Source organism: Treponema sp. Marseille-Q4130 (assembly GCF_014334325.1).
In the GTDB taxonomy this organism is placed as follows: domain Bacteria; phylum Spirochaetota; class Spirochaetia; order Treponematales; family Treponemataceae; genus Treponema_D.
Genome location: NZ_JACSET010000005.1, coordinates 80,119 through 137,789, shown reverse-complemented (window position 1 = coordinate 137,789; position 57,671 = coordinate 80,119). Strand labels below are relative to the sequence as shown.

49 protein-coding genes and 1 tRNA gene (2 of these 50 only partly in view) are annotated in these 57,671 nt (G+C 50.9%); 41 read left to right on the top strand and 9 right to left on the bottom strand.

Annotated features, from left to right (window positions below):
* The 3 genes from H9I36_RS06915 to H9I36_RS06905 form a co-directional block, all read left to right on the top strand.
* Positions 1-1,579 carry the 3' portion of a heavy metal translocating P-type ATPase gene (locus H9I36_RS06915; RefSeq protein WP_187384639.1) on the top strand. 1,010 nt of this gene lie to the left of the window's left edge, so the window shows 1,579 of its 2,589 coding nt (coding positions 1,011-2,589); its start codon lies off the left edge, out of view; its stop codon occupies positions 1,577-1,579.
* A 219-nt stretch (positions 1,580-1,798) separates the two neighbouring features.
* Positions 1,799-2,545, top strand: coding sequence for a 2,3-diphosphoglycerate-dependent phosphoglycerate mutase (gpmA, locus tag H9I36_RS06910; RefSeq protein ID WP_187384638.1), 747 nt, complete (start codon positions 1,799-1,801; stop codon positions 2,543-2,545).
* 210 nt (positions 2,546-2,755) lie between these two features.
* Positions 2,756-4,138, top strand: coding sequence for a hypothetical protein (locus H9I36_RS06905; protein ID WP_187384637.1), 1,383 nt, complete (start codon positions 2,756-2,758; stop codon positions 4,136-4,138).
* 24 nt (positions 4,139-4,162) lie between these two features.
* Here the strand turns inward: H9I36_RS06905 and H9I36_RS06900 are convergent, their stop codons facing one another.
* Together H9I36_RS06900 and H9I36_RS06895 are read right to left on the bottom strand one after the other, a co-directional pair.
* A complete protein-coding gene (locus H9I36_RS06900; protein ID WP_187384636.1) occupies positions 4,163-4,567 on the bottom strand; it encodes a VOC family protein in 405 nt (134 codons plus the stop codon).
* Entirely contained in the window at positions 4,564-5,292 is a 729-nt protein-coding gene (locus H9I36_RS06895) for a FadR/GntR family transcriptional regulator (protein WP_239446918.1), read from the bottom strand. Before H9I36_RS06895 ends, H9I36_RS06900 begins: the two co-directional genes overlap by 4 nt.
* A 376-nt stretch (positions 5,293-5,668) precedes the next feature.
* Between H9I36_RS06895 and H9I36_RS06890 the strand changes: the two genes are divergently transcribed.
* From H9I36_RS06890 to vapC, 15 genes are all read left to right on the top strand, one after another.
* Positions 5,669-6,916: an ABC transporter substrate-binding protein gene (locus H9I36_RS06890; protein WP_187384635.1), complete on the top strand. Its 1,248-nt coding sequence runs from the start codon at positions 5,669-5,671 to the stop codon at positions 6,914-6,916.
* 70 nt (positions 6,917-6,986) lie between these two features.
* Entirely contained in the window at positions 6,987-7,868 is an 882-nt protein-coding gene (locus H9I36_RS06885) for a carbohydrate ABC transporter permease (RefSeq protein ID WP_187384634.1), read from the top strand.
* On the top strand, positions 7,868-8,707 hold the full coding sequence (locus H9I36_RS06880; protein ID WP_187384633.1) for a carbohydrate ABC transporter permease: 840 nt from the start codon (positions 7,868-7,870) through the stop codon (positions 8,705-8,707). Before H9I36_RS06885 ends, H9I36_RS06880 begins: the two co-directional genes overlap by 1 nt.
* A 27-nt stretch (positions 8,708-8,734) precedes the next feature.
* A complete protein-coding gene (locus tag H9I36_RS06875) occupies positions 8,735-9,844 on the top strand; it encodes a mandelate racemase/muconate lactonizing enzyme family protein (protein ID WP_187384632.1) in 1,110 nt (369 codons plus the stop codon).
* Between the two features lie 40 nt (positions 9,845-9,884).
* Positions 9,885-10,715, top strand: a complete 831-nt coding sequence (locus tag H9I36_RS06870; RefSeq protein WP_187384631.1) for an SDR family oxidoreductase — start codon at positions 9,885-9,887, stop codon at positions 10,713-10,715.
* Complete coding sequence (locus tag H9I36_RS06865) at positions 10,709-11,590, top strand: dihydrodipicolinate synthase family protein (RefSeq protein WP_187384630.1); 882 nt, start codon at positions 10,709-10,711, stop codon at positions 11,588-11,590. The genes H9I36_RS06870 and H9I36_RS06865 overlap by 7 nt, the downstream gene beginning before the upstream one ends.
* A gap of 113 nt (positions 11,591-11,703) precedes the next feature.
* Positions 11,704-12,702 carry a TRAP transporter substrate-binding protein gene (locus tag H9I36_RS06860; protein ID WP_187384629.1) on the top strand — a complete coding sequence of 333 codons (999 nt, stop codon included), beginning with the start codon at positions 11,704-11,706 and terminating at the stop codon, positions 12,700-12,702.
* Between the two features lie 113 nt (positions 12,703-12,815).
* The gene (locus H9I36_RS06855; protein ID WP_255422692.1) at positions 12,816-13,301 is read left to right on the top strand and encodes a TRAP transporter small permease; all 486 of its coding nucleotides are present in this window, start codon (positions 12,816-12,818) and stop codon (positions 13,299-13,301) included.
* Complete coding sequence (locus H9I36_RS06850) at positions 13,298-14,569, top strand: TRAP transporter large permease (RefSeq protein ID WP_187384627.1); 1,272 nt, start codon at positions 13,298-13,300, stop codon at positions 14,567-14,569. Before H9I36_RS06855 ends, H9I36_RS06850 begins: the two co-directional genes overlap by 4 nt.
* Before the next feature lie 141 nt (positions 14,570-14,710).
* Positions 14,711-16,609 carry a ribonuclease catalytic domain-containing protein gene (locus tag H9I36_RS06845; RefSeq protein WP_187384626.1) on the top strand — a complete coding sequence of 633 codons (1,899 nt, stop codon included), beginning with the start codon at positions 14,711-14,713 and terminating at the stop codon, positions 16,607-16,609.
* An 87-nt stretch (positions 16,610-16,696) separates the two neighbouring features.
* On the top strand, positions 16,697-17,056 hold the full coding sequence (locus tag H9I36_RS06840; RefSeq protein ID WP_187384625.1) for a hypothetical protein: 360 nt from the start codon (positions 16,697-16,699) through the stop codon (positions 17,054-17,056).
* A 1-nt stretch (position 17,057) separates the two neighbouring features.
* Positions 17,058-19,016 (top strand): tRNA uridine-5-carboxymethylaminomethyl modification enzyme MnmG/GidA, encoded by a 1,959-nt coding sequence (locus tag H9I36_RS06835; RefSeq protein WP_187384624.1) that lies wholly within the window; start codon positions 17,058-17,060, stop codon positions 19,014-19,016.
* 229 nt (positions 19,017-19,245) lie between these two features.
* Complete coding sequence (locus tag H9I36_RS06830) at positions 19,246-20,709, top strand: BspA family leucine-rich repeat surface protein (RefSeq protein WP_187384623.1); 1,464 nt, start codon at positions 19,246-19,248, stop codon at positions 20,707-20,709.
* Positions 20,710-21,080: 371 nt separating this feature from the next.
* Positions 21,081-21,308, top strand: coding sequence for a type II toxin-antitoxin system antitoxin VapB (gene vapB, locus H9I36_RS06825; protein WP_187384622.1), 228 nt, complete (start codon positions 21,081-21,083; stop codon positions 21,306-21,308).
* A 152-nt stretch (positions 21,309-21,460) separates the two neighbouring features.
* A complete protein-coding gene (vapC, locus tag H9I36_RS06820; protein WP_187384712.1) occupies positions 21,461-21,868 on the top strand; it encodes a type II toxin-antitoxin system tRNA(fMet)-specific endonuclease VapC in 408 nt (135 codons plus the stop codon).
* A 42-nt stretch (positions 21,869-21,910) separates the two neighbouring features.
* Here vapC and add read toward each other — a convergent pair whose 3' ends face one another.
* The gene (add, locus tag H9I36_RS06815; protein WP_187384621.1) at positions 21,911-22,942 is read right to left on the bottom strand and encodes an adenosine deaminase; all 1,032 of its coding nucleotides are present in this window, start codon (positions 22,940-22,942) and stop codon (positions 21,911-21,913) included.
* Between the two features lie 61 nt (positions 22,943-23,003).
* Positions 23,004-24,806, bottom strand: coding sequence for an oligoendopeptidase F (gene pepF, locus H9I36_RS06810; RefSeq protein ID WP_187384620.1), 1,803 nt, complete (start codon positions 24,804-24,806; stop codon positions 23,004-23,006).
* Between the two features lie 123 nt (positions 24,807-24,929).
* Between pepF and metG the strand changes: the two genes are divergently transcribed.
* The 10 genes from metG to truA all read left to right on the top strand — a co-directional run bounded on the left by metG (position 24,930) and on the right by truA (position 36,688).
* On the top strand, positions 24,930-27,248 hold the full coding sequence (gene metG, locus H9I36_RS06805) for a methionine--tRNA ligase (protein ID WP_187384619.1): 2,319 nt from the start codon (positions 24,930-24,932) through the stop codon (positions 27,246-27,248).
* A 3-nt stretch (positions 27,249-27,251) separates the two neighbouring features.
* The gene (locus H9I36_RS06800) at positions 27,252-28,469 is read left to right on the top strand and encodes a lipid II:glycine glycyltransferase FemX (protein WP_187384618.1); all 1,218 of its coding nucleotides are present in this window, start codon (positions 27,252-27,254) and stop codon (positions 28,467-28,469) included.
* Positions 28,466-29,392, top strand: a complete 927-nt coding sequence (locus H9I36_RS06795) for a ribonuclease Z (RefSeq protein WP_187384617.1) — start codon at positions 28,466-28,468, stop codon at positions 29,390-29,392. The genes H9I36_RS06800 and H9I36_RS06795 overlap by 4 nt, the downstream gene beginning before the upstream one ends.
* Positions 29,393-29,726: 334 nt before the next feature.
* Positions 29,727-31,646: a 1-deoxy-D-xylulose-5-phosphate synthase gene (dxs, locus tag H9I36_RS06790; RefSeq protein ID WP_187384711.1), complete on the top strand. Its 1,920-nt coding sequence runs from the start codon at positions 29,727-29,729 to the stop codon at positions 31,644-31,646.
* A gap of 94 nt (positions 31,647-31,740) precedes the next feature.
* Positions 31,741-32,559, top strand: a complete 819-nt coding sequence (gene folP, locus H9I36_RS06785) for a dihydropteroate synthase (protein ID WP_187384616.1) — start codon at positions 31,741-31,743, stop codon at positions 32,557-32,559.
* 276 nt (positions 32,560-32,835) lie between these two features.
* Positions 32,836-33,651: a diadenylate cyclase CdaA gene (gene cdaA, locus H9I36_RS06780; RefSeq protein WP_187384615.1), complete on the top strand. Its 816-nt coding sequence runs from the start codon at positions 32,836-32,838 to the stop codon at positions 33,649-33,651.
* On the top strand, positions 33,629-34,600 hold the full coding sequence (locus tag H9I36_RS06775; protein ID WP_187384614.1) for a CdaR family protein: 972 nt from the start codon (positions 33,629-33,631) through the stop codon (positions 34,598-34,600). The genes cdaA and H9I36_RS06775 overlap by 23 nt, the downstream gene beginning before the upstream one ends.
* Positions 34,597-34,971 carry a holo-ACP synthase gene (gene acpS, locus H9I36_RS06770; protein WP_187384613.1) on the top strand — a complete coding sequence of 125 codons (375 nt, stop codon included), beginning with the start codon at positions 34,597-34,599 and terminating at the stop codon, positions 34,969-34,971. The genes H9I36_RS06775 and acpS overlap by 4 nt, the downstream gene beginning before the upstream one ends.
* 32 nt (positions 34,972-35,003) lie before the next feature.
* Complete coding sequence (locus tag H9I36_RS06765; protein WP_187384612.1) at positions 35,004-35,888, top strand: DUF2225 domain-containing protein; 885 nt, start codon at positions 35,004-35,006, stop codon at positions 35,886-35,888.
* Between the two features lie 8 nt (positions 35,889-35,896).
* Positions 35,897-36,688, top strand: a complete 792-nt coding sequence (gene truA / locus H9I36_RS06760) for a tRNA pseudouridine(38-40) synthase TruA (protein WP_187384611.1) — start codon at positions 35,897-35,899, stop codon at positions 36,686-36,688.
* Positions 36,689-36,750: 62 nt separating this feature from the next.
* Here the strand turns inward: truA and H9I36_RS06755 are convergent, their stop codons facing one another.
* On the bottom strand, positions 36,751-37,767 hold the full coding sequence (locus tag H9I36_RS06755; RefSeq protein ID WP_187384610.1) for a hypothetical protein: 1,017 nt from the start codon (positions 37,765-37,767) through the stop codon (positions 36,751-36,753).
* Between the two features lie 116 nt (positions 37,768-37,883).
* On the opposite strand from H9I36_RS06755, the gene H9I36_RS06750 reads away from it, so the two are divergent.
* The 4 genes from H9I36_RS06750 to H9I36_RS06735 all read left to right on the top strand — a co-directional run bounded on the left by H9I36_RS06750 (position 37,884) and on the right by H9I36_RS06735 (position 41,778).
* Positions 37,884-37,955, top strand: a tRNA-Glu gene (locus tag H9I36_RS06750).
* Positions 37,956-37,959: 4 nt separating this feature from the next.
* Positions 37,960-38,544 carry an HAD family hydrolase gene (locus H9I36_RS06745; RefSeq protein ID WP_187384609.1) on the top strand — a complete coding sequence of 195 codons (585 nt, stop codon included), beginning with the start codon at positions 37,960-37,962 and terminating at the stop codon, positions 38,542-38,544.
* A gap of 6 nt (positions 38,545-38,550) precedes the next feature.
* Positions 38,551-41,007, top strand: a complete 2,457-nt coding sequence (locus H9I36_RS06740) for a helicase C-terminal domain-containing protein (RefSeq protein ID WP_187384608.1) — start codon at positions 38,551-38,553, stop codon at positions 41,005-41,007.
* A 60-nt stretch (positions 41,008-41,067) separates the two neighbouring features.
* Entirely contained in the window at positions 41,068-41,778 is a 711-nt protein-coding gene (locus tag H9I36_RS06735) for a lysophospholipid acyltransferase family protein (RefSeq protein WP_255422691.1), read from the top strand.
* Between the two features lie 48 nt (positions 41,779-41,826).
* On the opposite strand, the gene H9I36_RS06730 is transcribed toward H9I36_RS06735, so the two are convergent.
* A complete protein-coding gene (locus H9I36_RS06730; protein ID WP_187384606.1) occupies positions 41,827-42,000 on the bottom strand; it encodes a hypothetical protein in 174 nt (57 codons plus the stop codon).
* Between the two features lie 192 nt (positions 42,001-42,192).
* Between H9I36_RS06730 and H9I36_RS06725 the strand changes: the two genes are divergently transcribed.
* The 3 genes from H9I36_RS06725 (at position 42,193) to H9I36_RS06715 (ending at position 45,781) form a co-directional block, all read left to right on the top strand.
* Positions 42,193-43,620, top strand: coding sequence for a glycoside hydrolase family 3 N-terminal domain-containing protein (locus H9I36_RS06725; RefSeq protein ID WP_255422690.1), 1,428 nt, complete (start codon positions 42,193-42,195; stop codon positions 43,618-43,620).
* A gap of 40 nt (positions 43,621-43,660) precedes the next feature.
* A complete protein-coding gene (locus tag H9I36_RS06720; RefSeq protein WP_370586957.1) occupies positions 43,661-44,518 on the top strand; it encodes an RsmB/NOP family class I SAM-dependent RNA methyltransferase in 858 nt (285 codons plus the stop codon).
* A 231-nt stretch (positions 44,519-44,749) separates the two neighbouring features.
* Positions 44,750-45,781 (top strand): class II fructose-bisphosphate aldolase, encoded by a 1,032-nt coding sequence (locus H9I36_RS06715; protein ID WP_187384605.1) that lies wholly within the window; start codon positions 44,750-44,752, stop codon positions 45,779-45,781.
* Between the two features lie 510 nt (positions 45,782-46,291).
* Here the strand turns inward: H9I36_RS06715 and H9I36_RS06710 are convergent.
* Complete coding sequence (locus tag H9I36_RS06710; protein ID WP_187384604.1) at positions 46,292-46,993, bottom strand: hypothetical protein; 702 nt, start codon at positions 46,991-46,993, stop codon at positions 46,292-46,294.
* Between the two features lie 286 nt (positions 46,994-47,279).
* On the opposite strand from H9I36_RS06710, the gene rho reads away from it, so the two are divergent.
* Together rho and rpmE are read left to right on the top strand one after the other, a co-directional pair.
* The gene (gene rho, locus H9I36_RS06705; protein WP_187384603.1) at positions 47,280-49,034 is read left to right on the top strand and encodes a transcription termination factor Rho; all 1,755 of its coding nucleotides are present in this window, start codon (positions 47,280-47,282) and stop codon (positions 49,032-49,034) included.
* A gap of 116 nt (positions 49,035-49,150) precedes the next feature.
* Complete coding sequence (rpmE, locus tag H9I36_RS06700) at positions 49,151-49,369, top strand: 50S ribosomal protein L31 (RefSeq protein WP_016520528.1); 219 nt, start codon at positions 49,151-49,153, stop codon at positions 49,367-49,369.
* 46 nt (positions 49,370-49,415) lie between these two features.
* Here the strand turns inward: rpmE and H9I36_RS06695 are convergent, their stop codons facing one another.
* Positions 49,416-50,546: a class I SAM-dependent methyltransferase gene (locus H9I36_RS06695; protein WP_187384602.1), complete on the bottom strand. Its 1,131-nt coding sequence runs from the start codon at positions 50,544-50,546 to the stop codon at positions 49,416-49,418.
* A gap of 30 nt (positions 50,547-50,576) precedes the next feature.
* Between H9I36_RS06695 and H9I36_RS06690 the strand changes: the two genes are divergently transcribed.
* From H9I36_RS06690 to H9I36_RS06680, 3 genes are all read left to right on the top strand, one after another.
* Positions 50,577-52,274, top strand: a complete 1,698-nt coding sequence (locus H9I36_RS06690) for a DEAD/DEAH box helicase (RefSeq protein WP_187384601.1) — start codon at positions 50,577-50,579, stop codon at positions 52,272-52,274.
* A 61-nt stretch (positions 52,275-52,335) separates the two neighbouring features.
* Positions 52,336-53,979: an ABC-F family ATP-binding cassette domain-containing protein gene (locus H9I36_RS06685; RefSeq protein ID WP_187384600.1), complete on the top strand. Its 1,644-nt coding sequence runs from the start codon at positions 52,336-52,338 to the stop codon at positions 53,977-53,979.
* A 10-nt stretch (positions 53,980-53,989) separates the two neighbouring features.
* Positions 53,990-55,036, top strand: a complete 1,047-nt coding sequence (locus tag H9I36_RS06680) for a YncE family protein (RefSeq protein WP_187384599.1) — start codon at positions 53,990-53,992, stop codon at positions 55,034-55,036.
* Between the two features lie 212 nt (positions 55,037-55,248).
* On the opposite strand, the gene H9I36_RS06675 is transcribed toward H9I36_RS06680, so the two are convergent.
* Positions 55,249-57,264: an ATP-dependent helicase gene (locus H9I36_RS06675; protein ID WP_187384598.1), complete on the bottom strand. Its 2,016-nt coding sequence runs from the start codon at positions 57,262-57,264 to the stop codon at positions 55,249-55,251.
* A 143-nt stretch (positions 57,265-57,407) separates the two neighbouring features.
* On the opposite strand from H9I36_RS06675, the gene H9I36_RS06670 reads away from it, so the two are divergent.
* Positions 57,408-57,671: the beginning of a uroporphyrinogen decarboxylase family protein gene (locus H9I36_RS06670; RefSeq protein WP_187384597.1), read on the top strand. The gene runs 768 nt beyond the window's last position; only the first 264 of its 1,032 coding nucleotides appear in the window; it begins with the start codon at positions 57,408-57,410; the stop codon falls past the right edge of the window.

Below are 57,671 nucleotides of genomic sequence, written 5' to 3'. Positions count from 1 at the left end.
TATGGTGGAAAACGCCGCCGCAACGAAAGCGCCCGCAGCAAAGCTCGCGGATAAAGTGTCGGGTATCTTCGTCCCCTCCGTCATTATTTTAGCGGTCGGTACGGGGATCGTGTGGCTCGCTGCGGGCGCGGAAGCAGGCTTTGCCCTTGCTCGTGCCGTGAGCGTGCTTGTCATCAGCTGCCCCTGTGCGTTAGGCCTTGCAACTCCCGTCGCTATCATGGTCGGAAGCGGACTCGGCGCAAAGCACGGCATTTTGTTTAAAACGGCCGCCGCCCTCGAAGCCTGTGGTAAAACGGACATCGTCGTGCTCGATAAAACGGGGACGCTGACGGAGGGGAAGCCGCGTGTCACCGACATATACACCGACGAGAGCGAAGAAAAATTATTAAAAATTGCTGCAAGCCTCGAAGCGAAGAGTGAACACCCGCTTTCACGCGCGCTTATGGAAGCCGTTGCGGAACGGCGCATTGCTTACGAAAGCTCGGAGGATTTTGCCGCGCTTCCGGGATTCGGAGTGCGCGGAACGGTCGCGGGCAAAAGCGCGTTCGGCGGAAATGCGGCACTTATGGAAGAGCATCATGTACTTTCGGCAAGCTTAAAAGAAAAGGGTGAAGCCTTTGCCGAAGAGGGGAAGACGCCGCTCTATTTTGCCGAAGACGGAAAAGCGCTCGGCATCATAGCCGTAGCCGATGTTGCAAAATCCGACAGCGCCGAAGCGGTCCGAACTCTGTACGATGAAGGCATAGCCGTTGTCATGCTTACGGGTGACAACCGCCGTACAGCGCGGGCGGTTGCAAAAACGGTCGGCATACGCTCGGTCGTGTCGGACGTGCTTCCCGACGGAAAGGACGAAGTTGTTTCGCGTCTTCAAACATACGGGCGCGTCGCAATGGTCGGCGACGGTATAAACGACGCTCCCGCTTTAACGCGGGCGGATATCGGCATCGCGATCGGAGCCGGTACGGACGTTGCCCTCGATGCGGCCGATGTCGTGCTCATGAAATCGACGCTTTCGGATGTAAGCGCTGCGGTAAATCTGTCGCGCGGCGTTTTGACGAACATCAAAGAAAATCTTTTTTGGGCGTTTTGCTACAACGTCATCGGCATTCCCGTTGCAGCGGGAGCGCTGTTTCCCGCGTTCGGGATCGCGTTGAATCCGATGCTCGGAGCGGCGGCGATGAGCTTGTCGAGCTTTTGCGTCGTCACGAACGCGCTGCGCTTGAATCTCTTCGACATATACAAAAAGCGAAAATCGAAAAAGCGGCCGGCCGAACTGCCGGACGAAGCGTTTACGGCGGACGGCAAAGCGGCAAATACGTTTACAGCCGCAGACGGCGCTGTAAACAAGGATATAACGGAGGAACAAAACATGACAAAGACGATTGCAATCGACGGAATGATGTGCGACCACTGCCGCCGGCACGTCGAAAAAGCGCTTTCGGCGATCGACGGCGTGACGAAAGTAGACGTAAGTTTAAAAGACAAAAACGCGGTCGTTGCGCTTTCAAAAGATGTGGATGAAAAAACGCTTTCCGATGCCGTAAGCGAAGCGGGCTATACGCCGCTCGGCGTCCGCTGACAAACAAGCGGTCGGCATTGAATTGCGATCGACGGTGCGGGCGCGCCGTAAAATGGGGCAGGGCAATTGACTCGGAAAATATATTCTCCAAAAAACGTATACGCTCCGGTTGCCCGACACGGCGCAATGCGCTATGATAGCGTAAAGTCGTGCGCCGCTTGAATTTTACGCTCGTCGCGCAGGCGTGTGCATGATTGATTTTTTTTATAAGAGGTAAATATGAAATTGGTACTTATTCGGCACGGTGAAAGCGAATGGAACAAATTGAACCTTTTTACCGGCTGGACGGATGTGGAATTGTCCGAAAAGGGGCAGGAAGAAGCGAAACAAGCCGGAATCACATTGAAAAAAGAAGGCTTCGATTTCGACATCTGTTACACGTCGTTTTTAAAACGCGCGATACACACGCTGAACTTTGCGCTCGCTTCGATGGATCGCGAATGGCTGCCCGTCATAAAAACGTGGAAGCTGAACGAGCGGCACTACGGCGCACTGCAGGGAATGAACAAAGCCGAAACTGCGGAAAAATACGGCGAAGATCAGGTGAAAATCTGGCGCCGCTCTTTCGACATAACGCCGCCGGCTTTGACGGAAGATGACGAACGCAGCCCCCGTTCTCAGGAAGCCTACCGCACGGTAAAAGACAAATCGGTGCTGCCCTTGACCGAAAGCCTTGCGACGACGATCGAACGCGCAGTTCCTTATTTTGAAAGCGAAATCAAACCGCACATGCAAAAAGGCGAGCGCGTGCTCATCGTTGCGCACGGCAATTCGCTTCGCGCCCTCGTAAAATATTTTGAAAATCTGACGAAAGAAGAGATTTTGGAAGTGAACATTCCGACCGGCGTTCCCCTCGTATACGAATTCGACGACAACTTCAAAGTGATCGGAAAAAAATACCTCGGCGACGAAAAAGCGATCGCCGAAAAAATGGCGGGCGTCGCGAATCAGGGCAAAAAGAAATAATCGGAAACGTGGCTGTCCGAAAACTTTAGGGAACCTCTAAAAATCGCAGTTTTTAGAGGTAACTTTGAAAATGCGATGTCGTAACTTGCGATACTGGAGTAAGTTACAACTCGTCGAGATTTCGAAAAAATCGTTGAAAGCCGGTTTTTCGAGATATCCAATCGCTCGTTAAAACTTTCTTTGTATGACTCAGGAGATTACGATCAGGCTATGAAAAAATTATGTATTGTTTTTGCCGCTCTCGGTGTGATCGGTGCGGCTTCTCATGCTCAAGTGCTGCAGAGCACCGGAGTGGAAAATACGCTGTGGACGGGATTCGGAGGACCGCTCGGCTCGCAGCGTGCAAAATATTACGGCTTTATCGATACGCTGCAAGCTCGTGTAGACGTCGGTATGTTCACCGTCGACGGCATGATCAATTGGGGTGCGCTTGCGCGCTGGAACGACGGTAACAATACGCTCGATAATTTTTCGCTCGAAAATACAGAACGTTCGGCGCTTTCGTACCACTACTATAACGGCGGAGAGAATACGAACAACGTGCACCGCATAGGAGCGCCCGCAGGCGTAACGTATAACAACGCCGCGAACGGACATTTGAACACGCGGTCGGATTCGTATTATATCAATTTTTTAATGCATCCGTTTAAAAGTTTCGATGCGGGTGTCGGCACAAAGCTCAACTGGTCGGTCGGTCCCGCTCCGGGTTACGGCAATTGGGTGTGGAAAGCCGATGCGCACATACGTGCCGGAGGTTTCAGTACGGCGTACGACGATCGGCACGGCGTCGCGGGCGGCAGCAACGATTGGAACGTGTGGAACGGAGCGGCTCACCGCTATCGGTATATCCCCGATGCGCCCGGTTCCTACGATGTCGTCGGTTTCGTCCCCGTCGCAAACAAATACGCAAAGACGGCGATCGGTGCGCGTTACCGCTATAAAGATCTCTTCCAAATAGGAGCTGCGATTCCGAGCGGCGCAAACACCGATGCCCCGATTATTAATTTCGGTTTCGAACTGCACCCGATCGATTTTTTGCACGCGGCCTTTGCGTATGAGGGGCTGTTCCAACAAGACGGCAATCTGTATGCCGGTGCATCGCTCGTATTTACGAAAAAATTGGCCGTCGATGCATGGTTCGGATGGGATTCGATCGACACGAACAAAAGCGAAACCGATATGGCGTGGACGACGGGAGCGGCGGTCACGATCGGTTTTCCGAAGATCGATTTAACGCTTCGTCCCGAAGGCGGCATAAACTGGTTCGAAGATCGGAACTATACGCCCGCCGTCTATGCGGGCATCCTCGCGCGCTTCGGTATTTCCCGCAGGATGATTTTGAGCGGCTGGTCGTCGCTCGCGTGGGGATCCTACGATAAGCGGTGGCACGATTCTGACTATGCCCAATACGCGCAGACGAAAGATTACAACGGCGGTTTTATTTTCGACATTCGTCCCCAGTTTACGTTTTTGCTTACCCCTCGTCATTCGTTTACAGCAGACTTCGACTACGAAAACCGTACCGCTTTCGACGGCAAAAACCGTTCGGCGTGGTCTTTCGGATTTTATTGGACGTATACGTACGGCGTATGATTCGAAAAAATGCGGCCGTGCAGCCTACGCGATATCCGTTTTATATTCGATGAGTTCGATTTCGACGCCGTTCGGATCCAAAAAAAGCCCGCTGTAGACGCCGTTTTTTTCGTCGTCATGCACGGGGATATGAAACGGATATCCCGCCTGCGTGATGCGCTTTTCCCATCCCGATATGTCGGTGACTTCGAAAGCGCAGTGCCGATACGCACCCTTGTCGTTGAGTTTGCCCTTATGGTCTGCGACTTCGTAGAGGTATTGGTTAAGCTCTATGCGCTGACCGCCGGGCACTCGGAAATATCTGAGGATGTGATCGCCGCAGTCTACCGTCTGCTCTTTTTGGAATCCCATAACATCCGCGTAAAACGACATCGTCTTTTCAAGGTTTTTTACGATGATGGTGATGTGATCGAGGCGTTTTATTTTCACGGTTCTTTCTCCCGTTTTTTATTGATGACGGCGCCGATGTCTTCCCTCACTTTATGCAGGTGGCGGATCATCGCTTTTTGCGCCTTTTCTTTATTTCTCGAAGCGATCGCCTGCAGAACGGCACCGTGTTCGGCGACGGTGTTGTCGGAATTCTTTTTTGCCGTGATCGACATCGTGCGGTACTGTTTTAATTCTTTGAGCAGCAGTTCGCTTATCTGTTTCAGCAACACGTTGTGGCTCATCTTTAATATCTGCGAATGAAACTGTTCGTCGAGCGATACGAGGCGCGGAACGTCGTTTGCGGTATTCGCTTTCGCAAACTGTTCATGGATGTCGGCGAGCTGTCGTATCTCTTTTTCCGTTCCCTTGACGCTCGCAAGCGATGCGGCGAGCGGATCTATGGCAAGGCGGACTTCTATAAAATCTTCCAGATTCGGTGCGCTTGAAATAAACCATTGCCGTATGGCTTCGTATGTGTCGTTCGGTTTTTTGCTGCGGACGAAGGCGCCTTTTCCCGCTTGCAGTTCTACATATCCCTGCGCTTGAAGCTGGTACAGAGCTTCTCGAACGGATGAGCGGCTGACATGCATCAATTTGCAGAGTTCTAATTCGGCCGGAAGTTTTTTTCCGACCGGAAATTGTCCGTTTTCGATCGATTCTTTTATCGAATCGACAATTTGCGACGTAACGGAAATTCGCATAATCGGTTTCATATTGTCTGACATCAGACTATAATACATTTTTTCGTTTGTCAATGATAAAACTCCCGTTTTTTCGCGCGATTTTTCGAAAATTTCACGTATTTTTTCCTTGACAATTTGAAAATACGGTGTAGAATATTATTGTAGGATTGTCAGACAAACAGTCAATCATGCAAAAGTTTTTATGAGAGGAGGATAAAAAGCGTCGTCTGAGATATCGCCGCCGCTTTTTATTTCGAGTTTGCAGTGCAAACTCGACTATCTAACGTGTGCGCGAGGGCGCACGGCTGAAAACTTTTTCGGAAATTGATATTTCCTGCAAAAGTTTTTATGAGAGGAGGATAAAAAGCGTCGTCTGAGATATCGCCGCCGCTTTTTATTTCGAATTTTAGGAGGTAATATGAAAAAGATGCTGTCGCGGCTATGGGTCTTTATCGCTGCTGGTACGCTGGTGTTTGCGATGGGAGCAAACGATCCCGCTTCGTCGGGAGGAAAAACCGTGCGTTTCCGCTATTGGGCGGATACGACCGCATATTCGCAGCTGATGCAGGATATCATCAAAAAATTCAATGCGGAAAACGGCAAGGGCATTACCGTCATCGGCGAAGAAGCTGCGTGGGACGGAGGTGCGTTTTCGGAGAACCTGTTCAATGCGGCTATGGGCGGCGGCGATATCGACTGCGCAACGTGGAAATTGACTGCGACGCCGCTTTTTGCGAACAATAATCTGCTGCTCGATTTGACGCCCTATGTCGACAAGTGGGAAAAGAAAAACGATATCGATGCCAATATTTGGAATGTGATGAAGCAGGCGGGCGGCTCGAATAAAATCTATGTCATGCCGTGGAATATCCAAGTGCTCTACGTGTACTATAGGCCTTCGTATTTTAAGAGAGCCGGCATTTCCGTTCCGAAAACGTATGAGGAATTTTTGGACGCGGTAAAAAAATGTACGATGGATACGAACGGCGACGGTAAAACGGATGTCTACGGTTTCGGTATGCGCGGCGGCAGAAACGGACATGAACCGTGGGGCAGCTTTATCCATGCGGCCGGCGGTAATTTTGCCAAGCTCGATTCGCCCGAAGCGATCAAAGGTATGCAGGATTTTATCAATCTGTATAAAAACGGTTATGTCCCGCCGACAGCGACGAGCGACGGTTTCAGCGAAATCATGGCAAATTTCAAGTCGGGGTTGACGGCCATGACGATCCATCATACCGGTTCAGCCGCCGATATGGTAAAGATATTCGGCGACGACGTATCCGCGTTTCCGTTTCCTTCAGGCAAGGGGCGCTGGACAAGCATGGGCGATACCGATACCGCTATTTTCAAATCGTGCAAAAATCCCGAAGCGGCGTTCGAATGGGTCGCATACCTCGCGGCGGGAGAAGGCGAGCGGATGTGGTGCGAAGGTACGGGAAATATTCCCGTCAGCAAAACCGTCGGCGCGCGCGAGTATTTCCAAAGCAATCGCTTTATGAAAGCTTCGCTTGACGGGCAGAGTTTCGCAGGCATCCTTCCGATCCGCGATACGACGACGGAATTCGTCACGACGCTGTGGCCCAACACGGTTTCACAGGCCTTGACCGGAAAAATCTCGGCAAAGGAATGCATGGAAATACTCCAAAAGGGTTTGTATCGCTAGTAATTTCCCGTTAACAAATTTTTTAGGACGGAAAGGGAATCGCTTTCCGTCCTAAGTCAGGATGCCGTTGATGAAATATTTAGAAACGAAAAATAAATATGTTCCCTATGCGCTCGTTGCGCCGGCTGTGCTCATCGTGCTGTTCGTCGTTTTTATTCCGGTGTTCAATGCCGTTTTGATGAGTTTTCAAAATTACGATTTACGCCGACCGAAAGAGATCGGCTTTATCGGCATAAAAAATTATATCGATATGTGTGCCGATCCGCTGTTTTGGGGTGCGCTGCTCAGGACGATTGCGTGGGTCGGTTTCGGCGTCGGCTTTCAATTTTTATTCGGCTTTTGTTTGGCGCTTTTGTTGAACCGCTATTTTATGGGCCGCGGTTTTGTCCGCTCTATCAGTATGATTCCGTGGGTCACACCCGGTGTTCTTATCGGTTTGATGTGGCGTTGGATTTTTGACGGCAACCTCGGCGTATTGAACGATTTACTTTTGCGAATGCATATAATCGAAACGAAGATCCCTTTTTTATCGCAGACGTCGACCGCTTTCCCGTGTGTGATCGTTACGATCATTTGGCAGGGTATTCCCTTTTTTGCGCTGATGATCCTTGCGGGGTTACAGCAAGTACCGGGTGAATTGTACGAAGCCGCCGAAATGGACGGAGCGAAAAAGGTACAGCAGCTGCTCCACGTTACGATTCCGTCGCTCAAAAATACGCTCAGCGTAACGCTGCTCTTGCGTGTTATATGGGTGGCGAATTCCGTCGACGTGATCTTCAATATGACCGAGGGAGGTCCCGCGTATTCGACGCAGACGCTCAGCGTTTATATCTACAATAAAGGAAACGCGCTCAATCTCGGGTATGCATCGACGATGGCGATTTTGCTTGCAGTGTTGCTTTCATTGGTCGCCGTCCCCTATGTTCGTTCTACATTTAAGGGAGAAAACTGATGGTCATCGAATCTCGTTATCCGGGTAAAAGATTGCTGTCGTTGTTTTTGCCGCTTTTTATTTTACTCGTATTTATACTCTTTCCGTTTTATTGGACATTTATCACATCGGTAAAACCGGAAAGCGAACTGTACGGCGCAGTGACCTATTGGCCGCATTCGGTTACTTTTGTCGCATATCAAAAATTATTTACGACGACGGTAAATTTTTTCGTCGCGATGAAAAACAGTTTGATCGTTGCGCTGTGTACGACAGTCGTGTCGCTCGCGGTATCGACATTGGCCGCATACGCGTTTTCGCGCTATCTGTTTACAGGCAGAAAATTGCTGATGAGCATGTTTTTGTGCAACAATATGTTTCCGACCGTCCTTTTGCTTATTCCTCTGTATTCGATCATGCGTAAAATAGGTTTGCTCCATACGCATGCATCTCTGGTGTTATCGTATACGACGTTTACCATCCCGTTTTCGGTATGGCTGCTGAACGGATTTTTAAACGATTTGCCGACGTCGCTTGAAGAAGCGGCAATGATCGACGGTTGTACGCGCGGACAAGCGTTTACGAAGATCGTTCTGCCGATCCTTGTGCCCTGCCTCGTTGCTACCGGCGTCTATATTTTTATGAATGCGTGGAACGAATACACCTTCGCCATGCTGTTTACGAGCATTGCGACGCGGACGATTCCGGTTGCGCTGAAGAATTTGATCGGACAGCTCGGTGTACAGTGGGACTTGCTCACTGCCGGCGGCGTGATCACGATTATTCCCGTCTGCATATTGTTTTTCTTTGCGCAAAAACGGCTCGTCGCGGGACTGACCGCCGGTGCCGTAAAAGGATGAAAATTAATAATCATTGAGGAGCGTTCTATGAAAGACGTTAAAATTACGGGTATCGATACCTATTTGATCGAAACGAAACAAAAGGGTACCTTTGCCGATTCGACGCGCAAAGTCGAAACGATCGGTTATGTCGTCGTCGATGTGAAGACCGATGCGGGCATTCACGGAATCGGCGTTACCTATCACGAGGTCGGAGGCGAGGCGATCGCGACGTTTATACTGAAGTCGCTCGGCCCGAAGCTCATCGGGCGTTCGCCTTTCGAAACGGAAGGATTGTACGACGAACTCGTTGCCTATATGCGTGGAGTCGGGCGAAAGGGTCTTGCATTCTGTGCGCTGAGCGTGCTCGATATCGCATTGTGGGATATCAAAGGCAAGATCGTCGATATGCCGATCTACCGGATGCTCGGCGGAACTCGCAATACCGTGCCGTGCTATGCGACGGGCGGTTGGACTTCCTATACGATCGACCAACTTATCGCCGAAGCGAAGACGATGGTCGAAGCGGGATTTAAAACGATAAAGATAAAGATCGGCGTTGACGGCGGAAAAAATCCGAATGAAGATGCGAGGCGCGTGCTCGCCGTCGCCGATGCGATCGGGCCGGATATCGGCATCATGCTCGACGCAAACAACGCGTTTTCATCGGCTGTTGCGCTTCGGCTTGCGTATAAGCTGCGCGATGCGAATATCACGTTTTTCGAAGAGCCTGTATTTGCGGACGACTTGCCCGGACTCGCGCGCTTTAGGGCGGCAGGAATTCTCCCGTGTGCGTCGGGCGAGCATGAATACACGCGCTACGGTGCGCGCGATCTGATCGCCGGCGGCTGTATCGACTATCTGCAGTCCGATATTACACGGTGCGGCGGGTTTACCGAAGGGCGGAAGATGGTTACGTTTGCACAGGCGTACAATATTCCGTATGCGCCGCACGGTTTCGACGTCATTCACTGCCATATCGTCGCCCCATATTCGAACGGCACGTATCTCGAAAATCTGTTTATGTTCAACGAATTGATCGAACGTACTTTCATCGATGCACCGATTCCGCACAAGGGTATAATGACGATTTCCGATAAGGCGGGACTCGGACTTGAATTGAATTACAAAGAGCTGACTCCTTACGGAAGTATCTGAGTCTGCCGCGAATATCGTAATAATTTTTAGGAGAAATACAATGAAAGATCCGTTATTCGACGTTTCCGATAAGATCGTGATCGTCACCGGAGGGTTGGGGCAGATCGGCGCGGAACTGGTAAAAGAATTCCATCGCCGCGATTCGAGAGTTGCCGTCGTCGCGCGCAGCGTAAGCGCCGAGCGAATCGAAAAAGTGCTCGGAAGCGAGCTTGCAAAAAGCGGCCGCATTTTTCCGTGCGCCGTCGATATACAAAACAAAAGCGAAATAAACGCGTTCCTCGATACGCTCGAAAAAAAATGGGGAACTCCCGACGTGCTTGTAAACAATGCCGGTATCGATACGCAGCCGAGCGCGCCTCCGGAAGTATCCGGTCCCTTTGAAGATTTTCCGGAAGAAGTGTTCCGCGAAGTCGTAAACGTAAATCTCGTCGGTACCTTTCTCATGACGCAGGCCGTCGGGAGACGGATGGTGCTTGCAAAAAAAAGCGGCTCGATTATCAATATAGGTTCCATTTACGGCATGGTGAGTCCTGTGCAGGACATCTATGCGTACAAAAAAGAAAAGACGGGCATCGCGTTTATTAAACCGGTTGCATACTCGGCTGCGAAAAGCGGCATATACAATCTTACGCGCTACTGCGCTACGTATTGGGGAAAGCAGGGGATCCGCGTCAACACGTTTACGCCGTCCGGTGTCTTCCGCGATACGCAGGACAAAGAGTTTCAGGCAAATTATTGCAACCGTATGCCGGTCGGACGTATGGCGCAGGCCGACGAATATAACGGTGCCATTATTTTCCTTGCGTCGAACGCTTCAAAATATATGACCGGTTCCAATTTGGTTATGGACGGAGGATGGACGGCATGGTAAAAAAAGCACTCGATCGTTCGGCGGTGTATTCGGCGCTTTTGACGCCCTACGATAAACACGGCGAACTGAATGTGACTATGCTGCGGAAATTGGTGCGGCACGAAGCGGATTCGGGCGTCGAAGGATTTTATTGCTGCGGTTCGTCGGGCGAAGGGCTCCTGCTTTCCGACGACGAGCGGAAGACGATCGCCGAAGTCGTGCTGGAGGAAGCCCGCGTGCCGGTCATCGTGCATGTCGGCTCTCTAAATACGCGCAGCGCGATCGACTTGGCAAAGCATGCCGAAAAAGCCGGAGCCTGTGCGGTATCCGCGATTCCACCGATCTATTATCATTATTCGCAGGAAGAGATCAATCGATATTATCTCGATATCCTTTCTGCTGTCGATATCGGAATCATCGTATACAATATCCCGCAGTTTACCGGCATTTCATTTACGACGGCAAACCCTCTGCTGAAAAACGAGCGGGTTGTCGGGATTAAACATACGTCGATGAATCTCTACGATTTGGAACGTATCGGTAAAGCGTATCCCGAAAAAATTTTGATAAACGGGTTTGACGAAATCTATGCGAGTGCGCTTGCAGCAGGGGCGACGGCGACGATCGGGACGACGGTAAACGTTTGTCCGAAATTGTTCCTTGCGATTCGAAATGCGTTTGCGGCGGGTAAAAACGAAAAAGCGCACGCGGCACAGTGCAGGCTGAACGATGTCGTACAGGCCTTTGTAGACACGAACGTTTTTCCGGCTGCAAAGTATGCGCTTTCGCTGCAGGGATTCGATATCGGTCCGTGCCGTAAACCTTTCGCGCCGCTTTCCGCCAAACAAAAAAAGATCGTCGAAAATGCGATACGCGATATCGCCGATGTCTTATAGGTCTGATGTCGGGTTCGGAAAGCATAAACTGATGAAGCCGTGCTTTCGGCGAGAATTTCGTTCGCTGTAATTTTGTTAATGTGTTTATTTATTTTTTTTACTAGGAGGAAAATATGAAAAAATCGATTACGGCGGTTTTAGCCGCAGTGAGTATCGGAAGCGCCGTTTTCGGCGCGGATGTAAAAAAATCGGGAAGCAAACCGGTTAAATTAATCGTCTATTCTCCGGGCAACGCGACGAGCGTACCGACAAAGACGATTGCAAAGTATGCCGAACTCGTCCGCGCGGCGTCGAGCGGTACTATCGTTATGGACGTGCACTCGAGCGGCGAACTCGGCAACGATGCGGAAGCGCTGCAGTCGACGCGCATGGGTACGATCGATGTCATCTTTGCCGGTACGTCGGGATTTACGAGCTTTTACGACAAGGCGAAAATTCTCGATTTGCCGTTTTTGTTTTCGAGTGCGGAAGACGCGTATGAAAAAGTAAACGGCGCGATCGGCGAAAAGATATTCGCAAACCTTCCGTCGGTCGGTCTCGTATACCTCGCCGAAGGCGATAACGGTATGCGTCACATTGCGACGACAAAGCGTCCCGTCCATACGGTGGATGACGTAAAGGGATTGAAGATTCGGGTTCCGACGAGCAAAATGTATCTCGATGTGTGGTCGGCGCTCGGCGCTACGCCGGTTGCGCTTGCGCTGAACGAGCTTGCGATCGCGCTTTCCAACGGTACGGCGGAAGCGCAGGACAATGCGACCTACCATCTCGTAGCGAATGCGACCTATGACGACATCAAGTATTACAGTTTTATCAATTATATGTGGATGGGATGTACGATGGCCGTCAATCAAAAGAAATGGAAATCGCTCAGCGCGGAGCAGCAGAAAATTTTGAAAGAGCAGGCTGTCATTGCCGCAAAATATTCTTTCGACACTATCGCGCAGGACAATATAAGCGCGATGGAAGTTTTGAAAAAGGCGGGTGTCCAATTCGATATGAATCCCGATATTAAGAGTTTTAAAAACAAATTGGGCGGATCAAAATACTACGCCCGCTATGCGTCCGAAAGCTGGTACGATCAGTCGATCGTCGATCAGCTTACAAAATAGTTTTCAAACGGCGGGTTTTGAAAGTATCGATATAATAAAATTATGTTTTTCAAAACCCGCCGTTCAACTGACACAGCAAAGAATTTATTTTTTAAGGCGCGTACGCTATGAATATGTATAAAAAAATTCTTGACGGTTTTATCAAAATTGTGTGTGTGCTGCTTATCGTTTCCGTGCTCGGAATCGTGGCGCTCATGCTCAACGAGCTTGTCATCCGCAATATCCTCAATAAATCGTTTCGCGGTATGACGGAGCTTGCGGGGCTTTTGTTTTTGTGGATGGCGTTTTTGGGGATTACCGTTTTATACGACAAAGAGGAACTCATATCGATCGATATGAGTTACAGCAGGACGCAAGGAAAGGTGCGCACGGTATTTTGGTTCGTGCGGCACGCGGTTACGCTCGGTTTGGGCATCGTTATGATCGTTTCGTTTTGCGGTTTATATCCGTTTGTGGTTACGGAGTATTATTCTTCGATGCCGAACTTTTCAAAAATGTGGCAGTTTTTACCGCTTGCCGTAAGCGGCGGCTTTTTCGTATTGAAAGCCGTTTACAATATCATCGAAAAATCGAAGCAGCTGAGAGGTGACGGAAAATGATCGTTTTTTTTGCGGTATTTATTGTTTTCTTATTGATCGGCATGCCTATCAGCATTTCCATCGGCGCGAGCGCCGTTATCGGTTGTCTTAACCTCGGCTATCCGCTCATGGTCATCGGACAAAAGATGGTTTTCGGCATCGATTCGTTTTTGTTGATAGCGATTCCGCTTTTTATTTTTGCGGGAAATCTGATGAATGCCGGAAAGATTACCGACCGGATTTTCAATTTCGCGAATTCTCTTGTCGGCTGGATTCCCGGCGGATTGGGACATGCGAATATCGTCGCGAGTTTGATATTTGCCGGAATGTCGGGCAGCGCGGCCGCCGATGCGGGCGGGCTCGGTACGATCGAAATGGAAGCGATGACGTCGAAAGGCTACGATCGGGATTTTTCCGCAGCGGTGACGTCCGCGTCTTCCGTCGTCGGGCCGATCTTTCCTCCGTCCATTCCGTTGATCATTTACGGTTCGATCGCGAGCGTGAGCGTATCGAAATTGTTTGTCGGAGGCGTCGTACCCGCCGTATTGATCGTTGCAACGATGATGATCCTGACGCTTATCATCTCATTAAAAAGAGGCTATCCGCGGGAGCGCTTCAATATAAAAAAATTAATAACCGAATTCTCGCGTTCCATTTTATCGATTATCACGCCGCTTATCATTTTGAGCGGATTTACCGCGGGCTTGTTTACGCCGACCGAAGCTTCGTGCGTCGCCGTCGTGTATGCGCTCGTCATTGCGATCTTCGTATACCGGACGCTCGATCGAAAATCCTTTATAAAATGCGTTTTGGACAGCGCCGTCACTTCCGCAAATACGCTGTTTATCATCGGCACATCTACGCTGTTTACGTATGTACTGGTACGCGAAGGCGTTTCCGGAAAAATCGCGGACTTTATCGCAGGCGTAAGCACCAATCCCGGCATCGTGATTTTAACAATCAATATTATTTTGCTGGTGCTCGGTATGTTTATGGAGCCGGGCGCAATACTGACGCTCATGCTGCCCGTTCTCATTCCGATTGCGCAGCGCTTCAATTTGGATATGGTGTATTTCGGTGTGATAGTCGTATTGAATCTTATGATAGGGCAGGTGACTCCTCCATTCGGGGTATGTCTGTTTATCGTAGGCGACGTCGGAAAAGTAAAGCTCGAACGGCTGTACCGCGCTATCGTTCCGTTTTTGATTCCGCTTATCGCCGTGCTGTTTTTATGCGCTTATTATCCGCCGCTCATCACGTGGCTGCCGAACGCGCTGCTCGGTGAATGACGATATCTTGCAGTACATACAATCGTTTGCTCGCAAGCGTTTGACACGACCAGCCGTTGCGTACGATCGTTTGCGTGTAATTCTTTCGTACGAGCAATCGTTCGCGTTTACTAACACAATTGTTTTCGGTATAGTTTCCGTATGATTCGAAAAAATGCGGTCGTGCTCTATAAAAATCAATGCGCCCTCGTCACCGATGTCGAAGGTGAAAAATATGCGATTCAATACTGTCCTTCGGCGGCTGCGACGGGAAAAAAATCGTACGTATCGCTGAAAGTGCGTGAAAAAGATATCGTGCCTCTGCATGAAGGACCCGCTTCGAGTCTCGATGCGCTTCTTTCGTTTTCCGACGGCGCGCTCTCCGTTCAGCTTTCCGAAGCTTACGAACTGCTTCGATCCGATCCCGGCACCGCATCGTCGTCCGTCCCTTTTGCCGATATCGCCGAGCTTATGCGCCCGTCTTTTTCGGCGGATGAAAGTTTTGCCGTCTATAAAGCGATTTCCGAAAGCGATGAATTTGCCCTCGATGCCGCATCTTTTAAATCGGGTACGCTTGCCTTTGTGCCGCGGAGCGAAGAGGAAATAACGGCATTAAAACAAAAGGCATACGAAAAGGCGCACGAAGGAGAACTGCGCGCGGCCTTTATCAAGCGGCTCAAACAAAAAAAACTCGAACTCCCCGGCGACTCCAAGTATATGAGCGAAGTCGAATCTCTCGCGCTCGGTCAGACCGACAAATCAAAGGCTATGGCGGAGGCGGGTTTTTCGCAGACGCCCGAAAAAGCGCACAAGCTGCTCATCGACACGGGCGTATGGCCCCTTACGCGAAATCCGTATCCGACGCGCTACGGGCTTTCGATGACGTCGGCATCCGAGGGGCTTGCCGTTCCGCCCGAAGAAGAGCGGCTTTTTGTGCAAAGCAGGGCATACGCGATCGACAACGCGTGGTCGGAAGATCCCGACGATGCGGTTTCGTGGGACGGCGAATACCTGTGGGTTCACGTTGCCGATCCCGCTTCCAGCGTCATGCCCGACAGTTCGATCGACAAAACCGCGCGAGAACGCGGAACGACGCTGTATCTGCCTGAGGGAACGAGCCGTATGCTCGCCGAAACTTCCCTTGCCGATTACGCGCTCGGTTTGAACGAGAGGAGCCGCGCGCTTTCGTTTCGGATTTTATTCGACGACAAGGGCGGTATTTCCGATTGCGCGGTTTTCAAAACGTTTGTCAATGTCGAGCGCCTTACCTATGAAAAAGCGGATGCGCTGAAAGATTCGCCCGAATTGAAACCCTTGTTCGATATCGCAAAACGTAATATTGAACGGCGGAAGAGGGCAGGCGCCTGTTCCGTCGATTTGCCCGAAGTGCATATCAGCGTCGATGAAGAGACGAAAAAAGTTTCGATCGAACCGGAAATCCGTTACGAATCGGGCGATACGGTGCGAGAGATGATGCTCCTTGCAGGAGAAGGCGCGGCGCGCTTCGCGTTTAAAAACGGCATTCCCTTTCCGTACGTGAGTCAGGAAGCGCCCGCTATCCCCTCCGATCTGCCTCCGGGACTTGCCGGCGATTTTCGTTTGCTCCGCTGTATGCGAAAGCGCAGTGTCGGCATTACGCCTGCGCCTCACGCTGCGATCGGCGTTTCGATGTACAGCCAAGTGACGAGTCCGCTCCGCCGCTACGGCGATTTGATTGCACACGAACAGCTGCGCGCGTTTATGGTCGGCCGGCCGCTCATCGACAAAGACGATATGCTTATGCGCATCAGCGAAGGCGATATCGCGTCGATTGCCGCACGGAAAGCGTCGCGGTGCAGCGAAACGCACTGGAAGCTCGTATACCTCTTGCAAAATCCCGAGTGGACGGGGGAAGCTGTGTGCGTCGATAAAAAAGACAAACAGATCCAGTTCTATATTCCGTCGCTCGATATGCAAACATTTATCGTACCGCAAAAAAAATATGAGCTCAACGATACGCTTTCGGTCAAAGCGTCGAACATCGATATCCCGCAGCAGACCGTCGTGTTTGTGCCGCTGTAAGAGGGGAATCAATTACCCATTACAAATTACAAATTATATCCCGTCCCGTTGCAGAAAAAACGGCGATGTGATAGTGTTGCACTGCCTATGAAATCCAAACCTTTCGTATCCGCGCTGCTTCTCTCTCTTTCGCTTCTTTTTACCGGCTGTTCGTCCTTTTCCGGTGAAAAGCTCGGTGCGGTCTATGTGATTTTTTTGTGGATAGGCGGCGCTGCGGGGTACGTCATATCGGATTTTATTTGGTCGGGCGACGACGCGGGAAACGAATACACGCCCGCATGGGAAGTGATCGCGTGGTTTGCGTTCACAGCGCTCGGCATCGTTTTAGGCTATGTGAAGCCCTTTTTCCTTTTTTCGGGATTCCTCATTTCCGTTATGACACCCGTCGCCGGCATGACGGTCATTATGTTCATCGTCCGCGTTTTGAGAAAGAGACGGAAAAACTGACATGTCCGGTTTTTACGATTTTTATGACGTCGCAGTCGTCGGTGCGGGGCACGCGGGAATCGAAGCCGCCCTCGCGTGCGCGCGCATGGGATTGAAGACGCTCGTCGTAACGCAGACGATCGAGTCGGTCGGGCGCCTGTCGTGCAATCCTTCGATCGGCGGCATTGCAAAGGGCAATATCGTCCGCGAAATCGACGCGCTCGGCGGAGAGATGGCAAAGCTCACGGACGCTTCCCTCATTCAATTTCGCCTCCTCAACAAAAGCAAGGGACCTGCCGTACGCGCTCCGCGAGCTCAAGCGGACAAAATCGTCTATTCAGAGCTTGCGCGGAAAGCGCTCGAAGCGGAGCCCAATCTTTCGACGCTCATGGACACCGTTACCGATGTCGTGACGGCGGAAAGTTCGACGCCGCTTCCCCCGCATTCGGAGGGGAGCGCGGAGGCGGGAACGATACCGGGCGAAAAGAGGGGCGAAACGAAAGACTCGGCTATGCGCTTGAAAATCACCGGCATCGTAACCGAGCGGGGCCGCGTCGTTCCCGTGCGCGCCGTCGTGCTTACGACGGGAACCTTTTTGGGCGGACGCATATTTATCGGCGAATACGACGCTCCGTGCGGAAGGCTCGGAGAGGCCGCCGCACAGGGTTTGACGGAGTCGCTTCGGAAACTCGGCTTTACGACGGGGAGACTGAAAACCGGCACTCCGCCTCGCGTGCTTAAAAAGACTGTCGATTTTTCGAAGCTCGACGTGCAGGAAGGAGACGCCGACGTTATCCCCTTTTCATACGACAATACCTCAGTCGATCGCCCGCTCGTACCCTGCCACATCGTATACACGAATGGCGAAACGCACCGGATAATCCGCGACAACGTTCACCGCTCGCCGCTTTTCAGCGGAAAGATTTTGGGGATCGGACCGCGCTACTGTCCGTCCATCGAAGACAAAGTGGTGCGCTTTGCCGACCGCGAGCGGCACCAGATTTTCGTAGAACCGGAAAGCCTTGAAACCGATGAAATCTATTTGAACGGATTTTCCTCTTCGCTTCCCGAAAGCGTGCAGGATGCGTTTTTGCGTACGCTTCCGGGCTTTGAAAATGCCGTACCGTCGAGACCGGGTTATGCGGTCGAATACGATTACGTCGAACCGACGCAGCTTTTTTCGTCGCTCGAAACGAAGCGTGTCGCGGGATTGTTCAACGCGGGGCAAATCAACGGAACATCGGGCTACGAAGAAGCTGCGGGGCAGGGCATCGTCGCGGGCATCAACGCGGGCTATTACGCGAAAGCGCATCGGAAAATCTGCGGCCCCTTGTGCGCTTCTTCCGACGATATGCGCTCGTCTCCCGAACGCTTGAACGACGCTCTCGAAAAAGCGCAAAGGGATGCGGGCTTTAACAATTTCCGAACGATACCCGAATGGCAGCCGTTCGTACTCCGCCGCGACGAAGCGTATATCGGCGTATTGATCGACGATTTGGTGACGCTCGGCACAAAGGAGCCTTACCGCATGTTTACCGCGAGAGCCGAATATCGCTTAAAGCTCCGAAGCGATACGGCAGACCGCCGCCTTGCTTCCTACGGTTTTGCCGCGGGCTTAAAGACGAAAGCACAGTTCGATGCCGTAAACCGAAAGTATGCCGTGCGCGAAGAGATATTCGAAAAATTATTAAAAGACCCCGCACTTGAAAACCCCGGCTACGACGAAAGCGAATGGGAAGAAGCGAAAATCGATTTCAAATATCGCTACTATATCGAAAAGCAGGACAGGCGTGTCGAAAAAATGCACCGCATGGAAAGCGCGCGCATCCCCGACGATTTCGACTACGCATCCGTCGTATCGCTTTCCGCCGAATCGCGCGCAAAGCTCGAAAAGATCCGCCCTCGCACGCTGGGGCAGGCGGGACGTATTTCCGGCATCCGAGTGAGCGACGTTATGCTGCTTATGGTGTACGTAAAATAGTTGATAGGTTGAAGCTCGCCGTGCAGTTGCCGCGTGATATCCTAACTGCGGCTCATGAGCCGGTAAAACAGTGTATCTGGAACTCCCGACTTTTTCGGGAGTAAACTCCCTATTACATAAACAAAAACAGGTGTAAAATTATTCCGAACAAAAGGGTGTAATCACCCCGATTCGCAATTTTGCAAAAGTGATAAAAAACTAAGTCAAATAAACTTACCTAGGAGGAAATATGAGAACCTGTTTAAAAAAAATCGGAATACTTGCGGCGGCGATTTTGCTTGCCGCATTATGTACGATCGGATGTAAAACGGAAGTAAGCGATGAAACTTTCACCGTAGAGGTGACGGCAGGAGAACACGGAACAGTGAACGCAAATCCTGCAAGCGGTAAAGTCGAGAAAGGCACGGTAATTACGTTTACCGCATTGCCGGAAACCGATTACAAAGTTGACACGTGGACAATTACCGGCGGAACATTTGAAGACGGCGGCACCGCCGGAAGTCCGACTGCAGATGTAACGATAAGTGCCGACACAAAAGTGAACGTAAGTTTTACACCGGCAACGTATGCTGAAGTCCCATTCGGAGCAAACGGTGCAAATTTGGACAACCATCTTAAAACTGCCGCACCGGATATAAACGGAATCTATTACATCAAAGTAACCGGGCTTACGGCGGCGGACTTAAAGGGAGATAGTACCTATCCTTGCAAACCGAGCCCACTCGGAAAAATACTAAACAATAATCCGACTAAAAAAGTTGTGCTTAAGTTTGCAGAAATATCCGGTCTTACCGATATGAGCTGGTGCTTTTACGGCTGCGGAAACCTTACTCAAGCGCCCGTGATCCCTGCCGGCGTTACAAATATGTACAGCTGCTTTTACGGCTGCACAAGCCTTACTCAAAGCCCCGTGATCCCAAGCAGCGTTACCGATATGAGGGAATGCTTTTACGGCTGCACAAGCCTTACTCAAGCCCCCGTGATCCCAAGCAGCGTTACCGATATGCGCTCCTGCTTTTCCAACTGCATAAGCCTTACTCAAGCGCCCGTGATCCCTGCCGGCGTTACCGATATGCGCTCCTGCTTTTCCGGCTGCACAAGCCTTACTCAAGCCCCCGTGATCCCTGCCGGCGTTACCGATATGCGCTACTGCTTTTCCGGCTGCGAAAGCCTTACTCAAGCCCCCGTGATCCTAAGCAGCGTTACCGATATGCGCGAATGCTTTTCCAACTGCATAAGCCTTACTCAAGCACCCGTGATCCCAAGCAGCGTTACCGATATGAGGGCATGCTTTTGGGACTGCGAAAGCCTTACTCAAGCACCCGTGATCCCAAGCAGCGTTACCGATATGAGGGAATGCTTTTGGGACTGCGAAAGCCTTACTCAAGCCCCCGTGATCCCTGCCGGCGTTACCGATATGAGCGAATGCTTTTCCAACTGCACAAGCCTTACTCAAGCCCCCGTGATCCCAAGCAGCGTTACCGATATGAGCGAATGCTTTTCCAACTGCAAAAAGATTACGGCTGTTACGCTAAAGTGCAATTATAATGCAGGTAAATTTGACAAGGCTTTTTCCGGCTGCAAAAAACTGACGGCACGCAGCATAAAAGTGCCGTCAAGTGAGCTGGAAAGGTATAAAAGGAATGCCCTGATAATGCGCACGCAAAAAGGCTGGTTTGTTGGGGATGAATAACATAACGGCTAGAAAATAACAAAGCAGCCCTGCAGAAAGCGTTGTGCTCCGCAGGGCTGTTTTTATTTGGGACACGGAGGCTTTTGCGATAATTTGCAGCGAAGGTGCAGAAAGAAGGTGTAAGCCCGGCAAGCGAAGTGCGGTATTCCGGCAGGAATACTGCGAACGCAGCGGCCGGGCCGGCAATGTCAAGCCCGCATACGGGTTAGGGATAGAAGCGGAAATTGCCGAAGGCGATTGGAGCGGATAGCCCGACCCGCCTGAGGCGGGGAACCCCCTGAAAAAGAACGGTAAAATCGGTTTTTGTGATAAACGGAACTTGACGATAAGCCTACTTCCGTATATACTGTAATATATACGGAGGCGATGATATGGTTTGTACAAAAGTGTTCACAAGCGGAAACAGTCAGGCGGTAAGAATTCCGAAAGAATTTCATATCGATTTTTCCGAATTATTCATCAAGAAAATCGGCTCATCAATAATTCTAACCCCGAAAGAAAGCAAGTGGGAAAATCTTAAAAGAAGTCTTTCCGAGTTTTCCGATGATTTTATGTCGGAAGGAAGAAATCAGCCGGCAATGCCAAAACGGGAATTTTAAAGTTTAAATTGAACGTCTGATATAGCGCCGTTCAATTTAACTTCGAGTTTTCTTTCAGAAAACTCGTTTATTGGATTATGCGCTATCGCGCATGAATTGCCCAGCTCCTAAATCTGAAGATTTACTCGCTGTGCAATTTTATGGGAAGTTTAATGTATTTGCTGGATACAAATATCTGTATTTTCCTCATAAAAAATAAAAATCCGTATTTGGAAAAAAAAATATTTAACTGCAAAAAAGAAGAATTGTTTCTTTCCGCTATTACAATTGCGGAGTTGGAGTACGGTGTTTCAAAAAGTCAATGTAGAGAAAAAAATCGCCGGGCGCTTTTGGATTTTTGTGCAGATTTTACTAACATAATAGATTTTACTACAGAAGACACGGAAACATACGGAATGATTAGAGCCTATCTTGAAAACAAAGGTATTCCGATCGGACCTTTTGATACACAGATTGCCGCCCAAGCGTTAGCAAGAAATCTTACTGTAGTTACAAATAATATAAGAGAATTTTCCCGAATACCCGGACTGAAAATCGAAGACTGGACAAAAGAATCATAGCTTCGTTCACCGACATTCGATTTAATAATTATTAATCGTATCTTACTCTGCGGGTGCAAACTCTTTCCACGCGGCATTTACTTCGCGGATGTAGGATTTTTTCGCGGTGTCGGAAAGGAATGACGCGTTGAAGCCGTTGCAGATGAGGCGCTTGATTTCGGGAAGCGTAAAGTGCAGCTTCTTATAACATTTCCAATATTCTTCGATGAGCGTCGTTTTGAAAAAGAGCGGATCGTCGGTGTTTACGGTGACGAAGATGTTTTCGTCATACATACGGCGGATCGGATGGTTTTCGACGGTATCGATAAAGCGCTTCGTAAATACGTTGCTCGTAATGCATACTTCGAGCGGAAGCTGTGTTTCAGCGAGGTAGGCCATGAGTTCGGGATCCTGTACCGATGTGATGCCGTGACCGATGCGTTCGGCGCGGAGAAATTTGATCGTGTCCCATACGGATTCAGGTCCGACGTCTTCACCCGCGTGTGCGACTGCGTGAAAGCCGTCCGCGTGCGCGCGCGAAAATACGGGTTCGAAATTTTTTGCGGGACCCTTTTGTTCGGCTCCTCCGAGTCCGATGCCGATGATGTCTTTGCACGGATACTGCTTGAGCAGTTCGTAATTTTTCATCGCGTTGTTACAACCGAATGTGCGCGATACGTCGAGCAGGAGTTTTATGACGATATTGTATTTTTCTTTGATCTCGGCGATTTTTTCTGAAAAGAGGGAAATCATTTCACCGTAGTCGAATCCTTTTTTTAAAAACGCGGATGGGGCGAAAAAGGCTTCGCAGTAGACGATATTGTTTTTGGCAAGGTACTTTCCGAAGTCGTCGAAAACGTATTTGAAATCGGAGACGGATTGAAAGAGATCCTGTACGGCGAGAAAGGCTTTGATAAAGCCGTTGAGATTATCGTATGAAAAGAGTTCGGCTTCGTCCGCAGCGCTCATCTTTTTTCCGAAGCGCCGCTCGTACAATTTTTCGATCGTACGAAACGACATGACGGCTTCGAGGTGGATGTGTATTTCCGCTTTCGGTATCTTTGCCAAAAAAGAGTAAAACTCGGTTTCTTTCAATTATAATCTCCGTAAGATTTCCCGCGAAAAATCCGACTTTATATATATCGGCACATTTTCGCTAAATCTTAAGCATGGCGGAAAGCTCTTTTACGATACGTGCGAATACGGCGCATGCGTCTTCGACGGGCTTGCTTTCGCTCATGTCGACGCCTGCGATTTTGAGCGATTCTATCGGATAGCGCGAGCCGCCCGATTGCAAAAATCTGAAATAATCGTCGCGCTCGGTTTTGCCTCCGTTCAATACGCGCTCGGCAAGTGCAAGCGATGCCGAAATCCCCGTTGCGTATTTGTATACGTAAAACGCGCTGTAAAAATGCGGAATACGCAAGCCTTCCATATCGCTGTTTGTTTCAAACCGCATTTCGCTTCCGAAATACTTTTCGAGAAGCGATCGATAGGTTTTTCGAAGCAGTTCCGCGGAAAGAGGCTCTCCCGCCTCGACGAATTCGTGCGCTTTCAGTTCGTATTCGGCGAACATCGTCTGGCGGTACAGCGTCGCGAGTATGTCGCCCGCATGAGTTGCGAGGAGATAGGCTTTCATATCGTCGGTTTCGGCTCGTTTTAAAAGATAGCGGAATACGAGCTCTTCGTTGAACGTCGATGCGACTTCGGCTTCGAAAATCGTGTAGTTGTACTGCATATAGGGATTCGCGTGCACCGAATACCACGTGTGCATCGAATGCCCGCCTTCGTGCGCCATCGTAAATACGTCGCGGATGACGTCGTCTTTGTAGTTGAGCAGGATAAACGGATTTCCCGTGTATACGCCGCTTGAAAACGCGCCGCTTCTCTTTCCTTTGTTTTCATAGCGGTCGACCCAGCCGCCGAGAAGTCCGCTGCAGAGCCGGTCGGTGTATTCGCTTCCGAGAGGAGAAAGCGCTTCGCGGCATATTTCAACCGCTTCTTCGTAACTCGTGTTCGTTCGCACGTTTTTGACGAGCGGCACGTATACGTCCCAGTGGCGCAGTTCGGTAAGACCGAGCGCTTTTTTTCTGAGCGCGTAATACTCGTGGAGTGCGGGAAGATTTTTATGCACGGTGTCGATGAGATTGCGGTAGACGCTTACGCTTACATTGTCGGGATAGAGCGCTTTTTCGAGGCAGGTGGCATAGCCTCGCGCGCGCATCGAAAACACGTCCTGATTGACGCTCCCCGAATAAAGGGATGCGAGCGTGTGTTCGTAAGCTTCGAAAGTGCCGTAGAATTTTTTGTATGCGTTTTCGCGGACGCTCCGATCGGGATTGTCCATAAAAACGCTCCACGTCGACTGCGTCAAAGGCTTCTCTTCGCCGCCGACCGTCACCGTGCCGAAGCGCAGATCCGCGTCGGTAAACACGGTAAAAGCTTTGTGTGCGGCGGATGCGCTTTCGCTTTGCAGCGACATGATGCGCTCTTCTTTTTCGCTTAAAATATAACGCTTCATACGGAGCAGTTTCGACAAAAAGACGCGGTAATCGCGGAAAGCGTCTTCTTCCATCCAAACCCGTATCTTTTCATCGGGGATCGATTGGACTTCGGGATTGAAAAAACTCGTCGCCGCGAGGTATTTCGTGTACGCCATACGAGCGCGCCCTTCTTTGTTTTGGGCGGCGGGATCGGTTTCATCTGCGGTGAGCTGCAGGCTCGCGTAATTGAAAACGGCTTCGAGTTTTTTGTCGGCAGCTTCGTACGCTTTGAGTGCCGAAAGCAGCGTTTTATCGGATTCGGAAAGCCTGCCTTTGTACGCGGCGGCTTTTTCGGTGAGCGCTTCGATTTCTGCGAGCGCTTTTTCCCAATCGCCGTCGGATGCGAACAGCGACGATAAATCCCATTTGTCGGAAGAGGGAACGTCTTTTCGAAGCGGAACTGAATGCTGTGTCATACCGTTATTATAGCGCATATCGCCTTTTTTTACACCCGCGATTTTACGTGTGCGGAGCATGTGTGCGCGGGGTATGAACAGGGTAATGTACAAAATCATCCGTTCGGGCTATAATAAAAAATTATGAACAGAAAACTCATTACATCGGCGCTTCCGTACGTCAATAACGTTCCTCACCTCGGAAATCTCATTCAAATGCTTTCAGCCGACGTCTTTGCACGCTTTTGCAGAAGCAGGGGCTACGATACGCTGTACATCTGCGGCACCGACGAATACGGCACGGCGACCGAGACGAAAGCGCTCGAAGAGGGCAAAACGCCGCGCGAACTCTGCGATCACTATTATAAACTGCACACGGAAATATACGATTGGTTTCACATCGCTTTCGACAAATTCGGACGCACGTCGAACGAAGAGATAAAAGACGTTACGCAGGAAATTTTTAACGATCTCGATGCGAACGGCTTTATCAAGGAGCACACGACAAAGCAGCTCTTTTGTCCGCACTGCAATATGTTTTTGGCCGACCGTTATGTGCGCGGCACCTGTCCCAAATGCGGGAGCGAAGACGCGAGAGGCGATCAGTGCGAAACCTGCGGCAGCCTCCTCGATCCGACCGATTTGGTACAAGCGAAATGCGCTACCTGCGGCTCTTCCCCCGAAGTGCGGGAGACGAAGCACTTATACATCGATTTGCCTGCGATCGAGGGGCGTCTTGAAGCGTGGATGGAAAAGGCGAGTATCGAAGGAAAGTGGAGCGCAAACGCGATTCAAATGACAAAGGCGTGGATAAGAGACGGCTTAAACGAGCGCGCGATCACGCGCGATTTGAAATGGGGTATACCCGTACCGAAAGAAGGCTACGAAGATAAAGTCTTTTACGTGTGGTTCGACGCGCCGATCGGCTATATTTCGATAACGCTCCAGCTTGCAAACGAACTCGCTGCGGCGGGAAAAAAATCCTTCGACTATAAAAGCTGGTGGCTTCCGTCCGAATCCGATGAAGCGGCGGACAAAATGCCCGTCGAGCTTTTTCAATTTATAGGCAAAGACAATATCCCCTTTCACACGGTCGTCTTTCCGTCGAGTCTGCTCGGAAGCGGACGCGATTGGACAAAGCTCTTTCACATGAGTTCGACCGAATTTTTAAATTACGAAGACGGGAAATTTTCGAAGTCGAAGGGCGTCGGCGTATTCGGAACGGACGCGAAAGAAAGCGGTATTCCCGCGGATGCGTGGCGGTTTTACATCTTTTACAATCGTCCGGAAAAATCCGATTATCAATTTACATGGAAGGATTTTCAGGAAAAATACAATGCGGAACTTATCGGAAATCTCGGCAATCTCGTAAACCGCACGCTGCTGTTCGTCAACAAATACTACGGCGGCAAAATCCCCGACGCTCCTGAAGACGAAGCGCTGTGGGCGGAAGTAAAAGCGCGGGAGCGGAGAATTACCGAACTGCTTGAATGGGCGGATCTCAAAGACGCATTCCGCGAAATCTTTGCGATAAGCGATATCGGAAACAAAGCGTTCCAAGCGGCCGAGCCGTGGAAAACGCGCAACACCGATCCTGAAAAAGCGGCAAAGCTCATACACAATCTGTGCTATGTCATAAAAGATTTGATGATATTGACGGCGCCCTATCTCCCGCAGTATGCGCAAAAAGTCGCTTCGTTTTTCGGTAAAACGATTACCGAAAAGCGTATCGGAACGGACGATTCGGAAGGTGCGCTTAGGTGGAGCGATCTCGGAAAAACGGAGGGTCTTTCGGAGATAGGTGCGACGAGCGTATACTTTACGCCGATGGACGATAAGACGATGAAAGCTTTTAAAGAGCGTTTTTCGGGAAATCAAAAATCGCGCGAAGAAGGGACGGGCGGAAAGCCGAGTGCACAAAAGGCAAAGGCCGAAAAAAAAGAGCCTGCCCTCGCAGCCGACATGTGCGCGCATTTTAATAAATTCGTTTCGCTCAAAGTCGCAAAGATCGTTTCCGTCGAACGCAATCCCGAATCCGATAAGCTCTATATAGAACACCTCGACGACGGAAGCGGTACGGAGCGCGTCATTCAAAGCGGACTCGTGCCGTATTTAAAAGAAGACGAACTGCTCGGAAAGCACATAATCCTCGTCGATAACCTCGCTCCTCGGAAAATGCGCGGAATTGAAAGCCGCGGTATGCTCCTTGCGGCGGATTACACCGATGAAGCGGGCAAAGAATGCGTCGAACTCGTAACGGCTCCGTGGGCGGCTCCCGGCACTCCCGTCGTGCTTGAAGGAGAAGATCCTTCGGCACAAAAAGAAAAAGAGATAAGCGCGGACGTGTTTTTTCAAATCGAAATAAAAGTGCATGACCGAGAAGTCGTCATTCAGGATAAAAAACTCACGGCGGACGGAAAAGCGCTTACGACGGAAAAAACCGTAAACGGCGGAGTAGCATAACAAGTGTTTGCTTTTACGATTGCGCCGCTCTCTCCGCGCTCTCTTGCCGACGGAGGAGAGCGTTTTTTGCAGTCGCCGTTTTGGGCGGCGTTTAAATCCCTGCACGGCTGGAAATCGCTCTTTTTCGATGTCCGATCGGAAGGGGGCGGTGCTTTTACCGTTTCGGTTCTCGTGCGGCGCTTTGCAAAATATTTTTCCATCGCCTATATTCCGATGATGCCGTCTTTTTTTTACGGCGACAACGGCAGTGACAACGGTACATTGCAAAACCTCTCGATAAAAGCCGATGAAAAAGAAAACGGAGGGGTCGGCGTGCGGCAGGAGGATGCCGCCTCGTATGCGCAGTTTTTGGTGGAGTTTTCAGAGTCTCTTAAAGACTTTCTCCCCAAGCACACGCTTTGTATACGCTTTGATTCCTCACTCGATTTTTATTCGATATCTTCGCGCGATTTTTTTGTCGCAGAGATGAAGCAAGCGGCTGCTTCGGAAAAACTGGCGATCGTTAAAACGAAAACCGATATTCAGCCGCCCGATACGACGCTTATCGATTTGACAAAATCGGAAGATGAACTCCTTTCTGCGATGCGAAGCAAATGGCGTTACAATATCCGCCTTGCACAAAAAAAAGGCGTTGTCGTCCGCGCATACCGCGCGCGAACCGATAAGGCGGACAATCCTTCGCTCGATTCCGACGCCTCGCGCGCTCTCGATATTTTTTACGAACTCTATAAGACGACGGCGAACCGCGACGGCATTGCGATTCACGCAAAAAAATACTATGAAGACCTTTTCGCTTTGAGCGCTTCACATAAAGATGCCCCGCTCATCACGGTCTATATCGCATCGCACGAGGGGGAAAACCTCGCGTCGATCATCACGCTCTTTTCTAAAAGCGAAGCGGTCTATCTTTACGGCGCTTCTTCAAACGCCAAGCGAAACCTCATGCCCGCCTATCTTTTGCAATGGACTGCGATATGCGATGCGAAATCTTACGGATCGGCCGTCTACGATTTTTACGGTATGCCGCCGTCGGACGATAAAAATCATCCGATGTACGGTCTCTATCTTTTTAAAACGGGATTCGGCGGGCGCATCGTGCATCGCCCGGGATCCCTCGATTTTCCGCTTTCGCCGCTCTATGCGCCCTATGCGCTTGCCGAAAGCGCGAGAGCGTTTTATCATAAACGGATCAAAAAAATTCTTGCAGGTCGTGCCTTATGAATATGGAAGCTTTTGTTTTGGGCTGCGGCGGAATGATGCCGCTCCCGTACCGCCACCTCACGTCGGTGCTTTTGCGCCGCGAAGGAGAGCTCTTTTTATTCGACGGAGGAGAGGGAACGCAAGTGTCGCTCAGGCGCCTCAATCTCAAGTGGAAAAAGATAAATGCGATTTTTGTGTCGCACACCCACGCCGATCACGTAACGGGGCTGCCCGGCATTATGATGCTCTCTTCGCAAGTGGATCGCACCGAACCGCTGTATATCTACGGCCCGCCGAAGATCGCCGAATATATCGAAACGAGCCGCAAAGTGCTCGATATGTTTATCAATTATCCCGTTGTCGTAAAAGAGATTACGGCTCCCTGCGTCGTGCACGGGGGGGAAGGGTTTTATATCCGCGCATTTCCGCTCGCGCACACGAAAACCTGCGTCGGCTATACGCTCGAAGAGCTCGACCGACCGGGTGAGTTCAGTCCCGAAAAAGCGAAAGCGCTCAAAGTGCCGATGGGGCCGCTGTGGGGAAAACTGCAAAAAGGCGAGAGCGTTACGGCTTCCGACGGAAAAACCGTTACGCCCGACCAAGTGCTCGGCCCCTCGCGGAGCGGAAGGAAGTTCAGTTATGTGACCGATACGCTCTACAAGCCGTCGATCGCGGACGAAGTGCGCGGAAGCGATCTTTTGATCTGTGAAGGCATGTTCGAAGATGCGCTCATCGATCAGGCGAGAGAAAAAAAACACATGACGGCAAAACAGGCCGCGACGATCGCTCGCGACGCGGGTGTCAAACGCATGGCGATGATTCACTACAGCCCGCGCTATACCGACAGGGAGCTTTCCGTTTTGCTCGACGAAGCGCGCATGATCTTTCCCGCCGCGGAACTCACCAAAGACCGTATGCACTTCGACATCCCCTATATCGAATGACGGGGCGGCCGGCGGTCGGTTTCCTCGATAGTCGGTTTCCGACGAATGGCGACACAAAATATTTGTGAGTAAATATTTTGTACGGCTTTGTCACGCTCTTGACGTACTGCGCGAATTTTGCGATACTGGAAAACACTATTCGATGTAAGGAGAATGTCGTGCCCTGCGGAAAAAAAAGAAAGCGTCAAAAGATGGCGACACATAAGCGAAAGAAGATGCTCAGAAAAAACAGACACAAGAGCAAGTGATTTTTGCTTAAACTTTGTGAATAGGCCGCGTGTGTTCGTGTAACCGTCGCGGTCTTTTTTGTTTGTAATTACGGAGGTTTTTTACGATTCTTTCCGGCATACATTCCCCTCAAGATATTAAAAAACTTCCGCCGTCCGCTCTTCCTCTTCTTGCCCGCGAAATCAGAAAAACGATTATAGAAGTCGTCGGTAAAAACGGCGGTCACCTCGCAAGCAATCTCGGCGTCGTCGAACTTACGATCGCGCTGCACCGCGTGTTTTCGAGTCCCGAAGACGCGATCGTGTGGGATGTAAGCCACCAGTGCTACGCGCACAAGCTGCTGACCGGGCGCTACGCGTCGTTCGGTACGCTCCGACTTTCGGGCGGTATTTCGGGTTTTACGCGAAGAGGCGAAAGCGAACACGATTTTTTCAGCGCGGGTCACGCATCGACATCTATCTCTTCGGCGCTCGGTCTCCTCGTTTCCAGGAGCATTCAAAACAAAAGCGGAAAGGTTGTCGCTGTCATCGGCGACGGAGCGCTTACGGGGGGGATGGCTTTCGAAGCGCTTTCGCATGCGGGACAGCTTGCAAAAAATCTCATCGTCGTACTCAACGACAATCAGATGTCGATCGATCACAATACGGGATCCATTTCGCGCTATCTTTCGCGGATGACGATGTCCGCTCAGTATCAAACCTTCCGCTATAAAATCGACCGCTTTATCGACCGCGTGCCGTATTTTAATAAAAAACTTGAAAAGCTCGCGTTCCGCTTTAAACGCGCCCTCAAGGGTATGTTTTTGACGAACAATTTGTTTGTCGATTTGGGTTTCGAATACGTAGGCCCCTTGAACGGTCACGACGAACAGACGCTTGAGAGCGTGTTCCGCCGCGTTGAGAAGCTTCCGCGTCCGGTCGTCGTCCACGTCGTGACGAAAAAGGGCAAGGGTTACAGTCCCGCCGAAGACAATCCGGAGCGCTTTCACGGCATCGGTCCCTTTCTCATATCCGACGGCACGGTCGAAAAATTCGATGAAGTGAGTTTTACCCAATCGTTCAGCGACGCCCTCCTTTCGCTTGCCGAAACGAACGAAAAGATCGTCGCGGTGACGGCCGCCATGGCGAAGGGCACGGGATTGAGCGCTTTTGCCCGCCGTTATCCGAAGCGCTTTTTCGACGTCGGCATCGCAGAAGAACACGCCGTCACTTTTGCAGGCGCTCTCGCGCGGGGCGGTCTCGTGCCGGTCGTGTGCATCTATTCGACCTTTATCCAGCGGGCGATCGATCAAATGATTCACGATATCGCACTGCAGGGCGTTCATGTCGTTTTTATGCTCGACCGCGCGGGCGCCGTTCCGGGAGACGGCGAGACGCATCAGGGCTTGTTCGATATCGCTCTTTTGCGCCCGATCCCTCATCTTCGCATTTTGTGTCCCGCGAGCGCAGAAGATTTGAAACGCTGTCTTTCTTTTGCCGTCGAGGCGGAGGGTGCGACCGTGATCCGCTATCCGAAGCTTTCGTGCCCTTCCGAGCAGGTATCTTTTTCTTCCGCGATCGAAGAGGGCAGGGGCGTCATTGTTTCGGCATCGGATATCGCGCCTTTGCAAGCGGCTGAATTCGAAGAAAAAAACGCGGGAACTTTTTTCCGCACGCTCTTTGTGTGTACGGGCGGGATGTACGCGGAAACGCTCGTCGCATCGCGATCGCTTTTGATGAAGGGTATATATGCCGATATCTACGCGCTCCGTTTTATTAAGCCTATAGACGAAGAGTATTTTGCGCGCATCGCCTCTTCTTATGACGGAGCGGTCATCGTTGAAGACGGAGTTTTGACCGGCGGTATCGCTTCGTATCTGGAAGGAATCTTGGTAAAACGCGGTATGCGCTTCGTCGCCCTGAAAGCCTTTGAAGATCGATTTTATTCGCAGGGAACGCGATCGGAAATTTGCCGAGATGCCCACATGGCAAGCGAAGACATCGCGGCCGCAGCAATGACGCTTGCAGAACGCCTGAACTCGAAATGAGCGCCCCGATTTGCGGCCGTCCGCTCCGGATGCGCGCTTCGATGTCCTGCCGGCACGGTGCTTGCAACGAGTGCGAAGCGCGGAGGCATAACCGGTGAAAACGCTTTTTCTCAAAGACGGAATTATTAAAACGGATGAGTGCGCTTTTGTTATGGGCATTGTAAACGCGACGCCCGATTCGTTTTGGGAAGGGAGCAGAGGAGGCGAAAACCTTGCGCTGAAGCTCATCGATGAAGGAGCCGATATTATCGACGTCGGCGGAGAATCGACGCGACCGGGGGCTGCCTATGTTTCAGCCGAAGAAGAGATACGGCGCATCATTCCGGTGATAAAAAAAATTCGAGCCGCATCGTCCGTAGCGATTTCGGTCGATACGCGGAAAAAAGAAGTGATCGAAGCTGCCGTTTCGGAAGGCGCGAATATCTTAAACGACGTTTCCTCTCTCGAAGACGATGAGGATATCGCATCCTTTGCCGCCGAAAAGGGGATCCCCGTCATACTGATGCACAAACGCGGAATTCCTGCTATAATGCAAAACGATACGTCGTACCGAGACGTGTTTCGGGAAGTGGACGCATACCTTGCCTCGCGCGTTTCGTATGCGCTTTCCCGAGGCATCGAGCCGAATAAAATCATCGTCGATCCGGGAATCGGTTTCGGCAAAGATTTCGACGCGAACCGCATTCTTATTAAAAACTGCGGAAAGCTTTGCGGCGGCTCTTATCCCGTTCTCATGGCGCTGTCGCGGAAAACCTGCATCGGCGAGATGACGGGGAAGCGCGCCGAAGATCGGCTCTGCGGTACGATTGCGGCGGATATGATCGCCGTCATGAATGGTGCGTCCATCATCCGCGTACACGACGTCGGAGCCGCTTTCGATTCGCTTCGCGTGATGAAAGCATTGGTCGATTAAGTTTTTATATTGTAACGGAGGATGATGAAAGACACCGTCTGAAATATCGCCGGTGTCTTTCATTTCGAGTTTGCTTGGATGTTTGCAGAATACGTGTATACGTGCCGTTTCAATAAAATTGCACGAAATACAATATGCTTTATTTTGCAAACTCGACTATTCGACGTGTGCGCCGCTCGAAACTTCGCGCTTACGCGCTCGTTGCGGGGCTTGCGCACGATTAAAAACTTTTTCGGATGTCAAAACATCCTGCAAAAGTTTTTATGGAGGATTACATTGAAATCGTTGGACAGTTTGCGTGCGGCATACGATTATATCAGGCTCATCCTCGATATCGGTATCCTCACGTTTATCCTGTATAAGGCCTACCGGCTCATCGTCAAAACGAACGGTATGCAGATCATCCGCGCCGCCGTCATCGTCGGCTTGGCCTATGCCGCTTCCATTTTTTTGCATCTCGAAACGCTGCAGTGGATTTTAAACGTCATGGGACCCGGCTTTCTCATCGCCTTTGCGATCGTGTTTCAGCCGGAAATGCGGAAACTCTTTTTAAAGCTCGGGCAGAGCAGGTGGTTCGCTTTCGGCAGTCGTTCAAAGCACACTTATGTCGATTCCGTTTTGATCGCGGCGGAGATACTGTCGAAGCAAAAGCGGGGTATGCTCGTCGTATTCGAACGGCACACGAAGATGGACGATATCCTCAATACCGGTACAAAGCTCAACGCCGACCTTTCGTCGAGCCTGCTCGTGACGATTTTCGGCATGGACACTCCTCTCCACGACGGCGCCTGTTTTGTGCTCGGCGGAAAGCTCCTCGCCGCAGGCTGTTTTTTGCCGCTGAGCGAACAGTATGATATTAAAAAAACTTTCGGTACGCGTCACCGCGCGGCTCTCGGTCTTTCGGAAGTTTCGGACGCCGTTGTGCTCGTCGTGTCCGAAGAGACGGGCGCGATAAGCCTCGCATACGATTCGAAGCTGCACTACGATTTGACGATGACGGAGCTGACGAAGATTCTCGAAAACCTTCTCGAAATTACGCCCGACGCATATCAGGTAGAGGATACGATAGATGAAAACAAAGCAGCTGTTTGAAAAGCTCACGGAAAATTGGCAGGCAAAAGTGATCTGCTTCGGCCTCGCGCTCGGACTCTATGTCGTACACATCACATCGATCCTCGATCGGAAAACGTATACCGTCCCGTTAAAAGTTGTCGCCGACGGAGGTATGTATCCGATGAGCGATTATCCCGAATATGTGCGCATAACGGTACGATCGACGGCTGAAAATATTGCGGAAACGCTGCAGAGCGATTTTACGGCGACGATCGATTTGACGAAATACGAAAAGGAAGGGAGCTTTTCGGTTCCCGTGTCCGTGCACTTGTCGCCGAAACTTTTGCTCATGGATCCCTTTGAAATAAAATTGAATCCCGAATCGGTATCCATGCGCCTCGAAGAAAAGACGCTGAAATACGTGTCTATCGCCCCCTCTCTTTCAGGCGAAGTGCCCCACGGCTATGCCGTTACCAAAATGTCTGTGGAACCGGCGACGGTCGAAATTGTGGGACCGCGCAGAGCCGTCGACGAAACGAAGCAGGTGTATACGTCCGCGATCGACGTGACCGCCCTTACTGTTTCGAAAACGTTTGAAGCGTCGCTGCAAAACATCAATTCGCTCCTCGCGATAAACCCCGCAAAATCCTATACCGTGCACGTCGACGTTGCGGAAGAACCGCTCGTAAAAAAGTTTACCGATGTGCCGGTGCGCCTTTTGTTTTTGCCCGAAGCGCTCGAAGCCGAAGGAGAATCTCCGAAGATAAGTTTCGACGTCGCAGGAACCGTGCCGACGCTCGAAGATTATGAACTTTCGGAAAGCGCCGTATATGCCGACTGCAGCGCGATCGATAAGGTCGGTACCTACGATTTACCCGTACACATTACGCTTCCGTCGTATTTTCAAATAGAAAATCAAAGCGCGGAAACGGTGAGCGTTGCGGTAAGAGTGCGCCGCGAAACTCAGTCGGAGAGCGCCGGCCGATGATCTACGGTATCGGAACCGACATAGCCGACGTGCGCCGCTTTGCAAAGTGGATCGAAAATCCCGATTTGATCGAGCGTTTTTTTAATAAACGCGAAATAAAAACTTCCGGTTCCCGCCAAAAACTGCAGGAACATTACGCATCGCGCTTTTCCGTCAAAGAAGCATTTTCGAAAGCGCTCGGAACGGGCGTTGCGGGTTTCGATCTCGGCGAAGTGTATGTAGGACACAATGCAGAAGGCAAGCCCGAACTTCGCCTCGAAGGACGCGCTGCCGCCCTCGTCGAAATGCGGTGCGGATCGTGCGCACGCATATCCGTATCGCTCAGCCACGAAAAGGAATATGCTGTTGCATTTGTCGTCATTGAAGTGTAGAATTATCGTATGATGCGTGCAAAGGTTGGAGTATGACGATTCAAGGCGTAAAAAAGGAATCCGATAAAAAGAAAATTGCGCTTTCGTATTGGTCGAAAGACAAATGCCTGTGTCCCGTGTGCCGCAAAGAGTTCGACCGAGAGATCATGCTTTCGGGGCAGGGCAGAATGATAGCCGGAAAACTCACCGACGAACTGCACCGCATCTTCGAACCGTCGAAACGGTACGGTCGCATCTATCCTCTCATCTACGATATCGGCGCGTGCCCCAACTGTTTTACGGCGATGCTGTGGTCCGATTTTAAAGACATCAAAAACAAAGACGCAATCGAAAAAATATATTCCCATTCGGAAAAGCGGAAACAGGCGGTCAACACCGTCTTTCCGTATTTCGATCTGCACCGTCAGCGCTCCCTTTTCGACGGCAGCGCAATGTATTACCTTGCGCTGCTCACCTACGAGGATGCGAATGTTGAGCTGCTTCCGACCATGAAGCGCGCGATCCTTTCGCTGCGTCTTGCGTGGCTCTCCGGAGAATTGAACGAACGCTGTCCCGGTCACAATTACGATTATATGTCGAAAGTGTTTTATCAAAAGGCCACGTTTTTTTATGAACAGGCTGTTCTGAACGAAATGAACCGCGTCGAAAAAAGCTCGACGCTTGCAAACTGCGGTCCCGACATGGATAAAAATTACGGCTGGGACGGAGTCATCTACCTGTGCGGATTGCTCGAATACAAATACGGGCAGACGGACGATCAGCAGCTCCGACTCAAAAAATTGAGCCAGTCGAAAACGGCGATCGCGCGCATCTTCGGTCTCGGAAAATCTTCGAAAGCGAAGCCGGGTCCCCTGCTCGAAAAATCGCGCGATCTCTACGACAAACTTTCGGCTGAAGTGCGCGATGACAATATTTAGAGAAAGCGATGCGCAATATCCTATTGACCCTTTCCTATGACGGCACGTATTTTTGCGGATGGCAGCGTCAGGACGGAAGCGATGCGGGAAAGAGCGTTCGCACCGTGCAGGCCGTCCTCGAAGAAGCGCTTGCAAAACTGCACGGCACCCATATCACGCTTTACGGATCGGGTCGCACCGACAGCGGAGTCCACGCGCTTTCTCAAGCGGCGAATTTTTTTTCTCCGATCGATTCGATCCCTATCGAAAAATATCCTTTAATAATCAACAATATGCTGCCCCCCGACGTGCGCGTTATGAGTGCATCTTCGGTCGATGAAAAGTTCAACGCGCGATACAGCGCGACGAGCAGGGTATACCGCTATTATATGTTCGCATCGGGCACGCCTCCTGCGCACCTTTCGCGTTACGTGTGGCCGCTTTTCAGAATGCCCGATGTACAAAAGCTCAATGCGCTTGCCGCATGCCTTTCGGGGGAACTCGACTGTGCGTCTTTTGCCGCTTCGGGGGATGTAAGCCTTTCGACAAAGCGCTATATCGAGCGTGTGGGATTTTTTATTGAGAGCGCGTTTCCGTACGGCTCCCTCGTTGTATTCGAAATAGAAGCGAACGCGTTTTTGTGGAAAATGGTGCGTACGCTCACCGGCACGCTTTTACAGCTCGAAAAAAAAGGAGCTCCCGACGATGCGCTTAAAAAAATCATGGACGAGAAGGATCGGAGGAAAGCGGGCATAACCGCTCCGCCCGAGGGATTGTTTTTGCACGAAGTTAAATTCGACGGAAAGAGGCGACACGCTTAAAAAAAGGCACGACCGAAACGGCAGTGCCTTTTTTAATAATTAATAATTATAAACGGTCGATTTTACAGCTTAAAGCGCGCGCTTACGTTTGCGCTCCAAAGATTGTTTCGCGGATTCCAGCAGCCGCCGAGGGTGCAGTCGAAAAAGAAAATGTTCAAGCCCAGACCCGCATAGAGCTGCGGCTGGATTTTCCCCCATGCAAAACCCTTCGAATTGTAATCGTGCGCTTCGCCTCCGCTTCCGTTGGGGACGTTACCCTGCGGCACTCCTCCGACTTCGTATGTCGAAGCATACGCATAATCGTAATGACTTTTCGACGCCGTAACATAGGCGCGCATACCGGCATAGGGCGTCAGGATAAAGAATTTTTTCGAAACCTGCGCCTGTACGAAAAGCGTGTGCAGATCGAAGTTCGTATTCATGTCCGTATTTGCTGTAACGCTTGCAGGTATGGAGCCGACCATTCCGTCGTATGTCGACGAACCTTTTACACCGAGCGCCATGTGCGTGTATATGTAACCCGCGCCGACGGATATTTTCGGAAGCAGGGTGCTTCCTTTCATAACGGCATAGCGGATATCGCCGCCGAACGAATAGTAGGTGATCGCGCCGGTAAAATCTTCGAACTTCAGCGAATTGATTTTCAGGTATGAACCGTACAGGCCGACATCGAACGGAAGGACGATGCCGCCCAAACGCGCATTTACCGAATAGGCGGGAAAGGGGATAGTGTTCGGGATCGAAAAATTGAAGTCTTTCGATGCGCCTGCGGCAGCACCGTTGATTTCGTTGACGATCGCTTCGGCAACCGATGAAAATTCTTTTGTCTTTATAAAGGTACCTGCGACCGTAACGCCGAGACCGAAGTGGGGCGGTGCGGACGGGAATAATTTTCCGATATATGCGTCCGACCAAACGCCGAGCTGCGTCGTCGTTTCGGGAAGCACTTCCGTCATTTTGTCCGTAAAGGATTCGAACGATTTGCCGATATCCCCGCTCGCTCCGAACACGGAGGCGGTCGATAAAAGAAATGCCGCCGCGAATGCGAAAAACGATTTTAAAAATTTGCGTATTGTCATAAAATCCTCCCAAGTAAGGTTTTGTTCAGTATATCCCGTCTATACGCAAAATACAAGCGGCATATTGACACGTTATGTCCGAGTATGCTATAGTTTCAAAACGGCAGGTGCCGTATGTCTCCTTCGTCTAGTGGTTAGGACATCGGGTTTTCATCCCGACAACAGCAGTTCAATTCTGCTAGGAGATGATTCATGGATATAATCGTTTTCGATCTCGGTGGCGTTTGTATTTTCAATTTTCAAACGATAGGAAAAATCGCTTTACACTATCATCTCAACGAAGCCGACGTCTATGCCGAATATATGCGTTCGGATATTCCGCTCATGGAAGGCGTCATGACGACAAAGGAGTGGTGGAAGGCTGCATCCGAAAAATTCGGCGTCGATTCCGATGCCGATCCCCTCGTCGATCTTTTTACGCCTTATCCGAACCTGCCTGCTCTTGCGCTCGTTGACGAACTTCATTCGCGCGGAAAGAGGGTTGTGTGCGGCTCCAATACTTGCGAGGGGCATTGGCAAAAGATGAACGCGTGCGCTTCGCTTGAGTCGCATTTCGACCGCTGCTATCTTTCCCAGCGCATGGGGTTTGCAAAGCCCGACGTGCGTTTTTTCGATTATATTTTGCGTGCCGAAGGCGTCGAAGCTTCTCGTGCGATTTTTATCGACGATACGAAAGCGAATATCGAAGGCGCCGAAAAAGCGGGTATGTGCGGCTTTTTGTTCCGCGACGAGTTTTCGTGGGCGGCTCTCGATAAACTTCGAAGCATCGTTCTGTAGCTTTCGATGGACAGCCGAAAGTATTTTTCAGATTCAGTTATCGATGAACTCAAGCGCGCCGTTTGTGAAGCGGGCGGCAACGAAGTGTTTTTTACCGGCGATATCGATTCGTCGGGTATCGTCGTTTCGGTAAAAGTCGGCGCCCGCGGCAATGAGAGCGAAGTTCCCGTCAATCAAAATGACGTGCGCGAATGCGCGGTTCTCATCCACAATCACCCGAGCGGATACCTCGAACCTTCCGACGCGGATATGGCGGTCGCTTCCGACGCGTCCGGACGCGCGCAGGGTTTTTACATCATCGACAACAGCGCTTCGCGTGTGTACGTCGTAATGGAAGCGGTCAAACCGAAATCGATTAAAAAACTCGATATCGATGCGGCAGCCCTTTATCTCGAAAACGGAGGTCCTCTTTCGGTGCAATCGGAAGGCTACGAAGAGCGCCCCGTGCAAATTGCCCTGCTTCGAAGCATCGCCCGCTCCTTCAATGAAAATTCGATCGGCGTATTCGAAGCGGGAACCGGCGTCGGAAAATCCTACGCCTACCTCATCCCCGCGATGCTGTGGGCTCTCTCGAACAAAGAGCGCGTCGTCGTTTCGACGGGCACGATCAATTTGCAGCAGCAGCTGTGCGAAAAAGACATCCCTGCGGCGGAGAAGATAATCGGAAAAAAGTGCAAAGCCGTCCTCGTCAAAGGCAGACAAAATTACGTATGCCTCCGCCGCCTTTCGGATGCCGGAAGCGAGCGGGAGCTTTTCGGAGACGATACGGAAACCTTCGACGCGATTTCCGAATGGGCTGAAAAGAGCGCGACGGGAAGCAAAAGCGATTTGCCCTTTATGCCCGGGGAAAAGATATGGTCGCGCATAAAAAGCGAAAGCGATGCGTGCATGGGGCCGCGCTGTCCCTTTTACGCGCAGTGCTTTGTCATGAAAGTGAGAAAAGAGGCTTCTTCTGCCGATATCGTCGTCGTCAATCACCACTTGCTTTTCGCTGACATCGAGTCGCGCATGAGCGGGGCGGGCTGGGACGATCAGGCGGTTTTGCCGCCGTATCGGCACATCATATTCGATGAAGCGCACGGCATCGAAAACGCGGCGACGAGTTTTTTCAGCGGTACGGCGAACCGATTTGCGCTTTTGCGTCAAGTAAATCTTTTGTACCGCAGACACAAAAATTCCGAAGCGGGATATATCTGCACGCTTGCAATTTTGTCGTCGAACGAAGAGCGCGCGGCGGATGCGAGCGGAATCGTGAGCCGCGTTAAGTCGGCGATTGCGGATTTGGAAACTGCGGCGGGAGATATATTGCAGGACGATTACACGATCCGCCTCTCCGATGCGACTTCGCGCAATTTCGGTCCGCTCCTTTCGCTTGCAGCTTCCCTTGCGTCGTCTCTTTCATCGCTTATCGCCCTCGTAAAAGAATTGATGGAAGGCATCACGGACGAGGACAAAGCGGCAGGCGCGTATTGGGAAGCGAAGCTCGTCGTTCGCAGGCTCGAAGCGGCTTTGCTTTTGTTCAACGACTTTACGGCGTGGGACGAAAAACGCGATTCGGTGTTTTACTTGCAAAAAAAATATCTTCCGAGCGATGCGCTTTCGACGAAAGACGATGAGCGGCAGTATACGCTGTTTACGAAAACGCCGCTCGACATCGCGCCTCTTATGAACACGGGCGTATTCGAGCCGATGCAGTCGGTCGTGTGTACGTCGGCGACGCTTTCGATACACAAAAATTTTTCGTGGTGGATGCGGCGGACAGGCGTTTCATTTGCCGATGAAGAGTGCGTCCGCACCGGAGATTTTCCGTCTCCGTTTCCGTATAAAACGAACCTGCTTTTTTCCGTTCCGTCCGACGCCCCTCTTCCCGAAAACGCCGTCGACTTTCAGCGCTTCGTCGTGTCGGCCGTAAGCCGCCTTGTCTCCGCCGCACGGGGCAGGACGCTCGTCCTCTTTACGTCCTACGATATGCTTCGAAACACCTTTGCCGATGCGGCACCCTTTCTTTCGAAGTTCCGACTTTTAAAACAGGGCGACGACGATGCTTCCCGCCTCCTCGCTTCGTTCCGCGAAGATATTGGAAGCGTGCTCTTTGCAACCGATTCGTTTTGGCAGGGCGTCGACGTGCCCGGCACTTCTCTTTCTCAAGTGATCATCGTAAAACTGCCGTTTTCCGTACCGAACGATCCCGTCTTTACCGCCCGTTCGGAAGCCGTCGCGCGTCGCGGCGGAAATCCGTTTATGGAGCTCAGCGTTCCCGAAGCGGTCATCAAATTTCGGCAGGGATTCGGACGTCTCATCAGGCGGAGCGATGACCGAGGCTGTGTTACGCTCCTCGACAAACGAATTTATGAAAAGCGCTACGGCACGATATTTTTAGGCAGCATACCCGAATCGAAACGACTCTACGAAGATATCGATACGATTGTCGCGGAGACCGAGCGCTTTCTATTTGACAGCTGAGACTTTTCATTATATTATGATGCCATGTCGAGCCTTGTCACATTATGCTGCCTGTTTGCAATGGTAACACTGCCGTCTATCGGCAATATTGTTTTATATCCCGTATCGAAAAAAGCGAGCCTTGCTCTTTCCGATTATATCGTGCGCACGATAGCGCCGCGCCTTTTTGCGATTTTATCCTGCTACAAACATTTTCGTTTCATCGGCGACAAGCGGCGCTTTGACGAACTTCCGCCGCAGTTTATGATCATTTCGAATCACCAAAGCCTTTTCGACATACCCTGCTATATGAATTATTTCCGCGATAAAAATCTGCGCTTCGTCGCGAAAGCCGAACTCGGACGCCACATTCCGCTCGTGTCGGAAATGCTGCGTTCTCAAGAGCACTGCCTTATCCCGCGAAGGGCAAGTCCCGTAACAGCGATGAAAACGCTCGAAGATTTTGCAAAGCGTGTGCTCGATCGCGACCAGATACCGGTGCTCTTTCCCGAAGGCTCTCGGACACGGAACGGAAACGTAGGAAAGTTTTATTCTGCAGGATTTCGAAAACTCGCCGAAGCGACCGCGCTCCCCGTCGTCGTGTGCGCGCTTGACGGCGGTTGGGAAATCGGCAGGCTCCGGACCATCATGACGAATTTGAAAAACGGCAGTTATAAAGTGACGATCGTAAAAATCTACGATGCGCCGAAAACGAAAGAAGCGCAAAACGCGATCTTGGAAGAAGCTCCGCGCCTCATCCAAGCGCAGCTCGACGCGTGGCGGGCTAAATAAAAAAACCGCACCCATGAGTGCGGTTTTCGCATTGTCGAACGAAAAAAATTATTTAAAATCTTTCGGCCGCCGCTCCGTCCGTTTGCACTTCGAGCATTCCGCGACGTTTTTGACTTTTCCTTTTTCGAACATGGTCTTCATTATGATTTCTCCGCCGCAGTCGGGACACATGAATTTATGCGTTGAAACCGATGTACGGGAGTTTTTACTTGCTCCGGCCATAGCATTCCTCCAAAACGAATTTTTTTAAATATAACGATAAAAAAGCGATATGTCAATTATGCGTCGACTGTTTATGCGTCGACTGTTGTAGACTGTTACCTTAAAATCGTTCCGTCTGTCGAGTTAAAATTTTTTTAGAGGAGATATGCTCGCTCTTGCAGTATCATCCCGAAAAGGCATATAATCCGTTGTATGCGGAGTGTACGGGACGGCTTCTCGCTTTTTTTGATTGCAGCTTTTGTGTTCGCTTCGTGCTCCGCTCCCGAGAGGCGAGAGATGCGGCGCGATGGGCTTATGAGGGAGCGTGCACGCATCGTACATGAAGATGCCGTCCGAACGCTTGCGGCAAAACAGGATGCTCTTTTTTCGTATGTTGCATCCCTCTCGATCGAAGAGCAGGTCGCCCAGCTTTTTATGGAAAACCTCGTCGGAGACGACGTATTCACTCCCGTCGAATGGACGGATGCTTCGCGCGGCAAAGCGCTCATGCCGGGCGGCTATATTTTCTTTTCATACAATATCGCCGACACTCCGGAAAGAATTATTAATTTTACCGATTCGATTTTTTCGTACTGCGCTGCACACGGTTGCATTCCGCCCTACCTCGCACTCGATCAGGAGGGCGGAGACGTGTGCCGGCTGAAAGGTGTTGCAGGAAAACTTCCCGCAAACGGAGTTGTCGCCGAAACGTTTTCGGTGCCGGAGGCGTATCGCTTGTATTCGCTGCAGGCGTCTCAGATGCGGCTTCTCGGCTTTACCGTCAATATCGCGCCTGTCGTCGAAGTGCGCACCGGATCGAACGAAGCCTTTATCGCTGAGCGAAGCTTCGGAGATGCGGTGAGCGTCGTCGCATACGGAACGGCATCTCTCAATGCGCTGCAAAATAACGGCGTCGCCGCGGTGATAAAGCATTTCCCGGGCAACACGAATACCGATCCGCACACGGGTTTGCCCGAAATCGATATTTCCGAAGAGGAATTTAATAAAACGGTTTGCTATCCGTTTTCCCGCCTTGTCTCTCTCGGAAGCGCAGGCGTTCTTATGTCGCATGCCCGCGTCTCGCTTGCCGATTCTCATACACCTGCGTGTCTTTCGCGCGTTTGGATAGGGGAGAAGCTGCGCGGCGAGCTCGGATTTAAAGGACTCGTATTTTCGGACGATATCTTTATGGCCGCTCTTTCGGAAAACGGCTATCCTCCGGAACGGGCGGCGCTTTCGGCGATCGAAGCGGGCGTCGATGTGATTATGATTTCCGAAAAAAAGTTTGCACGCGAACACGCGCTGCTCGTTTCCCGCGCGAAGGAAGACGAACGTTTTGCAAAGCGGATCAAAGAATCCGCACGCCGTGTTATCGATTTTAAAATCGATCGCGGTATTCTCGCGCTTGAAAAAACGGACGGTATTTGGCGCGTCGTTCCGACTTCCGCTGTGCCGTACTCAGGTTCTGCATCACAAAGTGCAGGCGCGATGGGGTACGGCGAAAAAGAGGGGCGGGTGTATCGGGGACGGGTGCGGGCTGAAGCTTTTCGAATCGCTAAAAAAGAAAACGACGAACTTGTCGCCGAAGTTTCCGCTCGAAGTTCCCGCACATCGGATGCGGGGCGGGGCGCGAATCGTTAGCGGGTAAGCGAATGGGGATCGTAAATGCCGGCGGAAAGCTGTGAATGAACGGAGCGATATGCGGAAAGATAGAAGTGCGCAAAAGCTTTCGGGAAAAGAGGGATTCGAATCGTACTATTCGGCGCTGTACGGACAGCGGTGGCCGAAAATCAAAAAAGCGCTTTCAGGCGATGTCCGCTATGCATCGTGGAACGCGGGCGGAAGGGAGCCGTATTTTCTCGATGCCGCAAGCGTTCTCGCTGCTTCTTCGCTTCCGCTTGCCGGTGCGCATACTGTTCTCGACCTTTGCGCGGCACCGGGCGGCAAAACGCTCATCCTCGCATCTCTCATGGAAGGCGATGCGTATCTTGTTGCGAACGAGCGTTCTCGGGAGCGTAGCAAAAGACTCAGGTGCGTCCTTGAAAACTGTCTTTCCGAGAGTGTTTTTGCGCGCGTAACGACGAGCGTGAGCGACGGCGCGAAAATGTGTCTCGATGAAAAAGCGAGATTCGACCGCATCCTGCTCGACGCACCGTGTTCGTCCGAACGCCACGTTTTTACCGATGCGAAATACCTTGCCGAGTGGACTCCTTCACGCATAAAAACTTCGGCGATCGCTCAGTGGGCGCTCCTGTCGTCCGCTTACCGCATGCTCAATCCCGACGGCTACATACTCTATTCGACGTGCGCTCTCGTTCCCACCGAAAACGACGGTGTCGTCGAACGGCTTTTAAAAAAATTCGATACGGTAAAAATCGTGCTCGATGTTATTCCTCACGAAAGGCAAAGGCTCAAGCTCTTTTGCGATGTACCTCTTCCCGAAGCCGAAAAAACGAAATACGGCTTTCACGTTTTACCCGACAGGCAAAACGGAGCGGGACCCATATATTTTTCTCTGATTCAAAAAACGGCGCCATAAAAATCGCATCATATAATAGAAATAGAAATCGATAGCTTGTCACCCTCTGTAAAAATGTTTACAATGACACACGGACATATAAGAGACGGTTTTAAACGGTGAGTCCGTTTTGCAAACCGGGATTTGCGTCGCAAATCCGTATATCAAAAAACCGCTTCCGCTTCGATGCGGACGGTATGAAAAAAGTTTTCCGAAAGCAACAGCTTTTCAGGGACTTTACAGGAGTTTTCTATGCACAGTTACAAAGAGATCGGACTGGTCAACACGAAAGTGCTGTTCCAGCAGGCGATGGCCGGACACTATGCGCTTCCGGCATACAACTTCAACAATATGGAACAACTGCAGGCGATTATCCAAGCTTGCGTTGAAACCCAGTCGCCGGTTATCCTGCAGGTTTCAAAAGGCGCGCGCGCGTACGCCGATAAATACATGCTTCGCCACCTTGCAGCCGGTGCGGTCGAATATGCGCATGAGCTCGGCTGCGATATTCCGATCGTGCTCCACCTCGATCACGGTCCGTCATTCGAAGTCGCAAAAGACTGTATCGAAAGCGGATTTTCATCCGTGATGATCGACGGTTCGGCTCTTCCCTACGATGAAAACGTGAAGATGACAAAACAGGTGTGCGATTTCGCGCACGCGCAAAAAGATTATGTTACCGTCGAAGGCGAGCTCGGCGTGTTGGCCGGCGTCGAAGACGAAGTGAGCGCGGCCGAAAGCCACTACACGAAGCCCGAAGAAGTACAGGATTTTGTCGGCAAAACGGGCGTCGATTCGCTTGCCATTTCCATCGGCACGAGTCACGGCAGATGTAAATTCACACCCGAACAGTGTACGCGCACTGCAGACGGTGTTTTAATTCCGCCGCCGCTCGCATTTAACGTGCTCGAAGAGATCGAAAAAAAGCTTCCGGGATTTCCGATCGTGCTTCACGGCGCGTCGTCGGTTCCGGTACAGTATGTCAAAGAGATCGAAAAATACGGCGGTAAGATCCCCGATTCCGTCGGTATTCCCGAAGATCAGCTGCGCAAAGCGGCAAAATCCGCCGTATGCAAGATCAATATCGATTCGGACGGACGCCTTGCGATGACTGCGGCAATCAGGCGCGTACTCACCGAAGACCCCACCGTGTTCGATCCTCGTCTCTATCTCGGACCGGCCCGCGACGAATTGAAAGCGATGTATGCGCACAAAAATAAAAACGTGCTCGGCAGCGCGGGGCATGCAATCGAAGCGATGAACGCGATCAAAGCTGCAAAATAAATAATTATTAATTTTGTTTTTATGAGAGGGCGCGCAAAGTTTTGTGCGCCCTTTTTGCTATATGCGATGTCTACCGAATATTGCAGATATGCCGCCGACTGGAGTTGCGACGGAGGTTAAAATTGAACGTCTGAGATGGCGCCGTTCAATTTAACTTCGAGTTTTCGAAAGAAAACTCGCGGATGTACGTGTGCGCTCTCGCGCACGAATTGTACGGCTCCTAAATCTGAAGATTTACTCGCTGTATAATTTTAAGGGAGGTTAAAATTGAACGTCTGAAATAGCGCCGTTCAATTTAACTTCGAGTTTTCATTCGAAAACTCGCGAATCAACGTGTGCGCTTGCGCGCACGAATTGTACAGCTCCTAAATCTGAAGATTTACTCGCTGTGCAATTTTAAGGGAGGTTAAAATTGAACGTCTGAAATAGCGCCGTTCAATTTAACTTCGAGTTTTCGAAAGAAAACTCGCGGATGTACGTGTGCGCTCTCGCGCACTAATTATACAGCTCCTAAATCTGAAGATTTACTCGCTGTATAATTTTAAGGAATGATTTTTTCGGCAAAAAAATCGAAATACTTTCTTCCTGAAAATCGCCGCACAAAAAGTGAGCGGCTCCGCAAGCTGAAAAAAATACGTACGCTGCAAAAAACGCGAGGGGTACAAAAAATGCAAATCCGATAAACCACGCCGCTTCGATTGCTGCAGGCACGAAGAGAGAAAGGGCAAGTGCGAGTATCCATATCGCCAAGCGCTTTCCTGCCGTTCCCGTCCGATACAGAAAAAAAACGCAGATCGCCGAAGATGCGAGCATCGCCGTATAGAGTACGGGTTTGCAAAAAAGCTCGAACGCCGAATACGCCGAGCGGCTGCCGGAAAGCACTGTGTACGGAAGATATACCGAAAAAAAAGCGCATAAAAGAGGAAAGTATGATTTTACAAGGAAGGTGTCGTCATCTTTGGAAAGCACTAAAAAAACGAGATAGACTGCGGCGACGGGAATAAGCGTGTAGGCGAGCAGAATATATACGTAGTTTACGAAAAATCCTGCGCGCGGTGTACGGTATGAAAAAGAAAAAAACGCTTTGAATGCGCAAAATACGATCGACGAAAGCGCCCCTGCGATCGCGACGGGGATAACAGCTTTATCTTTTTCACGTATAAGATACCATACGAGCGAAAGCGGCATAAAGACAATCAAAAAGAGATACATAAAAACAGCATACATCGTTTAATAAAAATGCGCAACCGTGCCGCTCGTGCTTGTTCGTGCTTGTGTAAAATCTTTGCGCTTTCGGTATGACAATCTCCGACGGAGGCGGGTCTGTCCCCGATATACCTCGACACGGGCTCGACACGGGCGCTTGACAGCCGTCCGTAAATGCGCTAATAATAAATTACTGCATAATCGTTTCGATATCCCTTTTCCTAAGGAATATTTTCATCCTAAAATTGAGTATGTCGTTTTTTATAAATCATAACGCAATGGAGAATTATTGATGGCACCAATACGAAAGCGCCGTACTGCCGGCGCATCAGGTGATGTTGAAAAGACGGAAAAAACGCAGAGCGAATCCGAAACTCAGCCCGATTCTTATGCGTCGGCCGAACCCGTTTCCGACGGCGGCGAAGAAAAGTATTCTGATGAAACGTCGGCGGACGACGATGAAAAAGCACGTCCGGTACGTACCGTAAAGACGAGACGCCGAGCTGTGATCAAAGTCGATAAGGCTGCTGCCGAAGAAGAAGCGAACGAAGCCGATACTGTTCAGGAATCGGAGACGGAAGAAGCGCACGAAGCGTTTGCGGATCGCCGTGCCCGTCCGCGCTGGAACGGAAGCGCAAATCAAACGTATCGAAAGCCTGCGCGCTACGGTGCGAATCGCACGTACTCCAGCCCCGCAGTCGACGCTGCCCTCCAAAATCAGGCATCGCTTCCTATGGAGAGCGACGGAGACGAAGAATCGAAACCGAAACTTGTCATAAACGATTTGACCGTCATGGGCATGACGCAGCTTCGAGAGCTTGCGATGAAGTACGGCTTTTCAAGCGACGATTTGGCACCGATGAAAAAGCAGGAGCTCATCTTCGTCATCTTAAAAGCGCACACCGAACACGGCGGCACGATCTTTGCGTCCGGCGCGCTCGAAATCCTGCCCGACGGCTACGGCTTTTTGCGCTCTCCGCAAAACAGCTATCTTCCCGGTCCCGACGATATCTATATTTCGCCGAGCCAAATCAGGCTTTTCAATTTAAAGACGGGCGACACCGTATACGGGCAGACGCGTTCTCCGAAAGAGGGCGAGCGTTTTTTTGCGCTGCTGCGCATAGAGTCGGTGAACTTCGACGAACCGCGTGTCGCGCAGACGAGAATTCCGTTTGAAAATCTGACGCCGCTCTATCCGAATCACAAACTGCATCTCGAAACGGTTTCGACCGAAGTTTCGACGCGCATCCTCGATCTCTTCAATCCGATCGGTAAGGGACAGCGCCTCCTGATCGTCGCTCCGCCGAAAGCCGGCAAAACGATCCTCATGCAAAAGATCGCAAATGCAATTACGAAAAATCATCCCGAAGTGTATCTCATCGTTTTGCTCATCGACGAACGCCCCGAAGAAGTGACCGAAATGGAGCGCTCGATACAAGCGGAAGTCATCTCATCGACTTTCGACGAACAGGCAACGAGGCACGTGCAGGTTGCGGAGATGGTGCTCGAAAAAGCGAAGCGACTCGTCGAACACAAACGCGACGTCGTCATCTTCCTCGATTCGATTACGCGTCTTGCGCGTGCATACAACCAAACGGTACCGACGTCGGGCAAAGTGCTTTCCGGCGGTGTCGACTCGAACGCCCTTCACAAGCCCAAGCGCTTTTTCGGCGCGGCGCGCAACGTGGAAGAGGGCGGAAGCCTTACGATCATTTCGACTGCACTCATCGAAACGGGAAGCCGCATGGATGAAGTCATCTTTGAAGAATTCAAAGGCACCGGCAACAGCGAAATCGACCTCGACAGAAAGCTTGCCGAACGTAGACTTTTCCCGGCGATCAATATTAAAAAATCGGGAACGCGCAAAGAAGATTTGCTTTTGTCCGAAAACGAACTGCAAAAGATGTGGATACTGCGCAAAGTGCTCAATCCTATGGAAGACGCGGATATCCTCGAACTTTTGCTCGACCGCATGAGAAAGACAAAGACGAACGAAGCCTTCCTCGCGTCCATGAACACCGGTACGGCAGCCGTTTTGGATAATTGACAAGCGCGTATTTTTTTACTATATTGGTAGAACATCGTCGTTTTGTGGCTGCGCTCAGCGCGTAAACCCGTGCCGTGCAGCCGGGCAAAATGAAATGCGTAATACAAGGAGCAATTATGAAAAAAGGAATTCATCCCGAATACAAATTGACAAAGATTACTTGCGCGTGCGGAAACGTCATTGAAACGCGATCGACGGCTCAAAACATCCGCGTGGAAATCTGTTCGGCGTGCCATCCGTTCTATACGGGTAAGCAAAAGCTCGTCGATACGGCAGGACGTATCGACCGCTTCAACAAGCGCTACGGCATCAAATCCGAAGACGCGGCAAACTGATCGCCGCATAAAAGAGCCGCTCCTTAGGGGGCGGTTTTTTTATGCTTCAATTCCTGCGGAGTTCCCACGCGCGGTGCGGCTTTTTTTGCAAAAAGTCTTCGGGGATCGTCGAAGCGGTGATGTCGCGCACCGTGATTGCGTTTTCATTCGCCGGCATTTCGATAAGGCTTTCGTCGAAGCGTAAGCGTTTCGCGTTCGTCGAAAAATAAAGCACGCCTCCTTTTGCAAGCAGGGCGATGCAGCCGTTTACGAAGCGCGGCCAATCTTTTACGAGATCGAGTACGGTATCCGTCATCTTCGAATTGCTGAACGTCGGAGGATCGAGAATGACGATATCGTATCGTTCGCCGGATGCTTTTTTTTGAGAGATGAATTCGGCTGCATCCGCGCGGATAAAGCGGTATTTTTTTTCGTCGGAAAAACCGTTTAAGCGCATATTTTCTTTTGCGCGCTCGAGATAGGTGTTCGACAAATCGACCGAATCGACGAGGCGCGCGTTTCCTTCGGCGGCGTAGACGGAAAAAGAGCCCGTATAGCAAAAGAGATTCAATACCGATTTTCCGCTCGCGTTTTCGCGGACTCGGGCACGGAGGGGACGGTGATCGAAAAAAAGTCCGCTGTCGATGCGGGAACTTATAGAGACGCGGAAAAGAGATGTGCGCTCCTGTATGAGCCCTTCGATGTGCTCCGCGCTTTGTATGTCGTTTACGTCTTCTGCGTATTGGCTTCCGCCCTTATCGCGTTTTCTCGTTTTGATGACGATGCGATTTTCCTCCGTACCGACGACGGCGCTTGCCGCCTGTGCGATTTTGGAAAGCCACGCCCTCTCTTCGGATTCCGCTTTTTCGTACGGGCGTTCGTACAGACAGATGACGAGGGCGCTCCTCGAAGCGATTTCCGCTTGCACTCCGGTATCGTTTTCAGAGAGGCGTGCGAATTCGTTTGCGGTAAAACGGGCGGCGCTTTTTTTGTCTCCGATTTCGTCCGGCAAAAATTCGTAGAAGTCGACCGAAACCGGGATTTCCGGTATATCGCGGTCGTACACGCGATAGCAAGTGATACCGTTTTTGCGTGCCCATTTTCGAAGGTGCTTTAAGCGCTTTGAGAGGCGGTTTGAAAACAGTTGGGCTTGATAATCGTCTTTGTATTCCGTCGGCATAAGCGCAATACTATACATAACGAAGGAAAAAGTATATAGTAAAAAGATATGGATTTTACCGAATTTAATTTGCACGAAGACCTGCTCAAAGGCATCGAAGCGGCAGGCTATGTGACGTGCACGCCGGTTCAGGAAGCGGTGCTCAAAACGGCGCTCGACGGATCCGATTTATATGTTCAGTCGCAAACGGGAACGGGAAAAACGGCGGCGTATCTCGTTTCCATTTTACAGGAACTTCTTGCCTCTCCGGACAATGCGGGCAAAAAAGTGCTCATCCTGCTTCCGACACGCGAGCTTGCGGTGCAGGTTGAAGACGAAGCGAAAAAATTGACGAGCGGAACGCAGTTGAAAGCGTTCAGTTTTTACGGCGGCGTCGGCTACGAGCGGCAGATCGCTTCCCTTAAAAAAGGCGTGGATATCATTGTCGGTACTCCCGGCCGCATGATCGATCTTCAGCAAAGCCGCCAGCTCGACTTGTCGAACGTCGGTTTTCTCGTCGTCGATGAAGCCGACCGTATGTTCGATATGGGATTTTACCCCGACTTGCGCACGCTGCTCAAAGTGCTGCCGAAAGCGGAAGACCGCCAAACGATGCTTTTTTCCGCGACGCTCAATTCATACGTAAAAAATCTCGCATGGGAATACACGCGGGATGCGAAAGAGATCACGATCGAATCGGATACTATCACCGTCGAACAAATCGATCAGGAACTGTTGCACGTTTCGAGCGACGAAAAGATGAAACTGCTCGTCGGCATCCTTTCAAAAGAAAAACCCGAAAGCGTGCTCATCTTCTGCAATACGAAGCGTTCGTGCGAAGTCGTTTCGAAGCGGCTCGTCAAAAACGGTTTTAAAAGCGAATTCATCATCGGTGATTTGCCGCAGTCGAAACGGCTGCAAGTGCTGAACCGATTTAAAGACGGAAGCGTTTCGATCCTCGTTGCAACCGACGTCGCCGCGCGCGGTATCGACGTGCACGATTTGGCGATGGTCGTCAATTACGATTTGCCGAACGAATCGGAAAACTACGTGCATCGCATCGGGCGCACCGCCCGCGCAGGCAAGACGGGCAAAGCGTACACGTTTTGCAGCGAACAGGACGTATACAATCTTCCGGCTATCGAGCGCTATATAGAAATGCAGATTCCCTCGCGTGTCGCCGACGTATCGATGCTCGGAGACGACGCAAGCGAAGGCGTGTATATCAGAACGGAAAATTGGCGCGAAGATTACGAAGGCGGCCGCTCTTCTTCGCGGAGAGGCGGAACGGGCGGCGGAAAATTTTCCGGAAGACGCGATTCGAAAAAAAGCGATGCGCGAAGCGGAGTGCGTAACAAGCGGAAAACGGGAAGCGCATCCGAGAGATCGGCGTTTCGAAAAGAGCGCTTTACCGAAGACGACACGGAAAAGCTTCAGAGTATGTCTTTCGAAGAGCGCATGAAGCTGTATAAAGAAAAATACGCAAAGTCCGCTTCGGCGCTCACGGAGGGCAAAGGAGGCTCTTCTTCCAAATCGAAGAGCGCGAAGCCGTTTTCGAAAAAAGACCGCGCAAAAACCGGCCGCAAAAACGACTCGGCGAAAGGGCAGGGCGCTTCCAGCTCTTCTTTCGAGAGGGGAAGACAAAACGTGCAAAAACCGTCGGCTGCGAAAAAGAGGAGCGGTGTGCAGCGCTACGACGAAAGCAAAAAAGGTTTGCAGTCGCAGAGCTTGTGGCATAAAATCAAATCGCTGTTCGGAAAAAAATAACGCGCGAGCTTGTGTATTATCATTTTAATAATTATTAATAAATTTACTGTGGGAGTTGTGAGTGATAACCGTATCCGATGTCAGTGTCAAATTCGGCGACAAGCCGCTGTTTAAAGACGTCAATGTGAAATTTACGCCGGGCAACTGCTACGGCATTATCGGCGCGAACGGAGCCGGAAAATCGACTTTTTTGAAAGTGCTTTCGGGAGAACTCGAACACGATACCGGCACTATAGCTATGGCGCAGGGAAAGCGCATGGCCGTTTTGCAGCAAAACCACTTTGCGTTCGACGATTATTCCGTCAAAGAAACGGTGATGATGGGCTATCCGAAACTCTACGAATGCACGAAGGCGCGGGACGAAATCTACGCGAAAGCGGATTTTTCCGAAGAAGACGGTATCAAAGCGTCGGAACTCGAAGCGGAGTTCGGCGAACTCGGCGGCTACGAAGCGGAAAATCAAATCGAACAGATGCTTTCCGGCCTCGGTCTCGAAGAAGAATATCACGACAAAGCGATGAGCGATTTGGACGAAAGCCAAAAAGTGCGCGTCCTCCTCGCGCAGGCGATTTTCGGAAATCCCGACATACTGCTGCTCGACGAGCCGACGAACGGCCTCGATATCGAATCGATTACGTGGCTCGAAAATTTTTTGCTCGATTTTGAAAACATCGTCATCGTCGTCAGCCACGACCGTCACTTTCTCAATACGGTGTGTACGGTCGTCTGCGATATCGATTACGGAAAGATCACGCAGTTTTCCGGCAATTACGATTTTTGGTATCAGATGAGCCAAATGCTGCAAAAGCAGGCGAAAGATCAAGCGAGACGGCGCGAAGACAAGATGGCCGACTTGAGAGAATTTATCCAGCGCTTTGCGTCGAACGCGGCGAAAAGCCGACAAGCGACGAGCCGCAAAAAAGTGCTCGACAAGCTTGCCCTCGAAGAGCTTCCCGTCACGAGTAGAAAATTTCCGTACATTCACTTTGCCCAAGAGCGAGCCATCGGAAACAACACGCTCGAAGTGAAAAAAATCAATTACGCTGCCGACGCTGTCGATCTTTTGAAAGATTTTTCGCTCATCGTAAACCGCACCGATAAAGTCGCTTTCGTCGGCATCGAACACAATTCCATTTCGGCGTTTTTCGACATCATCGCAGGAGAAAAGAAGGCGGATTCGGGCGAAGTGTTTTGGGGGCAGACGACGAGTTATTCGTATCTTCCGCGCGATACGAACAAGTATTTTGAAAACGATTTGACGATCACCGAATGGCTCAAACAGTATTCGAAAGAACAGGACGACGCTTACGTGCGCGGATTTTTAGGCAGGATGCTCTTCAGCGGCGACGAATCGCTGAAGCCGGTCAAAGTGCTTTCCGGCGGCGAAAAAGTGAGGTGTATGCTTTCGAAGATGATGCTGCAAAATGCGAACGTGCTCATATTCGACGATCCGACAAACCATTTGGATTTGGAAGCGATCGAAAGTCTCAACAACGCGCTTGAAGATTTTCCGGGCGTTGTGCTGTTCAACAGCCACGATCACGAATTCATTTCGTCGATCGCAAACCGTATCGTCGAAATCACACCGAACGGCGTCATCGACCGCATGATGAACTTCGACGACTATATCGCAGACGATACGGTGACGGAGCTTCGAAAAAAATATTACGAAGGCACCGGCAAAAAAATAAAATACCGCGTGTGAGCGAGGGTACATGGCGACCAAAAAAGTGCGGATGATTTTTTCGCTTTCGGTTTTATTGTGCGCCGTGTCTTTCGCTGCCGGAGAAAGTGCAAAACCGCAGGAGCCTCCGATCCTCACAAAACTGCATACCGTTTCGTGCGGAAAGCAGCCGAAGCAGGTCGTCTTTTCTCCCGACGGAAGCTGCATAGCCCTGCCGCTCCTCGACGATGCAGGCTTTCAAATTGTACAGACCGGCGATCAAAGTGTGCGTACGATTTTTCCTCCGCGTTCGGCGCAAAAAGGTTTTGCCGAAGCTCTGTTCATCGCCGAAAAAAACGCGTTTTTTATTTCGCAGATGACGACCGGTTATATCTACGAATACGCGTGGCCCGGATTTACGTATCGAAGGGAAATCAAAACGCTCGGCGTTTGGCCGAAATTCATTTCGTGGTCGAGCGAAAAAAATATGCTTGCCGTTTCGAATTGGGTGTCGAATACCGTAAGCCTCATCGACTACGAAACGGGAAGCCTCGTGCGTACGCTCAAGACGGGAAGAGAGCCTCGCGGAACGGCGTTTACTTCAGGCGGCGCCTCTCTCATCGTTTTGTGTTTCGGCGGCGGCTCCATTCAAAAATTCGATACCGAATCGGGCTCTCTCATACAAGCGATCGAAAAAGAAAAAGCTGCGATGCGCCATATCGTTATAAATGCCGACGAAACGAAAGCCTATGTGAGCGATATGTATCACTGTTCGGTATATGAAATCGATTTAATACGATTTACGATCGCGCGTTCGATACGCGTTTTTTCCAATCCGAATACGATAGCCCTTTACGGCAGCTATCTTTTCGTTTCTTCCCGCGGACCGAACGATCCCGAAGATTACACGAAACGCAGCCCTGTCAACGGCAGGCTTTCCGTTATCGATATCGACTCGTGGAAAATCGTGCAGGAGGTGGAAGGCGGCAATCAGCCGACGGGGCTCGGCATTTCAAGCGACGGCAAGTACCTGTGTTCTTCGAATTTTCAAGACGCGAATGTCGAACTCTACCGCATAACGCCGCCGTCCGAATTGTAGAAGATGTGCCCGGTTTGCGCCGCGGCGAACGACGGAGTTTCCGCCGGTGAGCGACCGTTTCGTACATGGGACTCCCGCTCATACGAATCGCGTGCTTTCGTATATGCCGCACTCGCGCGAGCGTACGCACTCTCGTCGGTTTGTGCGAGCCTACACACCGCACACCCGCCGGTTCGCTCCCGCGCATTGTACACACTGCACCGCCTGAGATTTCAGCTTTTGAGCTTTTTCAGCATGTCGGCAAAATAATCGTGTGCTTTATCTTCGCTCACCGGCTCCGCTTTTTTCGCTTCGTGATATTCGACGAGATTTTCCGGTATCTCTTCAAGAAAACGCGACGGCGTGCATTCGACCGTTGCCTGCATGCGCCTCCTCTTTTGGCACGACGTAATCAATAATTTGTCCCGTGCGCGCGTGATCGCGACGTAAAAAAGGCGTCTCTCTTCTTCGACATCTCCGTCCGTTTCTTCGACCGAACGCGCGTGCGGCATAAGCCCTTCTTCAGCTCCCGCAATAAACACGACGGGAAATTCGAGCCCCTTCGACGCGTGGATCGTCATCAAATTGACTTTGCCTTTGCCGCCGTCGTCTTCGATATCGTCGCGGCTCAAGAGCGTAATGCGGTTCAAATAATTGAACAGACTCGGATCGAAATTGTCGGGATTGTTTTCCCACGTTTCGATCGACATAAGCAGCGTTTCGATATTCTGCAATTTAAATCGCACCGCTTTTTCGTTTTTTTGAAATTCGCCGATGATGTAGTCGCGGTACTGTACGTCGTCGATGAGTTCGCGGACTTTGTTTGCAAGTCCTCGTCCGCCGAAAAGCTTCGCCCTTGCGCCTTCGATCGTATCGACGAATTCTCCGAGCGATTTTTTTGCCGAATCGGAAAGCGCTCCTGCGGGATCTTTTTGCAGATAGCGGATCGCATCCCACAGCGTGCTCGCATTTTGCTTGGCCGTTTCGTTTATCGCCGAAATCGTACTCCGTCCGATGCCCCGCCGCGGCGTATTGATGATCCGAAGCAGATTGATGTCGTCGCTTTGATTTGCCGCGACGCGCAGATAGCTTACGATATCTTTTATTTCGAGCCGTTCGAAAAAACTCGTACCGCCGCTCATCGTATAGGGAATGTTCGCTTGGAGCAGGGCTTCTTCGATCGCGCGGCTCTGCGAGTTTGCGCGCATGAGTATGCCGAAATCGTCGTATGTGCGCCTCTCTTCCATCGCGATGCCTTGAATGCTTTCGGCGATAAAATCCGCTTCGGCGCTTTCGTTTTCCGGCATAAACAGTTCGATAGGCTTTCCCGAACCGTTGCCGCTCCAAAGTTTTTTGTCTTTGCGGTTCGTGTTGTGCGATATGACGCCGTTCGCCGCGCTTAAAATCGTTTCGGTCGAACGGTAGTTCTGTTCGAGGCGGATTTCCTTGACACTCGGAAAATCCTTTTCGAACTGCACGATGTTTTGATAATCGGCGCCTCTCCAGCTGTAGATCGATTGATCGTCGTCTCCGACGACCGCGATATTTTTATCGGCAAGGAGGCGCATGAGTTCGTACTGCTGATGACTTGTGTCCTGAAATTCGTCGACCATGATGTACGTGTAGCGGGAGCGGTATTTTGCGAGCACGTCGGGGTGTTCATGGAACAGGCGGATCGGCAGCATGATGAGATCGTCGAAGTCGACCGCGTTGTACAGCTTCAATCCCTGCTCGTACGATTCGTAAAGCGCGCGGTACATATCGTTTGCCGTCTCCCAATTTTTGCGCCCGGTTTTTATATTTGAAAAAAGGTTTGCGATTTTGTATAAGTCGAGCGCATCGGATGTGAACTGCAGTTCCCGCGCGCTTTCTTTGATGAGGGAGGCTTTGTCGGTTTCGTCGTAAATCGAAAAATTTTCCCGCCAGCCCAATTTGTCGATGTCCTGTCTGAGAATGCGCACGCCGAATGCGTGAAACGTGGATACCGTGAGGTTTTGCAGTTTTTTGCCCGTCAGCGATTTGACACGCTCTTCCATTTCGCGCGCGGCTTTATTCGTAAAGGTCAGCGCAAGGATCGCACTTTGCGGAATACCCTCGTCGAGCATGTGCGCGATGCGGTACGTGATGACTCTCGTTTTGCCGCTTCCCGCTCCGGCGATAATCAAAATAGGACCTGCTATCGTCGTGACGGCGCGCAGCTGTTCGGGATTGAGTTCCGTTTTCAATGCATGTATGTCGAGCTCGGGCATGGCGCACAGTGTATCACTCGAAACGCTTGTTATGCAAGCAATTTTTTAAAAATCATTTGACAACACGGAGAAGTGCTGTTAGAATGGGCGGCAATATCTAACGGGTTTTTCGGTGAGTTTTAAAAATCGAGGGGTAGAAAATTATGAGACTTACAAAACGACAAAGACTTGAATGCGTATTGAACGGAAAACTGCCGGACAGACCGCCCGTTACCGCATACCGGCATTTTCCGAACTTGGAAAGAAAGCCGTCGGACTTGGCGGACATTATGCTCGACTGGCAAAAAAAATACGACTGGGATATTATGAAAATACATCCCTCGGCGGTTTTTATGCAGGAAGTATGGGGCGACGTTTTCGATTACGAACATTACGTGCAGGAAATATTTCCGAAAAAAATTGCACGG

Coding starts and splice junctions, on each gene's coding strand:
- gpmA (WP_187384638.1), top strand. CDS start 1,799: ATGAAATTGGTACTTATTCGGCACGGTGAAAGCGAATGGAACAAATTG.
- H9I36_RS06905 (WP_187384637.1), top strand. CDS start 2,756: ATGAAAAAATTATGTATTGTTTTTGCCGCTCTCGGTGTGATCGGTGCG.
- H9I36_RS06895 (WP_239446918.1), bottom strand. CDS start 5,292: ATGTCAGACAATATGAAACCGATTATGCGAATTTCCGTTACGTCGCAA.
- H9I36_RS06890 (WP_187384635.1), top strand. CDS start 5,669: ATGAAAAAGATGCTGTCGCGGCTATGGGTCTTTATCGCTGCTGGTACG.
- H9I36_RS06885 (WP_187384634.1), top strand. CDS start 6,987: ATGAAATATTTAGAAACGAAAAATAAATATGTTCCCTATGCGCTCGTT.
- H9I36_RS06880 (WP_187384633.1), top strand. CDS start 7,868: ATGGTCATCGAATCTCGTTATCCGGGTAAAAGATTGCTGTCGTTGTTT.
- H9I36_RS06875 (WP_187384632.1), top strand. CDS start 8,735: ATGAAAGACGTTAAAATTACGGGTATCGATACCTATTTGATCGAAACG.
- H9I36_RS06870 (WP_187384631.1), top strand. CDS start 9,885: ATGAAAGATCCGTTATTCGACGTTTCCGATAAGATCGTGATCGTCACC.
- H9I36_RS06865 (WP_187384630.1), top strand. CDS start 10,709: ATGGTAAAAAAAGCACTCGATCGTTCGGCGGTGTATTCGGCGCTTTTG.
- H9I36_RS06860 (WP_187384629.1), top strand. CDS start 11,704: ATGAAAAAATCGATTACGGCGGTTTTAGCCGCAGTGAGTATCGGAAGC.
- H9I36_RS06855 (WP_255422692.1), top strand. CDS start 12,816: ATGTATAAAAAAATTCTTGACGGTTTTATCAAAATTGTGTGTGTGCTG.
- H9I36_RS06850 (WP_187384627.1), top strand. CDS start 13,298: ATGATCGTTTTTTTTGCGGTATTTATTGTTTTCTTATTGATCGGCATG.
- H9I36_RS06845 (WP_187384626.1), top strand. CDS start 14,711: ATGATTCGAAAAAATGCGGTCGTGCTCTATAAAAATCAATGCGCCCTC.
- H9I36_RS06840 (WP_187384625.1), top strand. CDS start 16,697: ATGAAATCCAAACCTTTCGTATCCGCGCTGCTTCTCTCTCTTTCGCTT.
- H9I36_RS06835 (WP_187384624.1), top strand. CDS start 17,058: ATGTCCGGTTTTTACGATTTTTATGACGTCGCAGTCGTCGGTGCGGGG.
- H9I36_RS06830 (WP_187384623.1), top strand. CDS start 19,246: ATGAGAACCTGTTTAAAAAAAATCGGAATACTTGCGGCGGCGATTTTG.
- vapB (WP_187384622.1), top strand. CDS start 21,081: ATGGTTTGTACAAAAGTGTTCACAAGCGGAAACAGTCAGGCGGTAAGA.
- vapC (WP_187384712.1), top strand. CDS start 21,461: ATGTATTTGCTGGATACAAATATCTGTATTTTCCTCATAAAAAATAAA.
- pepF (WP_187384620.1), bottom strand. CDS start 24,806: ATGACACAGCATTCAGTTCCGCTTCGAAAAGACGTTCCCTCTTCCGAC.
- metG (WP_187384619.1), top strand. CDS start 24,930: ATGAACAGAAAACTCATTACATCGGCGCTTCCGTACGTCAATAACGTT.
- H9I36_RS06795 (WP_187384617.1), top strand. CDS start 28,466: ATGAATATGGAAGCTTTTGTTTTGGGCTGCGGCGGAATGATGCCGCTC.
- H9I36_RS06775 (WP_187384614.1), top strand. CDS start 33,629: ATGAAAACAAAGCAGCTGTTTGAAAAGCTCACGGAAAATTGGCAGGCA.
- acpS (WP_187384613.1), top strand. CDS start 34,597: ATGATCTACGGTATCGGAACCGACATAGCCGACGTGCGCCGCTTTGCA.
- H9I36_RS06765 (WP_187384612.1), top strand. CDS start 35,004: ATGACGATTCAAGGCGTAAAAAAGGAATCCGATAAAAAGAAAATTGCG.
- truA (WP_187384611.1), top strand. CDS start 35,897: ATGCGCAATATCCTATTGACCCTTTCCTATGACGGCACGTATTTTTGC.
- H9I36_RS06755 (WP_187384610.1), bottom strand. CDS start 37,767: ATGACAATACGCAAATTTTTAAAATCGTTTTTCGCATTCGCGGCGGCA.
- H9I36_RS06745 (WP_187384609.1), top strand. CDS start 37,960: ATGGATATAATCGTTTTCGATCTCGGTGGCGTTTGTATTTTCAATTTT.
- H9I36_RS06740 (WP_187384608.1), top strand. CDS start 38,551: ATGGACAGCCGAAAGTATTTTTCAGATTCAGTTATCGATGAACTCAAG.
- H9I36_RS06735 (WP_255422691.1), top strand. CDS start 41,068: ATGGTAACACTGCCGTCTATCGGCAATATTGTTTTATATCCCGTATCG.
- H9I36_RS06730 (WP_187384606.1), bottom strand. CDS start 42,000: ATGGCCGGAGCAAGTAAAAACTCCCGTACATCGGTTTCAACGCATAAA.
- H9I36_RS06725 (WP_255422690.1), top strand. CDS start 42,193: ATGCGGAGTGTACGGGACGGCTTCTCGCTTTTTTTGATTGCAGCTTTT.
- H9I36_RS06715 (WP_187384605.1), top strand. CDS start 44,750: ATGCACAGTTACAAAGAGATCGGACTGGTCAACACGAAAGTGCTGTTC.
- H9I36_RS06710 (WP_187384604.1), bottom strand. CDS start 46,993: ATGTATCTCTTTTTGATTGTCTTTATGCCGCTTTCGCTCGTATGGTAT.
- rho (WP_187384603.1), top strand. CDS start 47,280: ATGGCACCAATACGAAAGCGCCGTACTGCCGGCGCATCAGGTGATGTT.
- rpmE (WP_016520528.1), top strand. CDS start 49,151: ATGAAAAAAGGAATTCATCCCGAATACAAATTGACAAAGATTACTTGC.
- H9I36_RS06695 (WP_187384602.1), bottom strand. CDS start 50,546: ATGTATAGTATTGCGCTTATGCCGACGGAATACAAAGACGATTATCAA.
- H9I36_RS06690 (WP_187384601.1), top strand. CDS start 50,577: ATGGATTTTACCGAATTTAATTTGCACGAAGACCTGCTCAAAGGCATC.
- H9I36_RS06680 (WP_187384599.1), top strand. CDS start 53,990: ATGGCGACCAAAAAAGTGCGGATGATTTTTTCGCTTTCGGTTTTATTG.
- H9I36_RS06675 (WP_187384598.1), bottom strand. CDS start 57,264: ATGCCCGAGCTCGACATACATGCATTGAAAACGGAACTCAATCCCGAA.